The organism is Luteitalea sp. (assembly GCF_044337415.1).
GTDB lineage: Bacteria > Acidobacteriota > Vicinamibacteria > Vicinamibacterales > Vicinamibacteraceae > Luteitalea.
On sequence record NZ_JBIINP010000023.1, the window covers coordinates 1 to 46,905 of the forward strand.

38 protein-coding genes, 1 tRNA gene and 3 pseudogenes are annotated in these 46,905 nt (G+C 71.5%); 19 read left to right on the forward strand and 23 right to left on the reverse strand.

All coding sequences use genetic code 11. The annotated features are described in order from the left end of the window. Positions 1-226 precede the first annotated feature (226 nt). Both ACIRDX_RS06345 and ACIRDX_RS06350 read right to left on the reverse strand, forming a co-directional pair. Positions 227-625: a hypothetical protein gene (locus ACIRDX_RS06345; RefSeq protein ID WP_396624561.1), complete on the reverse strand. Its 399-nt coding sequence runs from the start codon at positions 623-625 to the stop codon at positions 227-229. Then, complete coding sequence (locus ACIRDX_RS06350) at positions 622-1,182, reverse strand: hypothetical protein (RefSeq protein WP_396624562.1); 561 nt, start codon at positions 1,180-1,182, stop codon at positions 622-624. Before ACIRDX_RS06350 ends, ACIRDX_RS06345 begins: the two co-directional genes overlap by 4 nt. 103 nt (positions 1,183-1,285) lie before the next feature. Between ACIRDX_RS06350 and ACIRDX_RS06355 the strand changes: the two genes are divergently transcribed. Further along, a complete protein-coding gene (locus tag ACIRDX_RS06355) occupies positions 1,286-1,489 on the forward strand; it encodes a hypothetical protein (protein ID WP_396624563.1) in 204 nt (67 codons plus the stop codon). A 31-nt stretch (positions 1,490-1,520) separates the two neighbouring features. Here the strand turns inward: ACIRDX_RS06355 and ACIRDX_RS06360 are convergent, their stop codons facing one another. Genes ACIRDX_RS06360 through ACIRDX_RS06370 form a run of 3 tightly spaced genes read right to left on the reverse strand, consistent with a single transcriptional unit; the run spans position 1,521 to position 9,338 of the window. Next, positions 1,521-4,898, reverse strand: a complete 3,378-nt coding sequence (locus ACIRDX_RS06360) for a UvrD-helicase domain-containing protein (protein ID WP_396624564.1) — start codon at positions 4,896-4,898, stop codon at positions 1,521-1,523. Continuing rightward, positions 4,891-7,905 carry a PD-(D/E)XK nuclease family protein gene (locus ACIRDX_RS06365; protein ID WP_396624565.1) on the reverse strand — a complete coding sequence of 1,005 codons (3,015 nt, stop codon included), beginning with the start codon at positions 7,903-7,905 and terminating at the stop codon, positions 4,891-4,893. The genes ACIRDX_RS06360 and ACIRDX_RS06365 overlap by 8 nt, the downstream gene beginning before the upstream one ends. A 2-nt stretch (positions 7,906-7,907) precedes the next feature. Further along, positions 7,908-9,338, reverse strand: coding sequence for a hypothetical protein (locus ACIRDX_RS06370; RefSeq protein WP_396624566.1), 1,431 nt, complete (start codon positions 9,336-9,338; stop codon positions 7,908-7,910). A 306-nt stretch (positions 9,339-9,644) separates the two neighbouring features. Here ACIRDX_RS06370 and ACIRDX_RS06375 point away from each other — a divergent pair, with 306 nt between their 5' ends. Both ACIRDX_RS06375 and ACIRDX_RS06380 read left to right on the forward strand, forming a co-directional pair. Then, complete coding sequence (locus ACIRDX_RS06375; RefSeq protein ID WP_396624567.1) at positions 9,645-9,866, forward strand: hypothetical protein; 222 nt, start codon at positions 9,645-9,647, stop codon at positions 9,864-9,866. Next, a complete protein-coding gene (locus ACIRDX_RS06380) occupies positions 9,859-10,959 on the forward strand; it encodes an asparaginase (RefSeq protein ID WP_396624568.1) in 1,101 nt (366 codons plus the stop codon). Before ACIRDX_RS06375 ends, ACIRDX_RS06380 begins: the two co-directional genes overlap by 8 nt. Here the strand turns inward: ACIRDX_RS06380 and ACIRDX_RS06385 are convergent, their stop codons facing one another. Continuing rightward, a complete protein-coding gene (locus ACIRDX_RS06385; protein ID WP_396624569.1) occupies positions 10,960-11,400 on the reverse strand; it encodes a hypothetical protein in 441 nt (146 codons plus the stop codon). A 29-nt stretch (positions 11,401-11,429) separates the two neighbouring features. After that, positions 11,430-15,452 (reverse strand): hypothetical protein, encoded by a 4,023-nt coding sequence (locus tag ACIRDX_RS06390; RefSeq protein WP_396624570.1) that lies wholly within the window; start codon positions 15,450-15,452, stop codon positions 11,430-11,432. 215 nt (positions 15,453-15,667) lie between these two features. Between ACIRDX_RS06390 and ACIRDX_RS06395 the strand changes: the two genes are divergently transcribed. The 3 genes from ACIRDX_RS06395 (at position 15,668) to ACIRDX_RS06405 (ending at position 17,510) form a co-directional block, all read left to right on the forward strand. Next, positions 15,668-16,750 carry a hypothetical protein gene (locus tag ACIRDX_RS06395; RefSeq protein WP_396624571.1) on the forward strand — a complete coding sequence of 361 codons (1,083 nt, stop codon included), beginning with the start codon at positions 15,668-15,670 and terminating at the stop codon, positions 16,748-16,750. A gap of 23 nt (positions 16,751-16,773) precedes the next feature. Further along, a tRNA-Ala gene (locus ACIRDX_RS06400) sits at positions 16,774-16,849 on the forward strand. A gap of 406 nt (positions 16,850-17,255) precedes the next feature. Beyond that, entirely contained in the window at positions 17,256-17,510 is a 255-nt protein-coding gene (locus ACIRDX_RS06405; protein ID WP_396624572.1) for a GIY-YIG nuclease family protein, read from the forward strand. 55 nt (positions 17,511-17,565) lie between these two features. Here ACIRDX_RS06405 and ACIRDX_RS06410 read toward each other — a convergent pair. Beyond that, positions 17,566-17,793 (reverse strand): annotated as a pseudogene (locus ACIRDX_RS06410) (recombinase family protein); the annotation flags it as partial. Positions 17,794-17,985: 192 nt separating this feature from the next. On the opposite strand from ACIRDX_RS06410, the gene ACIRDX_RS06415 reads away from it, so the two are divergent. Continuing rightward, the gene (locus ACIRDX_RS06415; RefSeq protein ID WP_396624573.1) at positions 17,986-18,267 is read left to right on the forward strand and encodes a hypothetical protein; all 282 of its coding nucleotides are present in this window, start codon (positions 17,986-17,988) and stop codon (positions 18,265-18,267) included. Continuing rightward, the gene (locus tag ACIRDX_RS06420; protein ID WP_396624574.1) at positions 18,264-19,730 is read left to right on the forward strand and encodes a B12-binding domain-containing radical SAM protein; all 1,467 of its coding nucleotides are present in this window, start codon (positions 18,264-18,266) and stop codon (positions 19,728-19,730) included. The genes ACIRDX_RS06415 and ACIRDX_RS06420 overlap by 4 nt, the downstream gene beginning before the upstream one ends. A 345-nt stretch (positions 19,731-20,075) precedes the next feature. Here the strand turns inward: ACIRDX_RS06420 and ACIRDX_RS06425 are convergent, their stop codons facing one another. Both ACIRDX_RS06425 and ACIRDX_RS06430 read right to left on the reverse strand, forming a co-directional pair. After that, positions 20,076-20,801: a hypothetical protein gene (locus tag ACIRDX_RS06425; protein ID WP_396624575.1), complete on the reverse strand. Its 726-nt coding sequence runs from the start codon at positions 20,799-20,801 to the stop codon at positions 20,076-20,078. Positions 20,802-20,829: 28 nt separating this feature from the next. Further along, positions 20,830-21,705 carry a sugar phosphate isomerase/epimerase family protein gene (locus tag ACIRDX_RS06430; protein WP_396624576.1) on the reverse strand — a complete coding sequence of 292 codons (876 nt, stop codon included), beginning with the start codon at positions 21,703-21,705 and terminating at the stop codon, positions 20,830-20,832. Between the two features lie 110 nt (positions 21,706-21,815). On the opposite strand from ACIRDX_RS06430, the gene ACIRDX_RS06435 reads away from it, so the two are divergent. Both ACIRDX_RS06435 and ACIRDX_RS06440 read left to right on the forward strand, forming a co-directional pair. Beyond that, positions 21,816-22,415 (forward strand): DUF3592 domain-containing protein, encoded by a 600-nt coding sequence (locus ACIRDX_RS06435; RefSeq protein WP_396624577.1) that lies wholly within the window; start codon positions 21,816-21,818, stop codon positions 22,413-22,415. Next, positions 22,402-22,677, forward strand: coding sequence for a hypothetical protein (locus ACIRDX_RS06440; protein WP_396624578.1), 276 nt, complete (start codon positions 22,402-22,404; stop codon positions 22,675-22,677). Before ACIRDX_RS06435 ends, ACIRDX_RS06440 begins: the two co-directional genes overlap by 14 nt. Positions 22,678-22,805: 128 nt before the next feature. Here ACIRDX_RS06440 and ACIRDX_RS06445 read toward each other — a convergent pair whose 3' ends face one another. Further along, positions 22,806-23,873, reverse strand: a complete 1,068-nt coding sequence (locus tag ACIRDX_RS06445; protein ID WP_396624579.1) for a purine nucleoside permease — start codon at positions 23,871-23,873, stop codon at positions 22,806-22,808. Between the two features lie 103 nt (positions 23,874-23,976). Here ACIRDX_RS06445 and ACIRDX_RS06450 point away from each other — a divergent pair, with 103 nt between their 5' ends. Next, positions 23,977-25,080 (forward strand): NAD-dependent epimerase/dehydratase family protein, encoded by a 1,104-nt coding sequence (locus ACIRDX_RS06450; RefSeq protein WP_396624580.1) that lies wholly within the window; start codon positions 23,977-23,979, stop codon positions 25,078-25,080. Positions 25,081-25,105: 25 nt separating this feature from the next. Here the strand turns inward: ACIRDX_RS06450 and ACIRDX_RS06455 are convergent, their stop codons facing one another. From ACIRDX_RS06455 to ACIRDX_RS06465, 3 genes are all read right to left on the reverse strand, one after another. Next, positions 25,106-26,644: an alkaline phosphatase family protein gene (locus ACIRDX_RS06455; protein ID WP_396624581.1), complete on the reverse strand. Its 1,539-nt coding sequence runs from the start codon at positions 26,642-26,644 to the stop codon at positions 25,106-25,108. A gap of 146 nt (positions 26,645-26,790) precedes the next feature. After that, positions 26,791-27,810, reverse strand: a complete 1,020-nt coding sequence (locus ACIRDX_RS06460) for a GDSL-type esterase/lipase family protein (RefSeq protein ID WP_396624582.1) — start codon at positions 27,808-27,810, stop codon at positions 26,791-26,793. 18 nt (positions 27,811-27,828) lie between these two features. Beyond that, the gene (locus tag ACIRDX_RS06465; RefSeq protein ID WP_396624583.1) at positions 27,829-28,143 is read right to left on the reverse strand and encodes a HypC/HybG/HupF family hydrogenase formation chaperone; all 315 of its coding nucleotides are present in this window, start codon (positions 28,141-28,143) and stop codon (positions 27,829-27,831) included. Positions 28,144-28,418: 275 nt separating this feature from the next. On the opposite strand from ACIRDX_RS06465, the pseudogene ACIRDX_RS06470 reads away from it, so the two are divergent. Beyond that, a pseudogene (locus tag ACIRDX_RS06470) lies at positions 28,419-29,861 on the forward strand (HDOD domain-containing protein); the annotation flags it as partial. Between the two features lie 225 nt (positions 29,862-30,086). On the opposite strand, the gene rsmH reads toward ACIRDX_RS06470, so the two are convergent. From rsmH to ACIRDX_RS06495, 5 genes are read right to left on the reverse strand one after another with little or no spacing between them, the layout of a single operon-like run. Beyond that, complete coding sequence (rsmH, locus tag ACIRDX_RS06475; RefSeq protein ID WP_396624597.1) at positions 30,087-31,037, reverse strand: 16S rRNA (cytosine(1402)-N(4))-methyltransferase RsmH; 951 nt, start codon at positions 31,035-31,037, stop codon at positions 30,087-30,089. After that, positions 31,013-31,378: a hypothetical protein gene (locus ACIRDX_RS06480; protein WP_396624584.1), complete on the reverse strand. Its 366-nt coding sequence runs from the start codon at positions 31,376-31,378 to the stop codon at positions 31,013-31,015. The genes rsmH and ACIRDX_RS06480 overlap by 25 nt, the downstream gene beginning before the upstream one ends. A gap of 53 nt (positions 31,379-31,431) precedes the next feature. Next, positions 31,432-32,598, reverse strand: a complete 1,167-nt coding sequence (locus ACIRDX_RS06485; protein ID WP_396624585.1) for a DUF1080 domain-containing protein — start codon at positions 32,596-32,598, stop codon at positions 31,432-31,434. A 55-nt stretch (positions 32,599-32,653) separates the two neighbouring features. Continuing rightward, complete coding sequence (locus ACIRDX_RS06490) at positions 32,654-33,250, reverse strand: OmpA family protein (RefSeq protein WP_396624586.1); 597 nt, start codon at positions 33,248-33,250, stop codon at positions 32,654-32,656. Between the two features lie 19 nt (positions 33,251-33,269). Then, complete coding sequence (locus ACIRDX_RS06495) at positions 33,270-34,439, reverse strand: helix-hairpin-helix domain-containing protein (RefSeq protein WP_396624587.1); 1,170 nt, start codon at positions 34,437-34,439, stop codon at positions 33,270-33,272. 202 nt (positions 34,440-34,641) lie between these two features. Here ACIRDX_RS06495 and ACIRDX_RS06500 point away from each other — a divergent pair, with 202 nt between their 5' ends. The 4 genes from ACIRDX_RS06500 (at position 34,642) to ACIRDX_RS06515 (ending at position 40,057) form a co-directional block, all read left to right on the forward strand. Beyond that, positions 34,642-36,252 carry an arylsulfatase gene (locus ACIRDX_RS06500; protein ID WP_396624588.1) on the forward strand — a complete coding sequence of 537 codons (1,611 nt, stop codon included), beginning with the start codon at positions 34,642-34,644 and terminating at the stop codon, positions 36,250-36,252. Between the two features lie 304 nt (positions 36,253-36,556). After that, a complete protein-coding gene (locus tag ACIRDX_RS06505; protein WP_396624598.1) occupies positions 36,557-37,519 on the forward strand; it encodes a cytochrome-c peroxidase in 963 nt (320 codons plus the stop codon). 42 nt (positions 37,520-37,561) lie between these two features. Next, entirely contained in the window at positions 37,562-38,362 is an 801-nt protein-coding gene (locus tag ACIRDX_RS06510; protein ID WP_396624589.1) for a sialate O-acetylesterase, read from the forward strand. 45 nt (positions 38,363-38,407) lie between these two features. After that, positions 38,408-40,057 carry a M28 family peptidase gene (locus tag ACIRDX_RS06515; protein ID WP_396624590.1) on the forward strand — a complete coding sequence of 550 codons (1,650 nt, stop codon included), beginning with the start codon at positions 38,408-38,410 and terminating at the stop codon, positions 40,055-40,057. Positions 40,058-40,134: 77 nt separating this feature from the next. Here the strand turns inward: ACIRDX_RS06515 and ACIRDX_RS06520 are convergent, their stop codons facing one another. The 4 genes from ACIRDX_RS06520 to ACIRDX_RS06535 are packed head-to-tail and all read right to left on the reverse strand — an operon-like array spanning position 40,135 to position 44,221. Next, a complete protein-coding gene (locus ACIRDX_RS06520) occupies positions 40,135-41,346 on the reverse strand; it encodes a VanZ family protein (RefSeq protein WP_396624591.1) in 1,212 nt (403 codons plus the stop codon). After that, on the reverse strand, positions 41,324-42,745 hold the full coding sequence (locus ACIRDX_RS06525; RefSeq protein WP_396624592.1) for a M20/M25/M40 family metallo-hydrolase: 1,422 nt from the start codon (positions 42,743-42,745) through the stop codon (positions 41,324-41,326). The genes ACIRDX_RS06520 and ACIRDX_RS06525 overlap by 23 nt, the downstream gene beginning before the upstream one ends. 59 nt (positions 42,746-42,804) lie before the next feature. Then, positions 42,805-43,575 carry an alpha/beta hydrolase family protein gene (locus ACIRDX_RS06530; protein ID WP_396624593.1) on the reverse strand — a complete coding sequence of 257 codons (771 nt, stop codon included), beginning with the start codon at positions 43,573-43,575 and terminating at the stop codon, positions 42,805-42,807. Continuing rightward, on the reverse strand, positions 43,562-44,221 hold the full coding sequence (locus ACIRDX_RS06535) for an Ig-like domain-containing protein (RefSeq protein WP_396624594.1): 660 nt from the start codon (positions 44,219-44,221) through the stop codon (positions 43,562-43,564). The genes ACIRDX_RS06530 and ACIRDX_RS06535 overlap by 14 nt, the downstream gene beginning before the upstream one ends. Here ACIRDX_RS06535 and ACIRDX_RS06540 point away from each other — a divergent pair. From ACIRDX_RS06540 to ACIRDX_RS06550, 3 genes and pseudogenes are all read left to right on the forward strand, one after another. Continuing rightward, positions 44,211-44,399, forward strand: coding sequence for a hypothetical protein (locus ACIRDX_RS06540; RefSeq protein ID WP_396624595.1), 189 nt, complete (start codon positions 44,211-44,213; stop codon positions 44,397-44,399). The two genes, ACIRDX_RS06535 and ACIRDX_RS06540, sit on opposite strands and share 11 nt — an antisense overlap. Positions 44,400-44,599: 200 nt before the next feature. Next, positions 44,600-46,363: a DUF885 domain-containing protein gene (locus ACIRDX_RS06545; protein ID WP_396624596.1), complete on the forward strand. Its 1,764-nt coding sequence runs from the start codon at positions 44,600-44,602 to the stop codon at positions 46,361-46,363. Between the two features lie 57 nt (positions 46,364-46,420). Beyond that, a pseudogene (locus tag ACIRDX_RS06550) lies at positions 46,421-46,905 on the forward strand (hypothetical protein); the annotation flags it as partial.

The window sequence follows — 46,905 nt, forward strand, 5'->3', positions numbered from 1 at the left end:
CCCTTCTCGATCACGAGGAACACGATCCCCACGATGGGAATGTAGGAAATGGCCGCGGCCACGTTGGCGTCAAGGCCCGTGGACGACTTTTCGGCAACAGTGTTCATGGGGACAGCGCTCCTTGTTGATATTCAACGCGTTCGAGGGAGGGGACGAACAACGGGCGTGGTGGGCCGGCGACATGGCCAGCCCCGTCACGCCCCGGCGAACTCCGGAGACGCGTGCATCATACTGCCGAACCCTGGGGGTGGGGCCGCTCGAACAGGCGCTTGCCGCCCTCCTGCAGCAGCACCCAGCTGGCATAGACCGAGAGCGCGGTGCCGAAAGGAATCACGAACACGTTGACGATGGCGAGCACGAGGGCCGCCGGACGCGCCCAGTGGCGGTGCTGCCGCAGCGCCATGCCGACGCCGATCAGCACCCCCGCCCACACCAGCGTGACCGCCGCCGTGGCAAAGAAGATCGCGGCGGCGAGGCTCGCAGCCACCTCCGGGCCGGCCTGTGAGGCGAGGCTGACTGCCCCGACGCCGAGCAGCACCAGCGAGATCGAGGCCAGCAACGACAGCCACCCGGCCACCACGTAGAGGCGGCCGAGCAACTGGACGTGCAGGGGGGCGCGGCTCACCGGACGGCGAGGCGCACGTCGAGCCGCACGCGTGGGCCGTACGGCAGGGTGAGCCGATAGCGCAGCACGGTGCCGTGCGTCGAGTTGGCGGGCACCCGCACCACGACGTACCGTGTCGCAACGGTGGCCCCTGAGCCGGCGCACTGCCCGCAGGGCTCGTCCCAGGCCTCGCCGCGCCCGCCACAGGGCTCGCACACGGCAGGCAGGTGCAGCCGGAGGGGGATGCGCGCGCTGCGACGCGCCTCGAGGGCGGAGAGCGAGAGGTCCACCGACACGGCGACGCCCGGTCCCTCGACGTCGGCGAAGTCGCGACGCGCCTGGTCGATCACCTGGCGCACCGACGGGAAGTCGAGCGCGACCTCGTCGCGCGGCACACGCGCCGTCGGCCGCTCCGGCTCGAGCGCACGGACGAGATGAAGCGTGGCGCCCGCCTTCGCGCCTTCGGCGCTTCGGCGGGGCTGGGGCATGGCGTGCAGCACGACTGCCCACGCGGGCACGGCGCGTGCCGGCGCGCGACGCGCGCCAGAGATCTCGGCGATGCGGTAGTAGTCGTGCATGACCCGCGGGGTGCCGTGCGGCAGTGCGTAGTGTGGGGAGCGCCCGCGCCGCTTGTCAAGGCGCGCGCGCCCCTGCCGATTGGCGGATCAGGGAGGGTGCGCCGTGAAGCAGGAATGCCCGATGTGCGGGGAGTCGATGCGGCTCGAGCCGATCGAGCAGGTCAATCGCATCGCCGGCACGATGCAGACCTCGACGCGACGCGCGCTCGAGTGGCGCTGCAAGGAATGCGACTACTTCGAAGAGCCCGACGGCGAGCTCGACGACCTCTCGCCCGAGCTGAAGAAGTGGATCGACGACAAGAAGTGACCCGAGGGGCCACGCGCGCCCGGTCGCAGCCTCAGTCGAAGGGCAGCCGCGCCGCCTGCGGTGCCGGCGCCGCCGCGCGCCGGGTCGCGTAGACGAGCTCGCCCACGACCTCCACACCCGGCAACATCTCCCGGACTGCCTCCACGTAGAGCGCCAGCTGTCGCCGGTGCGCCGGCTGCGGCTGCCCCGTCTTGAACTCCAGGACCCGCACCCCATCGGGCGTCGTGACCAGGCAATCGATCGTGCCCCGCACGAGGCAGACCCCCTCCTCCGCGACGTGACGGAACACGAGGGGCACCTCGAAGCGCGCCGAGGCTGACGCGAGCGCCCGGCGACGCGCCGGATCGCGCCACACGTCCTGCACGATGCGCGCGACATCGTCGGCAAGCGCCGCGGCGTCGGGCACGACCAGGCGTTCGTCCGGGTCCAGATCGGCGAGCACGTGCTGCGCAAGCGCGGCCGTGGACTCGCCGACCGTCGCGCGCGCGAGCAGCCGATGGACCGCGCGTCCGAGCACCAGGTCCTCCCCAGGTTCCGGGCCGCGGTCCGATCCGGCCGGCGCGTCCACGCGCCCGGCCGCCAGTGCCGTCACGCGCACGCGCCTCACCGGGGGATCGAGGGGGAGGGGTTCGAGCGACGCCGGCACGTCGTCGGTGATCGACACCGGAACGGACTCGGCCAGCGCCGTTGCGGCCTGCGCCTCGGCCGTACCGGATGTCGTCTCGGTGGCCGGCCGGGGCCGGCACACGCGCCACCGGTGCGCGTGCACCTCGCCCTGCCACGTCACCTCCTCGACACCCTCGACCAGTGCGTCGGACATGGTCGCGAGCAGGCCCGCCGGGCACACGGCGGCCAGGCTGCCGGGCCCCGCCGACACCTTGCCCTGCCGACCGGCGATCGCGCTGAGGTACAACCGTTCGCGGGCGCGCGTCACGGCCACATACATCAGGCGCTTGCTCTCCTCGTGGTCGCGCACCTGCTCGGCCGCCGTCGCGCCAGGCTCGTAGCGCGCCACGCCGACGATCGGCTCCTCGCCACTGTCGCCGGCCAGCACGCGGAGCGGCGGTGGCACGCCTCCTGTCCCGCGCGTGAGGTTCACGAGGAACACGATCGGGAACTCCAGCCCCTTGGACGCGTGCACGGTCATCAGGTTGACGGCATCGGCGGCGTCGACGGCGGCATTGGACTCGTCGCCGGCCGAGACGCGATCGATGTGCCCGGCAATCCTCGCCATGGTGGCGTAGCCGCGGTTCTGGATGCGACGCACGAGGCCGCGGAACTTCTTGACGTTCTCGCGCGCCTGGGCCTGCCGGTGTCCGCGCAGCGTGACCGCATAGGCCGAGGCGTCGAGGACATGGTCGAGGACCTCCGCAGGCGGCAGCCGGTCCACGAGCGCGCGCCACTCCGGCCAGGCGATGCGCAGGCGCGCCAGCGTATCCGCGTCGTCGGCCGACAGACCCTCTTCGCCGGGACCGGGGGCGTCGAGCCGCCCGGCGAGGTCGGGCGCCAGCCGTCGCAGCCCGTCGTCGGACAGTCCCACCAGCCCCGACCGCAGGAAGGCCGCGACGCGCAGGTGCGACTCGGGCGCCGCCAGCACGCGCACCAGCGCGACCAGGTCCTTGACCTCGTCGGCATCGTAGAAGCCCAGGCCCTTGTAGACGTAGGCCGGGATGGCGCGGGCCGACAGCGCGCGCTCGAACTCGCGATGGCTCTCGCGCGATCGGAACAGCACGGCGATGTCGCCGGGCCTGGCGCGTCTCGGCGCCGCCTCGCCGCGGTCGGTGACCAGTCCTTCCTCGAGCAGCCTGGCGATCTCGTCTGCCACGCCCGCCGCGCAGGTCTCGATGTCGTCACCAAGCACGAGCGCGAGACGCGGGTCGGCCTCCATACCCGGGACGTGGCCGGCGGGCAGCGGAAACCGGTCGTCGGGGCCATACCGGAAGGCGACGGCGGGCGGCGCCTCCCGCAGCACCATCCCCGAGGCGAGGTCATTGGTGAAGGCGAGCAGGTCGGCGTGTGAACGGAAGCTCTGCGAAATCGCCTGCCTGACGGGCGCGTCGTCGGCCAGGCCGCGGACGAACGTCACGGCCTCGTCGAGCAGGCCGACGTCGGCGTCGCGGAACCGGTAGATGGACTGCTTGCGATCGCCGACGAGGAACAGCGACGGCGGCAGCGGCCCTTCGTGGCCGAGGCCGAGCCCGGCGCCCCACGCCTCGACCAGCGAGGCGACCAGTTGCCACTGCAGCCGGCTGGTGTCCTGGAACTCGTCGACGAGCACGTGCTGGTACCGCGCCTCGAGCCGGAAGCGGCTGCGCGAGAACTCGTCCATGTTGGCCAGCAGCTGCACGGCGCGCTGCAGCACCTCGGAGAAATCGAGCGCATCGTGCAGCAGCAGCGTCTCCAGGTACCGACGGTAGGCCAGGCGGAACACGCGCCTGATGCCGCGGGCCAGCAGGACGTTGAGCGAGGCCTCGAATCCGCGCCGCGCCTCGATGACGGCGGTGGCGACATGAGGCAGGCCCTCGCGATGCCGTTGCCAGTCGCCCGCCGAGGCGAAGGTGCCCTTGACGGCGGCGGGCTTCTTGCGTGCCTCGCCGTCGCGCGTCAGCAGCCAGCGCGCGAGGCCATCGAGCGCGGCACGCACCTCGGCGGCGGTCATCGGCGCCGAGGACGGATCGGCGAGCAGGCGGTCGAGGTCGAGCCGACAGAGGGTCCAGAGCGGCACCCCGGCGGGGCCGCTGTCGATCCAGGGGGCGAGACCGCCGGGCACGGCGGCGAGGCGCTCGCGCAGGTCCTGGCGGGCCCGCTCGGCCGACGCCGCCTCGGAGCGCACCTGCCGCACCTGCGTGCGGAGGTAGTGCCGCAGCGCCGCCGGCGCCACGAACCGCCGTTCGAGCAGGACGCGCAGGCCCTCCGACAGCCGGGGCAGGGTGAGCTGCGCCAGCACGAGGCGGATGCCCTCGTCGAACGGCGCGCGGTCCCGGCACTCGCGGAGCGTGCGGTCGAGCGACATCTCGACGAGGCGGGCGACCTCGGTCTCGTCGGCCAGGGTGAAGCCCGGGTCGAGCCCGGCCTCGAGCGGGAACTCCCGCAGCAGGGCGAAGCAGAAGGCGTCGATGGTCGAGACGGCGATCTCGTCGGCGCGGTCGCGCAGGCCCTGCCACACCTCCGGGTACCGCGCCTGCAGATCGGTCACGATGCGCTCACGCATCTCGGCGGCGGCCTTGCGCGTGAACGTGATGGCGAGCACGTGCCGGGGATCGACGCCAGCGGCCAGCAGCGCGAGGTACCGATCGACGAGCACGCGCGTCTTCCCGGTGCCGGCCGAGGCCTCGAGCACCACGTGGTGCCTGGGGTCGGTGGCATGGCTGCGCGCCGCCTGATCGACCGGCACGAGGGCGTCACTCATCGCCGACGTAGTCCTTCCGGCACACGCCGGCGTAGTCGCAGAACTGGCAGCGGAAGGGACTGTGCGGCTTCACCGGGAACTCGCCGCGCTCGATGAGGTCGACTGCCTCGACGAACTGTCGCGCCTGCTCGTCGGCGTCCCTGGGCGTGCCCACCGACTCCACCCACGGCACACCCTCGCGGAAGGCCACGAAGCCGCTCGGCGCGATGGCGAGCGTGCGTCCCGCCTCCCGTTCCTGCTGCACCACCGCATGGGCATAGACGCCCGGTTGCAGGGGCCGCGTCGGCCGCCGCCCGGACTTGTAGTCGATGACGCGTACCCGGCCGTCGTCCGTCCAGTCCACCCGGTCGACCCGCCCGCGCAGGTGAATCGTCCTGGCGCCGTCCGCCCCGGGCAGGTCGACGCGCCCGTCGATCGGGTGCTCGAGCGCGCGACGCACGACGTCGCCGAACAGCTCCGCCTCGGTGCGCAGCATCTTCTCGATCACGCCCGTGGCCACGGCCGAGCCGAACAGGCGCGTCCGCTCGACGGCACGATCGGCGGGCGCGAGCGACAGCAGCGCGCGCTCGGCCACTGCGGCGAACACGGCGCGCGCCTCCGGCAGGTCCTCTGGCCGGATGGCGACGCGTCCGCCGCGCTGCCACTCCACCATGCCGTCGTGCAGCACGTCGTGCAGCAGCACCCCTGCGTCGCGCGCGGGCAACCCGGGCTCGTCGTCGGCTTCTTCGGTGAGCCCGAGGACCCGGCCGGCGAAGTACTGGAACGGGCACTGGAGGTAGGTCTCGACGGCCGTCACGCCATAGCGATCGCTGGGCACGGCCGAGGTGCGACCAGGTGTCGGCGCCGGCGGCCGGGTGAGGCGCCAGCGCGCCCAGTCGCGGGCGGCGGGGTCGAGGACACCCGCACCGGGCACGGCGGGCGTGCCGAGGAGCGCGTCATCGCCGCTCACCGGCAACGTGCGTTCGTCGGCCGGCACCGGCTCGAGTCGATCCACGCCGAAGGCCTGCAACTCGTCGAGCAACGAGGAGGGACGCACCACCGCGTCCTGATCGAGTTCGGGCACCGACACGCCGACGGCGTCGGTCGGCAGCGTCAGCAGGTCGGCCAACCGCGCGCGCAGCGCCGCGGTACGCGTGCGCTCCTCGGCCCAGCCGAGGCGCTCCAGCATGAACGCCGGATAGAAGATCTCGCGCGCGGTGGGCTCGGGCCACTCGCCTTCCAGCAACCCGACCACGCGGACGTGGGCGAAGAGGCCGTAGGGCGCCGCATCGGCATCCACGAGGTGCACGCCGGCGTCGGCCCGCGGCAGGGCGAAGGTGCGCTCCTCGATCCATCGACGCACGAGGATGCAGGTATCGCGCGCCGGCACGGGCGTCGCGTCGTGCGTCGCCAGGGCCTGCTCCAGTTGCGAGAGCACCAGGTCGACCGCCGCACGGGCGCGTCGGGTCCGACTTGCCTCCGGGTCGTCGTCGGTCGGCAGGCGCTCGCAGGCGGCCCACGCCTCGCGCAGGGCCCGCACGTGCTCGGCGCCGGGCGCCACGCCCTGCAGCGGCGCGAGCCGCGCCAGCCACGGCCGCACCGCGACGGCCACGGCACGGCCCTCACGCTCCTGGCGCCACTGGACGGCATGCCGGCTCGCGCCCTCGGGGCCATCGGGCGGGAGCGGCGAGGGCTGGCGCGCGATGAGGGCGTCGAGGTGCCCGAGCGTGCCGAGGAAGCGCCCCTGCGCCAGCCAGGCGTCGAAGGCCGCGATCGCGGGGCCGTGCACCTCCGGGCCGTCCTCGCGCACCAGTCGGACGTGCGGCGACCGCAGGAGCGTGACGATCGTCGCGCGCGTCAGCCCGGAGAGGGCGGCGTCCATCAACAGGTCGAGGCCGGCGGCCCAGGGCTCGGCGGCCAGCGGCAGCGTGCCGGAGGACTGGTACGGGATGCCGGCGGCCCGCAGCAGGTGCTGCGCCGCGTAGAGGTAGGGCAGCGGACGCCGGTACACCAGCGCGCTGGCATGCGGGGCCATCGGCTGGCGCGCCTTGACGCGCCTTGCGTAGGCGATCACTTCCTCGTCGCGGTCGCGGGCCGACAGCCAGCGGCGGTCGGGGGCGCTCACCTCGAGGCGGGTCGCCGAGGGTCGCTGCGGCCCGATCCGCACGTCGATCGCCCCGGGCCAGCGTACCCGCAGCCGCGCGAACAGCGACGTGGCGACACGTCGCGTGGCCACCACGTCGAGCCGCACGAGGCCGGGCGCCGCCGAGAGCACATCGAGGTCGCCTGGCCACAGCCCGCCGGCATCCGCATGGTGGTCGGCCACGGTCACGATCACGTGCCGCGGGCACCAGGCCCCGGGTGTCGCGAGCAGCGCGGTCCGCAGGGCGTGCTCGTCCAGCCCGTCGAGGGCCTCGACGCGCGACGCGAAGTGGCGGAAGGCTTCGTGCAGGAAGCGCGTCTGCCGCAGGAGCCGCTCGGCCCCGCGATCGCTGGCGGCCTCGCCCTCGAGGCGCGTCGCCGCGTCCTCGAGCCAGGCCGTCGGGACATGGCCGAGGCGGCCCACCTGATCGTGGAATCGGACCATCTCCGCGATGAGGCCGGGACGCAGCAGGAACGGCGGCGCGTGTCGCCGCGCCGCCTGCCGGGCGCAGGCGCCCATCAGCACCTCGCGCGTGAGCGCCGCCAGCCGCGGCCGCTCGAGCCTCGCAGCCAGGTGCAGCGCCTCGTAGAGGTCGTCGCGGGTCAGCGTGCGGGGCAACAACAGCGCGGCGGGCGCGGCGCCGGGCACCTCGTGGCCGAGGGCCCGCTGCAGCGCCGTCGGCGGCGCCCAGCCGTCCACCAGCAGCCGCTGCTCGAGCGTGCGGCGCCACTGCTCGCCTGCGGCCCGTGTCGGCACGATCACGACCGGCGCCTCCAGGGCCAGGCCGTCGCCGGCCGGCGCCGTGGGGAGGCAGAGGGCGAGCAGCGCCCGCTGCCAGGCGTCGAGGTCGTCGGCCTGGATGAGACGGATGTCGACGGGCGGCATGGTCAGGCGCCGGTGACCGGGAGCGTGGGTGGACGCACGAGCGCCGGGACGTCGACACGGAGCTGCTGCAGCAGGAGCAGCGCGCCGGCCGCGGCCGCCGACGCCTCCCAGGCCTGCTGCAGGTCGCCGCTCCTGATGGCGGCGCGCCGCGCCAACAGCGCCCGACCAGCCAGCTGCTGCGCCGACGTCCAGATGCCGTGGATGGCGCGGGCCTCATCGGGCACGACCACCAGGCTGGCATCGGCCTTCGCGCGTGCCAGCTGGGCTTCCGCCTGCGACAGGAGGTCGGGTCCGGGGCCACTCAGGGCCTTGATGTCTTCGAGCGCGCGCGGTAGCGGCGCCGTCGCGCCCAGGTGGCGCGTCACCGTGGTCACGTAGGCCTCGAGCGCCGGCCGACGTTCCTGCCACCGCTCGATCAGCAGGCGATGCCGCCTGGCCGACTCGAGACGGGCGTCGAGCGTCGCCAGCAGTGAGGCCACCTCCGCCGGTCGGCGATGGTCGAGCCTGGCATCGCGGGTGATCACGTCCTGGCGCACCGCCATCAGCCCGCGCACATCCGCCATCGCGAGCAGGCGCGCCGACTTGTCGAGCATCCACGTGCGCAGGTCGGCATACCTGCGCGTGACGCGCCCTTCGTCCTTGATCTGACGACGGACCTGGCGTCGCGACGCGTCCACCCACCGCCGCTCGGACGCAGGGGCCGTGGCCAGCAGCGCCTCGGCCGACTGCAGCAGCAGCAGCCGCTCGGCCGCATCGCTGACGGCGGGCGCGAGTGCCAGGGCCTGCGCGATGACGTCCTGCAGCGTCGGGGGCGGGAGGAGCGTGACGGTCGGCGTTGCAGGCGCGGCCGGGCCGGCCGTGAGCGCAATCGAGAAGGCCTGCTGTCCCGCCGCGGCACGCATGCCGTTGAGCAGGTCGTCGACCACCGACAGCGTGCGCGCCACATCCTCGGCGCGATACCCATGGTGCGCGGCCGGCCATTGCGCCAGACGCACACGCGCCGCCTCGAGCCGACGGATGCGCTCGAGCGGATCGGGGATGAGGGCGATGTCGCGCAGGGTGGCGGCCACCTCCTCGGTGAAGGCCGCGTACGCGCGCTCGCCGCCAGCCTGCTCGAACTGCGCGCGGCGCATCGCCTCCCGGTAGGCATCGGTGCGCGCCCAGTCGACCCGCGACGCCGGAAGCGTGATGGTGCGGGCCTCCGGCCAGGTGCCGTCCACCGGCAACCCCGTCGGCACCTGCAGCAGGACGACATCGTCCACGCGGGTGAACTCGCCGACGGTGGTCAGCACCCGCCCATCGGTCAGGAAGAGCCGGAACCAGGGCGAGACGGGCGACTGCGGCGCGGCCGGCTGGGCGTGACTCGGGGCCATCGGCGCCCACAGCGCCAGCACCAACATGCCCACCACCCATCGCCATCGGAGTGCCCGCACGATCCTGCGATCTTCGCCGCTTCGTCGGCGCGTGTCGAGCGCGGCCGCTGCCCCCGCGAAAACCCTCGCCACGCCGCCGGATCGCCCCTGTGGAAAACCTGCGGACGTGCGGTGGATATCGTGTGCAGGCGCGTGGACGCGCCGCCGCAAGCTGCTGTGTCCACAGGTGTTCTGCTGGGGCCCCCCGGGTGTGCACGGCGTTTCGTGGGGCTCTTCGCTTGCGCGGGTCTGGCAGTTCTCTACAATGACCGTCGCTTCCATCAGCACCCGGTAGCGCCACCGCAGGACGAGCACCCGAAAACGATCGTGGGTCGACGCGTGCACCGAATCGAGCAACACATCAACGGCCGGCTGTACTACATCGAGTTGTCGCAGGTGCAGCGCCAGCGTTGGCGCGCGCACGTGGTCACGGCTCAGGGCGCCCCGACGGCGCTCATGCCGTTCTATGACGACACCGCCGACGCAGCCGCCCAGCGCCTGTCGGAGTGGCTGTCCCGGCTGCACCGACCGAGCGCCGCGCATGCGTAGCGCGGTCCTGGCAGCAGCCCTGATCCTGGCGGCCCTTCCAGGGGTCGCCGTGGCACAGGCCCCATCGCCCGCGCCCCCCGCACCGGTGGCCTCCGCCCCTCCGGCCGTCGCGCCACGGGTGTTGCCGCGCGTGCGGCTCGTCGCCACCGGCGGCACCATCAGCAACCGTCGCGGCGGACGGCTGACCGCCGACGATCTCGTGGCGTCGGTGCCCGCACTGGCCGACCACGCGACCGTGCAGGCCGAGCAGTTCGCCAACACGGGCAGTTCCCAGCTCACGCTGGAGCAGTGGCTCGGGATCGCTCGCCGCGTCAACGCCCTGTTCCGCGACGAGCCCGACCTTACCGGCATCGTCGTCACCTGCGGCACCGACACGCTGGAGGAACTGGCGTACTTCCTCCATCTCACGGTCCACGATCGACGGCCGGTGGTGGTGACCGGGTCGATGCGCAACCCGAGCCAGGTGGGATACGAGGGACAGGCCAACCTGCTCGCAGCCGTCCGGGTCGCCGCCGATCCCGCCGCGGCTGGCCGTGGCGTGCTCGTGGTCCTCAACGACGAGATCAACGGCGCGCGTGACGTCACCAAGACCGATGCGCTCCGCCTCCACACGTTCGAGTCGCGCGGCTTCGGCAGTCTCGGGGTCGTGGATGGCGACCGGGTGGTCTTCCGCCGCATGGCAGAAGGGCGTCACACCGCCGCGAGCGAGTTCGACGTGACGACGGTGGCCGCGCTGCCACGGGTCGACGTGTTCCTGGTGTACCAGGGGGCGCCGGGTGACCTGCTCAAGGCCGCCGTCGACGCCGGCGCACGTGGCCTGGTCCTCGCCACGGCGGGCGCCGGCGCCATCTCGGGCACCCAGAACGAAGGCATCACCTATGCCCGCGAGAAGGGCATCCCGGTGGTCGCGACCACGCGCGCGGGCAGCGGGCGCATCGCGTCGATGCGCGAGCCGGTGACGTCCACCGTGCCCGCGCCGCCGCGCCTCGCGGCTGGCGATCTCTCGCCGGTGAAGGCGCGCATCCTGCTGATGCTCGCGCTGACCAGGACGAGCGACCCGGCCGACCTGCAGCGGATGCTCAACGAATACTGATCAGGCCGAGGGCGCCTGCGCCCGCACACCGAGCAGCACCACGAGCGGCACGACGACTGCCGCCATGACGCCCGCGAACAGGTGCATGGGGAGGGTCAGCTCCGTGAATCCCGGCGGCGTCGGCGTGCCGTCGGGCATGACCGGCACGTACGTTGCGACGCACGAGGCCGCGGCGGTCAGCAGGCTGCCGAGCACGTAGAGCGGGGTGGCGATCGTGAGACCGCGCGACAGCAGCAGGTACACGCCGGCTGCCAGCAGCACGGACAGCGCCGACGCCAGCGTCACGGACGTTTCGTCGATGAGGGCGGGCACGGAGTACCCGCTGTAGGCCGGGAAGGCCGAGCGCCACGCGAGGTTGCCGGCCACGGCCAGGGCCGCGGCCAGCATTCCCCCGAGGACATAGCGCCAGGCAGGAGCGGCGGCGGCACGCGTACGACGCATGCCGCCGGGCTCGACGGGCGACCGCTCCGTCACGGAAGCGGCGTGCCCAGGGCGTTGGTACCGACCTGGAACGTCACGCCGTTCACGTTGCGGTACATGGCGCGTTCCACCACCAGCGGCAGCGAGCCGGTCTCCGACTCGATGAGCACGCCGGCCTGCGAGTTGGCCGGGAGGCCCGCTGCGGTGAGCAGGTCTCCCAGGAAGAACGTGGTGCGCGACTGCGCCGCGAGCGCGACGCCGCTGATCACCCCCGTCTGGCCGTTCGTGCCGAGCACCCGCATGCGGATGGAGCCCGCACCGGTGCCGGTGTTGGCCACGAGGATGTAGGTGTTCCACCCCAGCGCGCCGCCGTTCTCGCCCTCTGCGACCACCCAGCGGTTCGCGGTGCGCGTCGCGCCCGGCGAGTTGTGCGCCTCGTACCACGTGCTCGAGCTACCCGGCCACCACATCGCGCGCTCGACGATCAAGGGCACCAGGTTCAGCGATCGGATACGCACCGACACGTCGGTGTTGCCGGTGCGGAACGGGAACACCCCGGGGGCGAGTTCTTCCTCGTCCACCCAGATGTTGAAGCGCGAGTTGGGCTGCACGGTGTACTGCTTCGAGTAGATGGTGCCCGTGTTGCCGACCACGAAGTCGGCCTGCACCAGCGCGGCGTTCGGCGTGGTGTTGCCGATGAGCACGAACTCGTCGAAGAAGGCGCCCGCGTTGCCCTCGGCCAGGAACCACTCTGTCGACAGCTCGGTCACGCCAGCGCTCTCGTGGCCGGCCTTGAACAGCGGGTTGGCACCGCGGTACATCGCGCGCTCGGCGATGATGGCGGCGCCGGCCGTCACGGTGAACTCGGCCGAGAGCTCGGCGTTGGCCAGCGGTGTCGCGCCGTTGATGGTCTCGACGTTGGCCCAGACGTTGAAACGGCTGTTGGGCGGCAGCGTGTAGGTCTTGGCGTGCACGGCCCCGGTGCCGAGCAGGAACCGTCCCTCGACCGTCACCGGCGCTGCCGACGGGTTCTGGAGCAGGTAGAACAGGTTGAACCCGCCGATGGTCGCGCCCTCGGCGAAGTACCACTTGCGCGACGCGCTCACCACGCCGGTCTCGGCGTGCCCCGAGTACGTCGACTTGTCCCACGTCATGGTGCGGTCCACGCCCACCGGCGCGGTCGCCTTCACGGTGGTCGAGAACTCGTAGGACGCGGCCGGGCCGGTCTCGGCGATGCCGTCCTGCTCGTCGAGGAGCACCGTCTTGCGCTCGTACGGCCCGAGGGTGAACGGCGTCGTCGGCACCTGGGCGCCAGACGGCAACTGGTACGAGATCACGCCCGTGACCGTGTCGGCGCTCGGGTTGGCCAGCGCGATGCGCGTGTCGAAGTTCAGCCCGGCCGTCTTGGTGGCGCCCTCGGCGAAGTAGCGCGTGTACGTGCCGAGGACGGGGTTGCCGTCGCCGCCGCCGTTGCTCTCCTCCTCGTTGGTCACGCCGTCGCCGTCGGGATCGGCCCAGGGCGACCCGTTGTTGGTGCACGGATCCAGCAGGTTCTGCTGGGCGAAGGCGACGTAGTTCGACGGGATGTAGTCGCACTCGCCGTTGCCGAACACGCCGCCGCGCGCGAACGCATCGACGATGTAGTTGGTGTCGTCGGCGACGAGGTTGCCGAAGCCCGACTGGAACACCACGGTCTTGCCGGTGCCGATGATCTCGGGGTTCTCCGAGTCGAGGCCGGTGCCGCCGGTGCCCTGCGTGCCGCCGCCGGCGACGCTGATGCGCTGCGCCGCGCCGAAGGTCGACGCGCCAGGAGTGCCGAGGATCTGGCGCGCGTAGACGTCGGCCGCCGCGTTGGTGTCGGTGACGCCGAGGTCGGTGGCATACGAGCGGAACACCAGGAATCGGCCGTACATGCTGATGGTCGGGTCGAACGCGCCGCCCGATCCTCCCACGCCCTCGGTCGGGCCGCTCAGGGGCCCGCGCAGGCCCGTGCCGTTCGACTTGACCACGTACACGTCGGAGGCCACCGTGGTCGCCTCCGACTGTTGCGACGCCGAGCCCAGGAAGGTCACGGTCGAGCCATCCGCGGAGATGAAGGGATCGCGCATGAACACGCCGGCCGTCGCATCGAGCCCGGCGCTCACGCGCAGGGTGGTGCCGGCGGTCACGTTGCGGACGAATACGTCGGCGCGTCCGTTGGTGTCGGTGCTGCCGTCGGTGGCGAGGTTGGTCGCGCCCGACACGAAGCTGACGAGGTTGCCGTCGCCGGAGATTCCGGCGGCCGCCGACCCGCCATTGGCCCCGGCGACGCCACGGCTCACAAGGACCTGCGTGCCGGTGAGGCGATCCCAGCGGTACACGTCGTTGAGGCCGTTCGTATCGGCGACATCGAAGGCCGCCGCCGTCAGGTAGGCCACGTAGCGGCCGCTGGCGCTGATGCGCGGCTGGCCGCCGGACACGGGCGTCCCGCCCGGGGTGGCCGTGCTGACGAGGGTCGTCGTGCCGTTGACGCGGTCGAACACGAAGGCAGCCCCGCGGCTGTAGGCGACGAAGCGGCCGTCGTGGCTGATCGTCACCCAGTCGGCGTCGAGCGATTCGTAGCCGACCGGCACCGGGAGTCGGGTGGTGGCGCCGGTGGTGCGGTTGCGGACGAACACGTCGGTCTTGCTGTTGGTGTCGCCCGACACGAGTTGGGTGGTGGACGACAGGAACGCCACGATCGAGCCGTCGTAGCTCGGCGCGGGGCGGATGGTCTGGCCCGAATAGGACTCGGGCAGGCCGGTGGCCGGGAACGTGTGGCGCGTGATGACGGTGCCGTTGGACGTGAACACGTCCGTGTCGCCGTTCAGGTCGTTGCTCACGAGCAGCGGCTCGTCCGAGTGGAATGCCACCACGCCCGAGTCGGCCACGTCGCTGCCACCCGAGTGCAGCGTCGTGGTGCCGGTGCTGACCGACAGCCGCGTGAGGCCGCTCACCGTGGCAGGTGCCCCCGCGGAGACCGAGGCGCGGAACACGTCGAAGAGGGCGTCGAACGTCCCCGCGATGTCGGCTGCCTGCGAGGTGAACGACACGAACGTCCCGTTGGCGCTGATCTCGCCGTCCTGGCTGGCGCCGTTGCCGCCGTTGCCCGACGCCGTGCGCGACACGAGCACCGTGGCGCCGGCGCTGCGATCACGCATGTAAACGTCACTGAGCGTGTTGGTGTCAGTGGGCACGGCGGCAGCAGTCGTCTCGAAGACGACACGCAGGCCATCGGCGCTGATCGAGGGGTGCGTCGAGGCGGCCGTCAGCTGTCGGTTGGTGGACGACAGGGAGACGCGCTCGGTGGAACTGCCCGTGGTCGGGTTCCGCCGGATGAAGACGTCGGACACGCCGTTGGTGTCGCCGGACACGAGCCCGCTGGTGCTCGACACGAACGCCACCGAGCCGTCGTCGGCCACGCTCGGGCGCGCATCGGACTGGCCGACGGTGCTTGAACCACCGTTGGCGCGCGACACGAGATAGGTGCTGCCGGTCACCAGATCGCGCAGGTAGGTCTGCGTCAGCCCGATGCTGCCGCCGTCCCATCCGGCCAGGCTCAGGAACGCGACGTACCGGCCGTTGGGGCTGATCGCCGCCGCGTAGCTGTCCATCCCCGTGGCCCCCTGGGCCCCCGCCGACGACACCGAGACGCGCGTCACGGTGCCAGTGTTCCGGTCGAGCAGGAAGACGTCGGCCGCGTTGTTGGTGTCGCTGACCACGAGGTTCGAGGCACAGGAGTCGAACACCACGAACTGGCCGGTCGCCGAGACCGACGCCCCAGACGAGGCGCAGTTGGGCTGAGCGCCGGAGAGGGCGTTGACACGGGTCACCGTGCCCCCCGCGACCACGAAGATGTCGCTCAGGTAGTTCGTGTCGCCCGTCACCAGCGTGCTCAGCGGGCTCTCGAAGGCCACCACCGTGCCGTCGGCACTGATGGACGGACGCGGGGTGTAGTTCCCGCCGATGGCCTGCGTGCCCGTGGCCGAGAGGCTCACGCGTTCGGTGGTTTGTCCCAGCACCGGCGCACCGGTCATGACGAGGATGGCCGTCATGAGGCCCCCCCACGCTGCTTGCCTGCTCTGCATGCTCCCGCTCCCACTCATCGGATGGCCACCTCAGGCGTCACCCGGACTGACCGCGCCAACTGCCGGCGCGAGCCCGACCTTTGCAAACGGCGGGCCGTCCGGTCAGCCGACGGCTGGCGCGCGCTGCGCCCCGTCTCAAGCCGGACCGGCGGTGGCCGATTCCCCACAGAGAATCGACACGGATGCCGTCCCGTCCAATCACCCTCGAACTCGCCGCCGCCGCGCCGACCGCGCAGGACCACCGCGCCGCCCTCGTCGGCGTCGTCGAGGACCTCGTCGCGCTGCTCGAGGTCCAGTTCCCCTCAGCCGCCGAGTTCCCGGCCGACAGCCTGAAGACCCGCCTGCACCAGTCGCGCGACCGGCTCCGGGCCGCCGAGCTGGCCGAGGAGGTCTCGACGGCGGGGCTGCGCCTGATCGGCGACGCCTCGCAGGCCTATGCCCGCATCACGGGACACGCCAGCGCGCGCGAGTCCGAATTCACCGGCGTCATCCGCCTGCTGCGGGAACTCGTCGACGGGCTGCGCGGCGACGCGATGAACTTCCGCAACGACCTGATGCGCAGCAGCGAGCGGGTGGCCGATCTCACACACATCGAGGACATCCGGACGCTGCGACGCGCCCTGAACCGCGAGGTCGACCAGTTGCGACAGTGCGTGGCGCAGGGGGAGCGTCAGGAAGCCTCCCGGATGGCCAGCGTGGCCAGTGACCTCAAGAAGGTCGACCAGGCCATCGTCCAGAGTCGCGACGCCGAGCCTCGCCAGGGAGGCCTCCTGCCTCGTCCGGCCCTGCTCGGTGACCTCGCCAGCGCCGATCACGCGCCCGCATCCATGGTGGTCTGCCGCATCGACGAGCCGCAGGCGATCATCGATGGGCATGGGGCCCAGGTGCTGGAACGCGTCATCATCGCACTGGCACAGCTGCTGAAGGACACCTTCGGCGGCCAGACGAGAGTGTACCGGACCAGTACGCACTGTGTCGCAATGTTCCTACCCGGATCTCTACCAAAGCACGTGGCGACCCAGGTGCGGAAGGTGCAGGCGCGGGTGGCGCCCGAGTACGAGTACGAGCGTCATGGAGTGACCCGCCGCGTGGTCTTCACGTTCAGCGGCGTCGTGACCAGCAGCCAGGGCAAGACCGACCACGACGCCACCGAGGCGCTCGTCAGGGCCGAACGCCAGGCCGAGGCGCTCGAGGGGCTGTCGCAGCTCCAGGCCGAGTCGAGCGGGCTCGGCCGACTGGTGGGTTGGCTTTCGTCGGCGGGATAGGCTATACTCCGCTGTCTTTGCGTGGGCCTGTAGCGCAGCTGGGAGCGCGCCTGAATGGCATTCAGGAGGTCACCGGTTCGATCCCGGTCAGGTCCACCATCCTTCGCTCATGATTCAGGCGAAGGATGCCCACCATAGCGCCGCAGGCGCGACGGTGGGCCCCCTCCGCCACCGACGAGCTTCGGATGGCAGGCCCTTCCCCAGACCAGAAGCACACGAAGGTTGCAGGCGAAGGATGCCCACCATAGCGCCGCAGGCGCGACGGTGGGCCCCCTCCGCCACCGAACGAGCTTCGGATGGCAGGCCCCTCCCCCCACCGTTGATTCCGTAGAGGCCAGGTTGGATGCCCGTTGGCACAGGTGCCCCCTGGTCACGGTTGCAAGAGCTGCCGAGGTCGGCCTGGCGACGGGAGCGCATTTTTTGCCTCTCGCGCCTCCTTCGCGCGTGATTCCCTGCCAATTTCGAGGACCTCCGCTCGGCAGGCGCATTGCGACGCCGCCCGTCCATGACACGGCCCCAGACCTTCGTGTACGTCCTCAAGAGCCAGACGAACCCACCTCGCTACTACACCGGCCTGACGTCGAACCTCGAACGACGCCTCGATGCCCACAATGCCGGGCGCGTCCCGCACACCTCCCGGTACAAGCCGTGGCTGGTCGACGTGGTCGTGCAGTTCTCAGATGGCGCGCGTGCCGTGGCGTTCGAGAAGTACCTGAAGTCCGGTTCAGGCTGCGCGTTCGCGCAGCGGCACTTTCGGTAGCGCCTCTGCCAACGGGAGCTTGTTTCGGCGCCAGGCTCGGCGTGCGGCCAGACAGGACGGCCTGAACGCGGTAGAAGGTGTCCTCGCTGACCAGCGGCTCGAAGTCCCCACGCTTGCCGCGCACCCCGTACTCGGCCACGTCCACGATGCCGGCGTAGAGCTGGTTGCGCAGCAGCATCCCGATCGACTGCGAGCTGAGAGGCTGACCGCGCCGGTTTCGGCGACGGTAGGCGCCCAACGCGATGCTCTGACTGGCCGCGGACGAGAACTTCAACGCCGACATCGTCCGAGGCCTTCGCCGCCGCGTGCCTGACCGGTCCACACATGGCTGGCCGGTCAGCTGGCCGACCGCGGCGCCGTGGCCCGCTGACACGACCGCGAGTTGACGATATACTCCGGCTTACGCCCCTTCAGTTCTCCGGTTGCCCGCCCGCGGCCAGTACGTGGGAGCGTCACAGCCTGAATGATTGATGTCATGCTCGCGAGCGCCACCTGCATGGCGCTCGACCGGAAACGGCTCCGCAAGCAGCGGCCCTTCCCTCCGTTGGCGACGCTGTGGTTTCTCGGCCGAGACGACCGGAGGCGGGCGACTCGTCGCCTCCAGCCAGGCGGCGTCACCTGGCGCGCACTGGTCATCCGCTACCCGAGTGCCGCCGACTGGCTGGCGCGTACGGAGCGGCGGTTCGACACGATGTGGCCGCTGACCGCATCGGGCGACCACTCCATCGTGGCACTGCAGTGGGGCGCCCGCCGATGACGCGCACCGTCGCCAACGGTGCCGTGGCCGAGCCGGCGCCGCAGGCACGGCGCGCCAAGGTCGTGTTCTACAACCCTCGTGCGGTGTTCTACACGATGCCGCTCGCGCTGCTCGCGGTGGCGTCGCATCTCGACCGCAGACGTGTCGACGTCGTCATCGTCGACGCGCGGCTCGAGGCCGACCCGCACGCGGCCCTCGTGGCGGCGCTGCAGGGGGCGCTCTGCCTGGGCGTCACGGTCCTCACCGGCGCCCCGCTGCGCGATGCCCTCGACGCCTCGCGCCTGGCCAAGGCCCATCACCCCGATCTGCCCATCGTGTGGGGTGGATGGCACCCGTCGATGTTCGGGCGCGAGTGCCTCGCCGAGCCTGCCATCACGGCGACCGTGCAGGGGCAGGGCGAAGAGACGTTCGCCGAGGTCGTCGATCGCCTGGCACGCGGCGAGGCGCTCGACGGCTGCCTGGGCACGACGTGTCGCGCCGCCTCGGGGGCCATCATCGTCAACCCGCCCCGCCCGGTGCGGCCGGTCGAGGCCTTCGCCCCGCACGATTACTCGCTGATTCCCGTCGAGCGCTACTACGCCTTGAAGGGCAAACGGCAGCTCGACTACGTCTCGTCGCAGGGCTGCAACTTCCGGTGCGCGTTCTGCGCCGATCCCTTCGTCTACGAGCGGCAGTGGTTCGGGCTGTCGCCCGAGCGGATGGTCCGCGAACTCACCTCGCTGTGGCAGCGGTACCGCTTCGACGACGTGAACTTCCAGGACGAGACCTTCTTCACGCGACGGGAACGGGTCGAGGCGATCGCGCAGGGCATGGTCGACGCCCAACTGCCCATCACGTGGGCGGGGACGATGCGGGCCGATCAGGGCGCACGGATGCCCGACGCGTCGATGGCGCTGTGCCGCCGATCGGGACTGCGGCGGGCCCTGATCGGTGTCGAGTCGGGATCCGACGAGATGCTGCGACGCATCCGCAAGGACACGCGCATCGCCCAGGTGTTCGAGAGCGCCGACAAGATCCACCGGCACGGCATCAACGGGCAGTTCCCCTTCATCGTCGGCTTCCCCGGCGAGAGCGACGAGTCCGTGCAGGCGTCACTCGACGTCGCGAAGCGCCTGCGGCGCATGAGCGCCGACTTCCGGACCCCGTTCTTCTACTTCAAGCCCTACCCCGGCACGGCCATCACCGAGGCCGTCGTCAAGGACGGGGGCGAGATACCGCAGACGCTCGACGAGTGGGCGGCCTTCGACTTCGTGGGCAGCGTCGGTGGGCCGTGGGTGTCGCCGGAGAAGTTCCGGCGCGTCGAGCGCTTCAAGTACTTCCAGCAGGTCGCATGGGACCGGGCCCCGGCCTGGCGCCGGCCGCTGCAGCACGTCGCGCGGTGGCGATGCGAAGGCGACCGCTACGCGCTGCCGATCGAGATGTGGACCGCACGCCTCCTCGGCCGACCCGAGCGGCTGTCATGAAAGTGCCGGCCACACGCTGGTCATGGCGACGCCTGACACGGACCGCGCGTGGCGCAGCGTCGACGTGCTTTGCCGCCAACCATCGAGGTCAGCGCGGCAATTCGTGCCGTGCGTCCTGACGTGCCCATCGCACGGGGGGCTACGTCCCGAGCACGTACGCCGAGGCGGCCATCAACGCCCCGTAGGTCGACTTCGTCGTGCGCGGACAGGGCGAGGACACGCTGCGGGAGTTGATCGACCGCCTCGACGGCTGTGACCACCGCAGCCCATACGACTCGGCGGACGACGACGCCGTGCATGACGACCAGCCCACCGGCGCGGCACTGCGCGTGTCGGCGCCCCGCGCTACGCCGACCAGTCCACCTCGCCGTCCCAGTCGCCCCAGCTGCGGACGATGCGGACACGGGTGAAGGAACTGCGATCCGACAGCAGGCCGGCGTTGTCGTCGTTGACGCGGGTGCGATGCACGCCAGGCTGGTACGCGGCGTGCCGCATGCCCTCCTCCGAACGCCACAGCGACAGCGTGAACCCGTCGCGGCCGCCGAAGCCGCTGCGGAAGGCACCGCGGCGCAGGTTGGAGGGCTGCGCGCCATAGTCGTCGAGCACTGCGACGACGCCGGCCACGAACTGCAGGATGCGCGGCATGGTCGCAGCGTCGCGTGCGTTGAACCCGGCCGACGTGAGGACCGCGAACGGCCCGCCGGGATCTGCGGGCGCCGGTCGGATGGCATCGCCCTGCTGGACATGGCCGCGCCAGTTGACCGCGCCCCGATGCATCACCGGCACGCCCAGGGCGTGCCAGGACGCGGCCGTCTCGCCGAGCCACGGCAAGGCCTCGCCCGGCGCCGCCAGCATCGCCTCTGCCGCTGCGCGGCTGTGCCAGATCCCGACGCCGCCCCACACGTCACTGACCCCGGTCAGCATGCCGTCGGGCCCGACGTCGTACTGCGGCCCGAACATCCAGCAGTGGGGCCCGGCCACGGGCGGGAACACCCGCTCGTGCGACGACACGGGCTCAGGGAACCGCAGCCGATGAAACGTGAGCCAGTCGTGCGCGTCCGTGTCCGTCACGCTCTCTCCTTGAACCGCCGGTCGATCCTCACCTCGTCGCGGCGGCCATCTCCTTGAGGAACTTCAACGCCGGCCCGCAGTCGCCGGCGACGTTCGAGGAGTTGGCCTCGATGCTGAGCCGGCCCTTGTAGCCAATCTTCAGCAGGTTGTCGAAGAACTGGCGGTACCGCGGCTCGCCTGCGTCGCTCATCGGGAACCCGCGCTTGGCGGGGTCGGCGATCTGCAGATGGACGATCAGGTCCTTCGCCGACAGGATCACGTCCGGGTGCTCGTTCTCGAACGTCAGGTGGTAGAAGTCGACGATGATCTTCACCTTCGGGTGATTCACCTCGCGCGCCAGCTGCGCCGCTTCCGCCACGGTGTTGATGATGTTGCTCTCGGGCTTGCGCAGGTGCTCGATGCCGATGACCATGCCGTAGCCGTGCGACTCGATGATGCCGCCGGCCATGCGCAGGAAGGTCTTCAGCTGCTCCCACGCCTGCTCGCGCGGGAAGCCCTCCGGGAACGACCGCGCGCCCGGACTGCCGAACACGATGACGCGCGCCCCCATCTGTTGGGCGAGCGTCAGTGACCGCTCGAGGAAATCCCTGACCTTCACCTTGTCCACGTTGGGCCCGGTGAGCTTGATGTCGGCCCCTGGCAGGAACCAGTTCATCGTCTCGATCCGGATGCCCGCCTCACGCATGCGGCGCACCTGCTCCACGCGATCGGCCTCCGGGAGGGCGAGTGTCTTGGCCAGCCCCGGCTCGATGTAGTCGTAGCCACACGCGCCGATCGCCGTGGCCTCTCGCAGGGGCTCGACGTCGCCGAACGTGGCGACGCCGTACCGCAGCGACAGGCCCTGCGCATCGGCGCGCGACGAACCGACGACCAGGGCGACCAGCACGAGGGCACGGCACAGCATCACGGGTCTCATCGAGCGCCACTCTGCGCAGGGGCGGCGGAAAAGTCAATCGGCGCGCGCCCCGCAGGGCCAGGCGGATGCCGCGCGGCAGGCGGAGGTAGAGTAGCGGCGTGTGGAGCGAGGGACTCTTCGCGCTCGGCGCGACGACGGCGGGGCTGTTCCTGTGGCACCTCTCGTGGCGCCACCTGCGACAGCGTCTGGCGATGCGCCGCTGGCCGCGCGCGCAGGCGGAGGTGCTCGGGTATCGCACCGAGACGAGTTCGAGCAGCCGCCGGGTCGACGTGCGCGTGCGGTACATGCACGAGGGGCGCGTGGTCGAGGCATGGAGCCGCTCCCCCACGGGAAGCGCCTACGGCAGGGGCGACGTGCAGGCGGAGCGGCAGGTCGCGACGCGCTTCCCGCGCGGGTCGACCGCCGAGGTGTACGTCGACCCAGCCGCACCGGAGGCGGTGTTCCTGACCCTCCCCGAGCCCCACCTCATCGCGTGGCTGTTCTGCGGCGGTGTCCTGCTCATGGCGCTGGCGGCAACGATGGTGGCGCCACCACTCCTCGGCGTCGGCCAGGAGTTGGTGACACTCATCTTCATGCTCGTGCTGGCCGTGTTGCTCGCCGTGATGGGCGGATTCGCAGCGGTCGCCCTGCTGCTGGAGCGCCTGCGGTCGCCACGCCACCGGCGCACCACGCGCCGAGGCACGCGTGGCCCTGCCTGATCGCACCTGGCGAGACCACCCGATGGTGCTCGGCCGCCGCTACGTCGCGCGGCGCACGTTCGGCGCGGCGCCAGGTCAGCGCTTCGTGGCCGGAGGCCGGTACACGCTGCGTTCGGTGGGGCACAGTCACCACGACGCTCGCACGGTGTTCACATTCGAGGAGACGTCGACAGGCACGCTGCACACGTGGTGGTGGTCAGACGATGCGCCCGTGGACGAGTGCGACGAGCTCTTCGCGCCGGCGACGCCTGAGGACGCCTGACGCCGGGCGCGCCTGGCACGCGAGTCGTCGGGCACCAGCGTGGCGGGTGCGGCAGCGCGCGAGACCGGCGAGACCATCGCCACACCGAACAGCAGGACGCACGTGGCGACGAGGCTTCGCCTCGATGCCTACCGGCGGGGCGCTGCGACGGGCGGCGTGTCGCGGTACGTGGACCACTGGGCGAGGAGCGCCTCCACCACGGCGGCCCCGACACGATAGGCGTTCTCGATGGCGGGGCCGTAGGCCGCGTACTGGCCGATCTTCGTGCGCGCCAGCGCTTCTGCGGCCGAGCGGCCGGGCGGCGGCAGGTCGTGGTCGCTGCCGGCACGCAGCACGAGCACGCGGCGGATGTCGACCTTCCCCGCGCGCGACAACCACGTCAGCGACTGCACGGTGCCGCTGTCCTCCATCGCGGAGGTCACGAAGCTGCCCTGCCCGCCGGTGTGGTAGCGCACCCAGTCGTTCGCCCAGTCGGTGAGCTTCGCGCCGATCCAGAACGCACTCGACGAGAGGTTGTCGCCCTTCAGCACGAACGGCGGTCGACGCACGACACCCTCGGGGTAGCGGGCACGCTCCTCCCGCATCTCCGGCGACTCGGTGAGAGGCACGTCGCGCGTGAGCTGATACGCCCACTCGGTGAGGCCCGCATCGAGCCGGAACACTTCGGCGGTGTCGCCCACTTCCTTCGGCAGTTCGTAGGGGCGCGACTTGCGCAGCGGCACCATGCCCGTCGTCCAGTCGGGCGGGATCTCGCGCGCATCGATCTCGTGCTTCAGGTCGCCGTCGACGATCCACTCGGCCCAGGCCACCGACCCGAGCGAGGCGTCCTCGGCGTCGATGCCGGCGATGCCGGCCACCACCCAGTAGGCCTTCGAGAGATCGAAGCGCGGGTCCAGGCCCAGCGCCATGATGGTCGCCGCGGCGCGCACGGTGCCGACACCGGTGACCACGCCGAGCACGCCCTCGTCGTTCATCCGCAGGTCGCGAAAGCCCTGCGGAAACGGGAAGACGCGGTCGAGCTTCTTCCGCTCGACCCAGTGCTGGAACTCGCCAGGCCGATCGCCGGTGTCGTTGCCGAGCTCGAACATCGAGACCACGACGACCTTGACCGGGATGGGCGCAGTCTGGGCGACAGCGGGACGCGCGACCGAGGCGAGCAGGAGTGCGATCAGGAATGGGACGAAGCGACGAGCCACGCCCCGTATGCTAGCCCGACCGTGCCGCCGGTTGGCGTCGGCGACGACGAACGGGGCAGGCGTGGCACTGGCGCGGAGGCGCCGTGGGGCCTACCCTGCTGCCATGCATCGATCCGGGCGGGTGTGGCGTGCGGCGTGGACCAGGCGTCAGTTCCTGCAGGGCTCGGCCGCCGTCGTCGGAGCCGCCGCGGCAAGCCGGCCGACGTGCGCCAGTTCGGCCCCGCTCACGATCCTCGTGCTGGGCGGCACGGGCTTCATCGGACCCCACCTGGTGCGGCTCGCGGTCGAGCGCGGGCACCGTGTGTCGATCTTCACGCGCGGACGGCGGCAGGCGGATTTGCCGTCCAGCGTCGAACGGCTGGTCGGCGACCGGGACGGCAAGCTCGAGGCGCTCGGGGGGCGCCGCTGGGACGCCGTCATCGACGACTCGGCCACCAATCCTGCCTGGGTCCGCCTGTCGACGGCTCGCCTGGCCACCTCCGGCCGCTACCTCTTCACGTCGTCGACCGGGGTGTACTACCCATACCTGCGTCGCGGCCTCGTCGAGGCCGATCCCGTGCACACCGAGGCGGCCGATCCCGCTGATGGCTCGGAGTCCTTCGGCACGCGCAAGGCGGCGTGCGAGGCGATCGTCAGGGACGCCTTCGGCACGCGCGGGTTGATCGTGCGCCCCACGTACATTGCCGGCCCTGGCGACCCCACGGACCGGTTCACGTACTGGCCCGTGCGCCTGGCCGAGGGTGGCGACGTGCTGGTGCCGGGTCAGCGCACCGACCCCGGGCAGTACATCGACGTGCGCGACCTCGCGGCGTTCATGCTCGGGCTCGTCGAGGCCGGAGCCTCGGGCATCTTCAACGCCATTGGCCCGGCCGCGCCGCTCACGATGGAGCGGTTCCTCGGAGAGGCCTGCGCGGCGCTGGGCGTGTCGCCGCGGCTGGTGTGGCTCCCCGACGAGGCCCTGCTCGCGTCGAAAGGGGTCGACGGCCAGGTGCCGTGGGTGCTCGCCACTGGCAAGGACCTGGGCCACACGACGATCGCGACCACCCGATCCTTCGACGCCGGCCTCCGGCATCGTCCGGTTGGCGACACCGTCCGCGACACGCTGGCCTGGTTCAGGAGCCTGCCTGCCGAGCGACAGGCCAGCGCGAAGTGGGCGATTCCCCGCGCGCTGGAGCGCGAGCTGCTGGCCACTGTCGCGGCGAGGTGAACGGGCCGGGCTGGGACAGCCGGCCCTACCTTCTGTCCGCAGCCGGCCCTGCCTTCTCCGCAGCCGGCCTGGTCGTGCTCGCGCCGTCGAAATAGCGGGACTCACGGCCCTGCACGGTCACCACCGACACACGTGCGGTGACGGCGTACGTGCCCGATGGCGTGCGCGCGGTGTGCTCCACCGTGCGGACCGCCGCGGCGGCGATGGCGGGCTGCCCGGCGAGCGCTTCGACGAGCACACGCCCCTGCATCGTGGACGGCACGGCCAGTCCGAGCGCCTGCAGCAGCGTCGGCGCGAGATCGACGTTGCCGCTCGGCGCATCGATACGCGCGCCCCGCTTGATGTCAGGCCCGGCCGCGATCAGGGTGTTGTGGATGTCCCAGGGGCTCGCGCTGCCATGACCGGCCGTGCCGCCGGCGGAGACGGTGCCGTGCATGCCCGCCGCGTTCTTCGCGTCGGTCCACTCGGGCGAGAACAGGATCTCGGCCGACCGGGGGTGCGCCCAGCGCACGACATCGAACGAGAGCGTGCCTGGCACGCGCCCCTCGGGCGTGCCCGCACCAGCCCCGCGCGTGAAGATCGCGCCCACGCCCGGCGTCGCCTGCAGCGCCGAGACGATGCGGGCGACGAGGGCGGCGTCGCCGTCGCGGACGTGGATGGCTCCGCCCGAGTGCAGCACCCGCGGGGAGCCATCGGGCAGGCTTCCCGCGAACGGCCGCAGCACCGCGCCGATGTCCGGTCCGCCGGTGTGCGTCGAGAACCCGTGGTCGGACGTGACCCAGATGTCGTACGACTCGAGGAGGCCGGCCGCCGCGAGCCCCTCCTGCAGGCGCGCGATCTGCCGGTCCACGTGCCGGAGGACCTCGAGGGTCTCTGGCGTGCCGACGCCCTTCGCGTGCGCCGTGCCGTCGAGTGCGCCGAGCCACAGCAGGCTCACGGTGGGATCCACGCGCGGCAGGCCCACCTTCAGGAACACGTCGACCGCGTGACGGTCGCGCTCGTGCAGCGGCGCATCCTTCGACGGCAGCGGACCGAGCGCCTCGACCGCGGGACGCAGCGACTCCGGCACGACGAACGCCGCGTGCAGCATCGCGCCGCCGGCAACCGTGTGGTTGTTGAGCCAGGCCGCGCCGGCCGACCCCGAACCGACCACGAGCATCCGCTTGCCGGCGCCCTGCAGGATCTCGCCGAGCGTCGGAGCCGTGAGCAGTCGCCCCTCGGCGGCCTCGATCTTCAACAGCGCGTCGCGGTCGGCCGTGTCGAGGAAGCGCGTGGCGTCAGCCCGTGGGAAGAACACGGAGTTGCCGAGCAGTCCGTGGACCTCGGGGTAGGCGCCCGTCGAGAACGACGAGGCGTTGACGCGCGTGACGCTCGGGTACACGGCGTGATGACGCGTGAACACGGCGCCGCGCGCGCCGAGCGCCGTGAGGTGCGGCATCACCTCGGGGGTCACGTAGTCGGGCCTGAGGCCGTCCACCACGATCACGAGGTGCCGACGGGTCTCGGGTGGCGCCGCCCACGTGGTGAGCGTGGCGGCGAGCAGCAGGGCGACAAGGGCGCGCACGCGCATCACCCTAGCACCGTCGTGCGACGGGAGACAGCGACCGTCGGACAAGTCCGACGGCTACGTGTGGGCTGGGGCGACGGCTACGCGTGGGCTGGGGCGACGGTTACGAACGGACCGAGCGCGACGCGGTCGCTCGCCCGCTTCTACCTCGGAGCCGCGAGCAGGCGCGTGAGTGTCGGCGCCATCGCGTCGGCCCACAGGGTGTACCCCTTGGCCGTCGGGTGCAGGAAGTCGCCCATCACGTCCTTCGCGATGGTGCCGTCCGGGCCGAGGAACACGTGCCCGATGTCCAGGTAGGTGATGCCGTACCGACCTTCCAGCCTGGCGATGCGCGTGTTGATCTCGCCGACCGTGTCGCGCGCCGGATTGGGCTTCTCGCCTCGCGGGAAGATGCCGAGCAGCAGGATGCGCGTCGACGGCGACGCGCCGTGAATCACGGCGCAGATCTGCTCGACGCCGGCCGCGATCTCGTCGGGCGTGTTGCGCCCGACGTTGTTGGTGCCGATCATCACGACCGCCACCGCCGGCGACACGCCCTCGAACTCGCCGTGCGCGAGCCGCCACAGCACGTTCTCGGTGCGGTCCCAGCCGTACCCGAGGTTCACCACGCGCCGGCCCGCGAACAGCCGCGCCCACGAGTCGACGCCCGCGTGGCGGAGGTCGAAGGGATCGCCCGCCCAGAAGTGCGTGATCGAATCGCCAATCAGCACGATCTCGGGTCGCCGCTCCTTGATCAGCGCGGCCGCCGACGCGTGCCGGTCCACCCAGTCGTAGGTGCGCCAGTCGCGGTTCTGCGTCAGGGGCACGAGCGTGGACGGGGTGCGGGTGGCACCCGACGGCAGCGGTTCCCCGTGCGTCACGATCTCGCCGACCGGCGACCCGCCGGGCTTGAACAGGCGCGCCTTGAGCACGTAGCCCGCAGGCACCACCACAGGTGCGAGCCAGGCGCCCGCGTCGTGCGTGGGATCGGTGCCGTCGAGCGTGTACCGCACGACCAGCGGCGCCTGTGGCGGCACCACATCGACCAGACCCTGGCCGTGGGGGATGATCGTCGGCGACTGCGCGAGGGCGGGCGTCGTGAGGACGAGGGCGAGCGCGCAGGCAAGGGCAGGCACGCTGCCACGCCGGGCGAGCCGGCCGCGATCGACGAACGGAAATCGCATGCCCGAGAGCATAGCTGTTCAGGACGACGTGCGTGGCGGGCCGCCCGGGGCGGCCGCCATGCCTGGCGTTGCGCCCCCCTCGGCGGCGGCCTCGTCGAGTTCGGCGAGGGCGCCCATCTCGGCCAGGTACGCGAGGACGCGCGTGGCCTCCTCCTCGTCCACCTTCGCGATCGCGAAGCCGACATGGACCATCACGTAGTCACCGACGACGGCCTCGGGCACGTAGGCCAGGTTGACCTGCTTGACGACGCCCGCGAAGTCGACGCGCCCCGCGCGCAGGAGCGGGTCGTCACCTTCGATGCTCACGAGGCGGCCGGGAACGGCGAGGCACATGGCAGGACCTCAGGCGGGACGGCAGCCACGGCGGGCGACAAGGCCAGCGCCCTGAGCGGCACGACCGCGATGGACACGGTGATCAGTGTAGTCGCTGGAAAACATAGAGCGGGATTTACTTCCCAAGGTGGTAACGCATCCCACGCGGGACCACGTGTGCCCTTGTGCCCCGGTGCCCTCGTGCGTAAGCTCGACGCGTTCCAGAGCCGAATGAGCCGACTCCGGCATGTCGCCGGTCCCGCGCGCGTGGCACGCGCTCCGCATCTCTCCCTTGAATGGCCGATCCCCGCAGCCGTGACGAGCGTGTCCAGGAATACCTCGAGCGCATCGTCGCCGGCGGGGACTTCCCTGCCTTCACCGAGCGCCTGCACGAGGTGATCGACGTCCTCCAGCAGGAGGAGACCGGGATGCAGTCGCTGGCCAACGTCGTGCTGGGCGACTACAGCCTGACGCTGAAGGTGCTGCGGACGGTCAACTCGTTTCACTACAACCGGTCTGGCCGACACGTGCTGTCGGTGACGCAGGCGATGGTCGTGCTTGGCGTCGAGACCGTGCGCGACCTCGCCGGCAGCCTCGTGCTGCTCGAGCACTACGCGCGCAAGGCGCCGGCGCTGAAGCAGCTGATGGCGCTGTCCATGCTCACGGCCAGCCACGCGCGTCTCGCCGCCGAGCACGTCCGGCTGCCGCGGCCGGAGCAGGCGCACCTCGCGGCCATGTTCCGCAACGTCGGCGAGGTGCTGCTCGCCTGCCACTTTCCGGACGATTACGCCGCGGTGCTCTCGCACCTGAAGAAGCACGACACCACGCTCGGCGCCGCATCGCTGGCCGTGCTCCACTTCCGGTTCGAGGACCTCGGAGAGGCCGCCTGCCGGCACTGGGGGCTCGCCGGGTTCGGTGGCGCGCCCGCGCCGGGTGGGCCGACGACCGACCTGGAACGGCTGGTGAGCTTCGGGCACGACCTTACCAACGCGGTCTACCGGCAGGTGCCCACCGAGTCTCCGCAGACCCTCACGCTCATCCTCCAGCGCTACGGGCATGCGCTGGGCCTCACCGTCGACACGCTGCAGGGCATCCTGCGCGAGGGCTGCGCCGAAACCAACGAGATGTTCGCCAGCCTCGGCCTGTCGACGGCAGACCTGCGCCTGAGCCGCCAGGTGGATGCGGCGATGGCGAGCCTGGCCCCCGACGACGAGCCGGGAGTCTCCCCGAGCGACACGCCGCCAGACACGCTGGAGATCGAGATCGCGCGCGGTCCGGACTCTCCCGCGGCGCGGCAACAGCTCATCGGGGAGCTCGAGGCCGCCGTGACCAGCCCGGGCCACTTCGAGGTGAACGAGATCCTGCTCACCGTGCTCGAGGCCATCGTGCGCGCCGGGCCGTTCTCGCGCGCGGCGTTCTGCCTGCTCACCGACACGCGCACCGAGCTCGTCGGTCGCTTTGGCTTGGGTGAGGGCGTGGACGCCTTCGTGAAGCGCCTGCGGTTCCCGGTCACGCTCGGGCCGCAGGGGCTGGCCGTCGGCAGCGCGGTCCTCCGCCGACTCGACCTGTTCGCGGCGCTGGCACGCAACCCGGCCGCCGACGAGGCGCGACTGCTGGCCCTGCTCGGGGCGCAGACCGTGCTCGTGCTGCCGCTGGTCATCGAGAACCGGTCGGTCGGCGCCATCATCGTCGACCGCACCACCACGACCGAGCCGCCGGATGCCGCGACCGTCACCTTCGCGGTGCACCTGCGCGACCTCGCGGTGCGCGCGATGCGACGGGCGAGGGCCGAGCGGGAGGATGCCGCGAAGGTGACCGCGCAACTCGGCCCCGAGGCACGACGCGACCTCGTCCTGCGCCTGCTGAAGGGGGAGCCGGTCGAGGCCGTGAGTCAGGAGAGCCGCGTGCCCGTCAAGGACCTGAGGCCTGGCGACTGGCCTTCCTCGACGCCGCCACGCGCGCCTTCACGAAGGATTCGTAGACAACGCGCGCGGCAGCCGGCCCCTGATGGCCCAGCGGAGCTTGGCCGAGGCGGCGCGACGATTGGCGAACGTCTCGTCCTTGGCCGACCTGACGACGGCCCGCGCGATGCGCGTGTACGTGCCCGATCGTTGTCCCTGCTTGAACGCCTGCTTCACGCGGCGATCCTCGCCCGAGTGGAACGTGAGCACCACCACGCGCCCGCCGGGGGCGAGGCACGACGGCAGCGATGCCAGCAACGCGTCGAGCGCGGCCAGTTCGTCGTTCACCAGGATGCGAATCGCCTGGAAGGTGCGCCGGACCGACATCTTCACCTCGGCCTTCGACAGGGCGGGAGTCGCGGCGGCCAGGGCCTGGCGCACCTGCCGATCCAGCGCATGCGTGGTGTCGGGACGGGTGGCGGCCAGGCGCTCGGCGATCACCGCGGCGTGGGGTTCGTCGGCAAACCGGGTGAGCACGTCGGCGATGGCTGCCGCGTCGAGCTCGGCCAATCGGGCAGACGCCGGCGCGCCCGTGGTGGGATCCAGGCGCAGGTCCAGCGGCCCGGGGAGCTTGTAGCTGAACCCGCGCGCGGGCGTGTCGTGCTGCATTGCGGACACGCCGAGGTCCACCAGGATGGCGTCGACCCTCGGGCGCCCGAGGGTGGCCAGGACGGCAGGCAGATCCCTGAAGCTCGCGTGGCGCAGCGTCAGGACCTCGGCGCCGTAGCCGGCGTCTCGCAGGCGCGCCTCCGTGAGGGGCAGTTCGAGGGCGTCGACGTCGAGGCCGAGCAGGTGGCCCGACGGACCGAGGTGCCTGAGGATGGCGGCGGCGTGTCCGCCGCCACCGACCGTGCAGTCGACGACGAACGCGCCGGGCGATGGCCGAAGATGGTGGAGGACCTCCTCCACCATGATCGGGCGATGCGGACCTACTTCTGGCGGACCATCGACCATTCGACGTTGTTGTCCATGGCCTTGGCGTTGCCGCTGATCGTGTCGCCCTTCACCGTCCCGGTCATCTCGTAGGCCATCGAACCACCCGATGGGCGGTCACGCTTGAGCGTGAACGCGACGGCGTCGCCCTTGATGCTGCCCGACTCGACGGGCCACACACGCCCGCCGCCGAGGTCGAAGCTGCCGGTCAGGGTCTCGCCGTCGACCTTGAGGTCCACCTTGGCCTCGACGGTGCCCATCGGGCTGCTCATCGTGAACTTCCAGGGGCCGGCGGCCGGCGATTCGGCGCCGAGCGTGACGGTGACGACGGCGAGCAGGAGGGCGGTCAGGAGCGTGCGCATGCGAATTCCTCGTGAGTGGGCCTGTACGTGGCTCGGCCCTTCAGACGCGATCCTCACGGCAGGCGTTTCACGAGCACGTTGGCGAACTCCACCTTTCGCCCGACCGGCAGGAGGGCAATCCGCCCCTGGGCCGGCAGCGACGCCTGCGCCACATCGTCGACCAGCAGCTGTCCGTTCAGGTGTGCCGTCAGCCTGGTGCCCTGCACGCGCTGGACCAGGCGGTTCCACTGCCCGGGCTTCTGCGCGGCGCCCTCCTGCCGGGGCACGATGACGGCGCGGACCCCGGGCAGCATGCGCGCGGTGGGCGTCGGCACCGCCTGCGTCGCGGCGGGCTCGGCTTCGTCCACGAAGCGCCAGTCGGCGATGACCTCGACGTCGCCGTAGGTGTCCTGCGTGAGCAGCGGGGCGCCGGGAGCCGCCATGGAGGATTCGTAGGCGATGGTCCAGTCCTTCGTGTGCCAGCGGTCGGCCTCGGCGGCCGGGACACGCCACCCGCCGAAGGTCTTGCCGTCGTACAGCGCGCGATGCCCCTGGTACTCGGCCGCCACCTGCGTCGCCGTGAGCGTGCCCGACGGCGGGAGCTCGCGGATGCGGATGTTGCGGAAGCGCACGGGGGCGCCCTCGGACTCGAGCGCGATGTAGCCCTTGCGCGGCGAGATGTCGTAGCCGCCCGACACCTCCTTGCCGTTCACCGCGAGCTTCAGCGTGCCGTTGCGCGCCGTGATCCGGTAGTGGTTCCACTCGCCCGGCCCCTTGGCGCGGCGCTCGCTCGGCAGGCTGCGCATGGCGCCCTTCGGGTGAGGACGGTCCGGCGTGAGGACGGCACCGTGGATGGCGAACACGTCGCCATGACTCGTGTAGGTGTCGGAGTTGCGGCCGTCGAGTACCTGTACCTCGATGGCGCGCAGGAAGGGCTGGCCCCGCGCGGGCAGCGGGTCGGCCCACACGAAGACGCCCGCGTTACCCATCGGGGCCTCGTGCAGGTACTCGAGCTCGAGCACGAAGTTCTCGTACATGCGCTCGGTGCGAATCTCGCAGATGGGCACGCCCGTCACCGCGATCACGCCGTCGCGGACCGCGAAGGTGTCGGGCGCGCAGTTGATGTTCACCCAGCCGGCGAGGCTCTTGCCGTCGAAGAGTGAGGTGAACGACTCGTCCTGGGGAGCCGCTGCGCCGATCGAGAGCAGGGCGGCCACGGTCACGGCGACAGGGATGCGCATGTCGCGCAGTGTATCCGCGCGGGTGGCGTCGGGGCCACCCGCGCGGCAGGCGGTGCTACGGCTGGACGCGAACCTCGACGCGCCGGGCCTCCTCGTTGGACCCGGTCCCGGTCGTCTCCTGCGGCTTGTCCATCACGACGCGGTCGCGCGCGATGCCGGCCGACTCGAGCAGGGCACGCACCGTGCGGGCACGGTTCAGCGCGAGCTCCTGGTTGTGCGCGACGTCGCCGCGCGGGTCGTGGAAGCCGCTGACGAGCGCCTTGGCCGAGGGATGCGCCTTGAGGTACGCGATCACGGCGGCCATCGTGGTCGAGGCGTCGGCCGGCGCCTCGGTGCGGTCGAGCGCGAAGTACACGCGCGCGGCGGGCGGCACGTCGGCCACTGCGGGAGCCACCTCGGCCGCAGGCGTCACCGCCGCAGCCGGGGCTGCGGGAGCGACCGATGCCGCGGGCTCGGCGACGGTCGGCGCCACCACTGCGGGCGCGGCCATCGTGGCGGCGCCTTCGGCCGCGCAGGTCCGCCAGGAGTTCGGCCCGATGCCGAACAGCAGCGGGAGGAGCAGGAGCAGCGCGAGCAGGGCCAGCGCGCCCAGGAGGTGCCAGCGGTCGAGCGACCGGACCGCGGCAGGCGAGAGGCTGTGTGTCGTATCCATCACGGGTCTCCTCGTCGACTCAGCGGTTGCCCGCGGTCAGCACGTCCTGCAGCGCGCGCAGGGCGCGCCAGTGATTGCCGGCAGCCAGCGCCGCCTGCTCCGGCCACGTCTCGGGATTGGCCATGCGGAAGGCGGGGCCGGCGTTGTCGAGGAGGACCTGGATGGTCGGCACCGCCGTCTGTGCCAGGCGGGCGAAGGTGTCGATGCCCGCCTCGCGCAGCAACGCGCCGATCTTCGGCCCGATGCCCTCGACGATCTCGATCTCGTCGGGACCCGTGACCGCGAAGCCGGCGGCGCGGGCCGCGTCGAGATCGGCCGGCGGGAGTGCCAGCACCGTGAGGCGCGCGATCTCGGCGTCGCGATCGGCGATCAGCGCCTTCAGGTCGCCGATGGCCTTGCGCGGATCGGTGCGGACACCGGCGTCGAGCACGGCCTGCAGTGCCGCGAGGGACTCCCAGCGGTTGTCGGCCGCCAGCGCGGCCTGCTCCGGCCACGTGCCGGGATCGGCGATGCGGTACGCCGGGCCAGCCGCGTCGAGGATCACGCGGAGGCGCTCGGGCGAGGTCTCGGCGAGCTGGCGGAACGTGGTCACGCCCTGGGCCCGCAGCAGGTCGGCGATCTTCGGGCCGATGCCCTCGATGATCTCCAGCTGGTCGTCGCGCTCGACGCCGAACCCGGCGAGGCGCGCGGCAGTCGCGTTCAAGGGCACCACGCGATCCACCTCGACGATCTTCTCCACGACCGTCTCCACCACCTTCTCGACAACGGTGGGGGGCGTGGCCTTGAGCTGCTGAACCTCGCTGCGCAGCCCCGCGATCAGGGCCACTTCGGACTCCAGCGCCGAGATGCGCGCCAGGTGCGCCGGGTTGTCGACCAGCTTCTCCACCACCTTCTCGACGATGCGGTCGACCGGCTTCTCGACGATCTTCTCGACCACGGCGGGCGGCGTCGCCTTGAACTGCTGAATCTGGCTGTGCAGCGCCGCGATGCCGGCTACCTCGGACTCCAGCGCCGAGATGCGCGCGAGGTGCGCCGGGTTGTCGACGGTCTTCTCGACGATACGGTCGACGAGACGTTCGACCGGTGGGGGGGTGGGATGCGCGAGCAGCCGGCCGAGCAGCCAGCTGCCGAGCCAGCCGAGCAGGCTGCCGAGCACGAGCCACCAGAGAACACAGGGGAGCATGGACATGGGAACTCTTTCCTGCCGGCTCCACGGCGGACGCGCAGGCGCGTTCGCGCCGAGGCTCCGGCACGATCTTGGGGGGGGGCCGTCAGACTGTACAGAGGCGGAGTGCCCCGCGCAGCCTGTGCCTAGTGCCAGTCATGCCTGCCTCACCCGAAGGGCAGGCCGGCTCTCGACCACATGGCCGGCGTGGGCCATCATCACGCCCATGCCCCGACGCCTCCCCGCTGCCGTGGCGGCCCTCATGCTCCTCGGCACGGCGTGGCTGGTCGCGCGTCCCCTGTCGGCCACCAGTCAAGAGCCTGCCGACGCGCCCCGGCGCCCGAACATCGTCGTGATCCTGGCCGACGACATGGGGTACTCCGACATCGGGCCGTACGGATCCGAGGTCCGGACTCCCACCCTCGATGCGCTGGCGCGCGAGGGCGTCCGGTTCCGGCAGTTCTACGACAATGCCAAGTGCTCGCCGACACGTGCCTCGTTGCTGACGGGTCTGTACCCGCACGAGGCCGGCATGGGCGAACTGGCCAACGGCACGCCTGGCCCGGCCGGCCCGTACCAGGGCTACCTGCCGGCGTCGAGCGTGACCGTCGCCGAGGTGCTGCGCGGCGCGGGCTACCGGACGTACTTCTCGGGCAAGTGGCACGTCGGCGATCTGCCCGCGCACTGGCCTCATGCGCGGGGCTTCGATCGGGCATTCGGACTCATCAGCGGCGCGACGTCGTTCTTCGAACTGCTGAAGGAGCCTGGACGCAGCCGGCAGATGGTGCTCGAGGATCGACTCTGGGAACCCTCCTCGCCCGAGTACTACGCGACCGACGCCTACACCGACTACGCGGTCGATCGCATCCGCGAGCACGGGCGCGAGCGACGCGCGCAGCCGTTCCTGCTCTACCTGGCGTACACGGCGCCGCACTTCCCGCTGCACGCACGCGAGGAAGACATCGCGCGCTACGCAAAGACCTACGAGGCCGGGTGGGATGCGATCCGCGCCGCGCGCCATGCGCGCATGCGCGACCTCGGCGTCATCGACGCACGGCACCCGCTGCTGGCACGGCCCGAGCGCGTGCCCGCCTGGGACGACGCCCCTCGTCGCGACGAGTGGGCCCGGCTGATGGCCGTGTATGCGGCAATGGTCGACCGCATGGATCAGGGCATCGGCCGCGTGATGCAGGCGCTGCGCGACGGCGGCATGGACGACGACACGCTGGTGCTGTTCCTCTCCGACAACGGCGCGACGATGGAGGCCGTGGCCGGGCGTGGCCTGAACGACCCGAGCGTGCCGATCGGGGCGCGCGGCAGCTACGTGGCGTACCTGGAGCCGTGGGCCCACGTGTCCAACACGCCGTTCCGCCTGTACAAGGACTGGGTGCACGAAGGCGGCATCCGCACGCCGATGATCGCGCGCTGGCCCAGGGGTATCGCCAGGCCCGGCCGCTTCAGCGACCACGTCGGACACGTGATCGACGTGATGCCGACCGTCGTCGAACTCGCCGGCGCCACGTATCCCCGTGCGCGCGACGGCGTGGACGTGACGCCGATGCGCGGCCGCAGCCTCGCGTCTGCCCTGCGCGACCTGTCGGCAACACGTCCTGAGCCGTTGTATTGGGCCTACGGCGGCAACTGGGCGATCCGTGATGGCGACTGGAAGCTCGTGCGTGATGGCAAGCGGGCCGGGCCGGCTGAACTGTACGACATGGCCGCCGATCCGGTGGAGACACGCGACCTGGCCGGCACGCATCCCGATCGCGCCGCCGCGATGGAGCGACAGTGGCGCGCATGGGCCACCCGTGTCGGCGCGAGAGAGGCGACGAAATGACGGGTGGGCCGCTGGCTCATCCGTAAGCATTCCGGATCGACGCTCGCGCCAACCGCTGCGCATGTGCGCATGCTGCAGGGTTCGTCACGCTGCGGGGAGAAGCGCATACTCGAAGGCATGCCGTGACGCATCGACACGACACCTTCGAGGAGTACCCGCCATGAAGTGCCTCGCACTGACTGCCCTTGTCGTGACCAGCCTCGCCCTTGCCGCCTGCGAGCGGCCGGCCCCAGGCGGTACCTCGGGCACAGCCACCGGCCAGCCCTCGGCCACCACGCCGGCGGCGGCTCCTGCCGACCCACTCATGGTCACCGCCCGCGAGTTGTTCAAGGTCATCCCCGACACGGCCCCGGACCTGCCCGGAAACGCGGCGACGCCCGAGAAGGTCGCGCTCGGCAAGATGCTGTTCTTCGATCCCCGGCTCGCGGCCAGTCACGCCATCAGTTGCAGTTCCTGCCACAACCTCGGCCTCGGCGGCACCGACAACGAAGAGACATCGATCGGCCATCGCTGGCAGCGTGGCGGGCGCAACGCCCCCACGGTCCTCAATGCGGTCTTCAACACCGCGCAGTTCTGGGACGGGCGCGCGGCCGACCTCGAGGCGCAGGCCGGCGGGCCCATGGTCAACCCGGTCGAGATGGCGTCGCCCGAAGTGCACGTGCCCGAGCAGTTGCGAGGCATCCCCGGCTATCGCGACGCGTTCGCCAGGGCGTTCCCAGGCGAGGCCGACCCCGTCACACTGGCCAATGCGCAGAAGGCCATCGCCGTGTTCGAGGCTGGCCTCCTGACGCCCGATGCGCCATTCGATCGCTACCTGAAGGGCGACGCCGCGGCGCTGTCGGCCGAGCAGAAGGCAGGCCTCTCGGTCTTCATCGACAAGGGCTGCATCCGCTGCCACAACGGCATCAACATCGGCGGTGCCATGTACGCGAAGTTCGGCGTCTTCGCGTCGCCGGGTGCCACACTGCTGCCCCCGGGCGACAAGGGGCGCTATACGGTCACCAGGACCGACGGCGATCAGTACAGCTTCAAGGTCCCGACACTGCGCAACATCACCCTGACCGCGCCGTACTTCCACACCGGGACGGTCTGGGACCTGCGCGAGGCGGTGGCCGTGATGGGCGACGCGCAGTTGGGCAGCAAACTGTCCGAGCCGGAGATCGACACGCTCACGGCGTTCATGGGCAGCCTGACGGGGAAGCAGCCAGAGGTGACGATGCCGATCCTGCCGCCGAGCGTGGCCACGACACCCCGACCGAAGCCCTGACAGCCGGGGGTTCGGCGATACTTCCGGGACCGAGAGGCCCCGATGCATCGAGCGTTGTTCACCCTGTTGGCCGTGATCGGCCTTGCGATGTCCCCCAGTCCCCAGGCGCCCGCGCCGGCACTGCCAGCGCGGGAGTCCTTTCACCTGTTCCTGCTCGCCGGCCAGTCCAACATGGCTGGTCGCGGCAAGGTGGAACCCGTCGATACGACGCCGATCCCGCGCGTCCTGATGCTCGACCGCGCACGCGCCTGGGTACCCGCCGTCGACCCCATGCACTTCGACAAGCCGGTGGCCGGCACCGGGCTCGGGCGCAGCTTTGCCGCCCGAGTGCTGGAGTCCTCGCCGGGCACGACGATCGGGCTCATCCCCACTGCCGTCGGCGGCACGCGGATCGATCTCTGGCAGCCCGGCGCCTACGACGAGGCCACGAAGAGCCATCCGTGGGACGACGCGCTGGCGCGCGCCGCAGCGGCGCTGCCGAGCGGCACGCTGAAGGCCATCCTCTGGCACCAGGGCGAGTCGGACGCGACGCCGGAACTCGCTCCCGTGTACGAGGCGAAGCTCCATGCCCTGATCGCACGCTTTCGCGCGTCGCTGAATGCGCCGACCCTGCCGTTCATCGTCGGCCAGCTGGGCCAGTACCCGGACGTGCCGTGGGACGACGCACGTCGGACGGTGGACGCGGCGCACCGCGCGCTGCCTGCGAAGGTCGCCCACACCGCATTCGTGGCCAGCGACGGCCTCGTGCACAACGGCGACCGCGTCCACTTCGACAGCGCCTCACTCCGCGAATTCGGTCGTCGCTACGCCAACGCGTACGAAAGACTGGGCACGGGGCGGTAAGGGCACCGGCAGTCGGCGGTCGGCAGTCGGATTACCCTGTATCGCATGCGCGCACCTGCCTGGATCGTGATTGTCTGCCTCGCGCTGTCGGGGGCCGTGGCGGCACAAGACGGGTCGCTGCCGGCGGCTGTCCGTGCGGCGGCCGACGGCATCACCGGGGCCGCGCTGGCGCGTGACCTCGAGTTCCTGTCCTCCGACGCCCTGCGTGGGCGAGACACGGGGTCGCCGGGCTTCGACGTGGCGGCGACCTACATCGAGGCGCGGCTGCGCGCCGCGGGTGTCGCGCCGGCGGGCGACGAGGGTACCTACCGGCAGCACTACGAGTTGCAGGAACTGCACGCGGGCACCGGGAGCGCCACGCTGACCATCGGCGGCCGTCGGTTCGTGTTCGGCGACGACTTCGTCCTGCGCTCGTTCGCCCGTGGCGTGAAGGGCCGCGTGCCCGTGGTGTACGTGGGCCATGGCTGGCGCGCGCCGGGCCGCGGCATCGACCCCTGGAAGGACGTCGACGTGCGCGATGCCCTCGTGCTCGCGCACGGGCCGCGCGCCATGCCGACGGGCACGCCGATCACCCAGGTCGGTCGCGTCGCGGTCGGCGCATCGTCGGTGTTTGCCGAGGCGAAGGCGCGCGGCGCGCTCGGCGTGCTGTTCCTCACGCCGTCGGATCCGAAGGCCGACTGGGCCGCGATGCGCACGGCGAACATCGTCCGGCGCGAGCTGGCGCCCGCCGTGCCGTCGGCCTATGCGGCGCTGCCGGTGACCTCGCTGGTGCTGGCGCGCGAGACAGTCGAGGCCCTCATGAACGGCGAGGCCATCGACGGTCCGACGCTGCTGGCGCGAGGCGAGGCCCGCGACTACCCGCGCTCGTTCCGGCTGCGCAAGCGCATCGACATTCACCTGCCGCTGGTGGGCGTGGCCGCCGAGCACCCGTACAACCTCGTGGCGCGCATCGAGGGCAGCGATCCGACGCTCAAGGACGAGGTGGTCACGATCGCGGCACACCTGGATGGCGCCGTCGGCACGCGCACCGTCGATGGCGACGCGATCTACAACGCTGCCGACGACAACGCCAGCGGGAGCGCGGGGCTGCTGGCCATCGCGGAGCAGTTGATGAAGGGGCCGCGGCCGCGGCGCACGATCGTGCTGCTCTGGGACAGCGGCGAGGAGCGCGGCCTGTGGGGCACGCGCCGCTTCGTGCACCAGCCGCCGGTGCCTCTCGATCGCATCGTCGCCCACGTGAACGTCGACATGATCGGCGCCACGCGCGCGCCGGGCCGGGCAGATGCCGGATCGGCCGACGCGGCGGGCCCCAACGAGGTGTTCCTCATCGGGCCGGCGGCGCTGAGCCCCACCACCGATGCGTTGCTGCAGCGGGTGAACGACGGCTACCTGCGCATGACGTTCAATCGCCGGGACGACCGCCCCGATAGCGAGTTCTTCTACCCGCGCACGGATGCCGGGCCGTATCTCGAGCGCGGCATCCTCACCATCGGCTTCAACACCGGCACGCACCCGCGCTACCACCTGCCGTCAGACGAGGCGAAGTACCTGGACGTGGCCAAGATGGAGGCCGTCGCGCGCACGGTGTACGCAAGCCTGTGGGCGCTGGCCGACACGACGACACGCCCGCGCATCGAGCGCGCGATCCCCGAGTCGGTCCTGCGCGTGCCCACCGCCCCGGCGGGTGTCCGGTAGGCCTCGCGCACCACCGACCCCCTCCCGACTGCCGACTCCCTCCCGGCTGCCGACTGCCGACTCCCGACTGCCGAGCCTTACTCGATCTCGCGGAGCGCCGCGCGCGTGGCAATCACCGCGAGCCCGGTGAACAGCACGGCAGATGTGTCGCCGCTGCGCCCGGGCACGAAGGCCTGCGCGAGTTCGAGGAGGAACACGAGCGCGACGATTGCGGCAGGCCAGGCCTGCGGCCAGGCTGGCACCATCGCCCGTCGGGCCCATTCGGCCGCGGCTACCGTCGACAGGCCCACCCACCCGAAGAGCCACGCGAAGTCGAGCGCGCCGATCGGGCTGCCGAAGCCGACGCGCGGCCACCAGCCGAAGGACCGCCCGGCGTTCTTCTCGACCTCCGGGTGCAACTGGTAGGCGACGAGCACCACGATCACGCCGGCCAGCAGCGCCACCGGCCAGGCGCGCAACGCATGCCGCTCCCGCAGGAGCAGGATGCCGAGCGCAGCAGGCCCGAGGGCCGCCGCCATGCCGAACAGCTCGGCGAACGACAGCGGCACGCGCGCGAACGCGATCACCTGCAGACCGAGCGACGCAGCCGCCATCAGCCCGATGCACGCGAGCGCCGCTGGCGTGCTGCGCACCACCAGGCGACACGCGGCAGCGATGGCGAGCCACGCGCCCGCGTGACGAGCGATGCGCCAGGGATCGAGGTCGGCGAGCGGGTCGGACCGGACGAGGAACCGCAGGTGGGATCGTGCCTGCCCGAGGTCGAGCGAGAACAGCCAGGGCATCGTCTCCGACGCGATCCAGAGGAGCGCCACCGCCAGCGTGCAGGCGCGCAGGCGCGGGTCGTCGAGGGTCAGGGCTGGCAGGCCGCGCGGCAGCCGCAACATCAGCACGAAGGCACAGCCAATCGCCCCGGCGGCGCCCCCGGCGGAGTTGGCGGCCCAGTCGATGGCCGACGACACCCGCTTCGGTTCGCAGGCCTGCACCAGTTCCATGCCCAGCGAGTAGAGCGAGACCAGCATCGCGCTGCCGACCACCACCAGCACGATGGTCGATACCCGGCGGTTCACCGGCCAGGCCGCCGCCACGCACAGCGCCCCGAGCGGCACGTAGGCGACGATGTTGACCAGCAGGTCGCCGCGGGCGATGCGCCGAGGCACTTCCAGCACGTCGCCGCCGCAGTGCCACGTGCCTCCCGCGGCGAGCGACTGGTAGCCGATGAAGGCGGCGTAGAGCAGGAGCGTCAGGAGGCGCCCGCGCGAGCTCCGATCAGCGAGCGGCGGCAAGGGCACGCACGGCGTCCCCGTGGACGCGAACGAACTGCTGGAACGCCGACTCGAGGATGCGTTCCTGATCGCTGTGCGCGCCGAAGCCGCGCTGGACGTCCTCACGGTCGATCAGCGGGCCGATGCCGTAGCACTGCACGCCCCGCGCGCGCACCTGTGCCGAGTCGGTGGCGCCGGCCAGCATCACGGGCAGGACGGGCACGCCATAGGCGCGGGTGTGGACGTCGGCCAGGACCCGCCAGGCCTCCGTGTCGAGCCCGGAGGGCGGCGCGGCTGGTCGCGTCGCCGTGGTGTCCGGCGCCAGGACCTCGACGGCCGGATCGGCGATCACCTCGCGCAGACGCGCGAGGAACGCCGTGATGTCCTCGTCGGGCAGCGCGCGGATGTCGAGCGTCGCCTCGGCCTCCGACGGGATGATGTTGCGCAGGTACCCGCCCTTGACGATGTTGGGCGAGATGCTGGTCCGCAGCAGCGTGGCCAGTTGCGGCGCCTGCGTGGCGAAGCGGTCGTAGGCGGCCTCGAGGTCGCGTCCCTCGGACACGGCCGTGAACCACCGCGCGTCCTCCGGGGTCGCCAGCCGCGCAAGTCCCGCGAAGTAGGCCCGCGTCGTCTCGTTCAGCCGGAGCGGCGCACGCCACGCCCCGACGCGTGCGATGGCCCGCGACAGGTGCAGGATCGGGTTGGTCTCGAGCGGGATGGAGCCGTGCCCCGCCACGCCGCGCGCCACCAACCGCACTGTGTAGGGAATCTTCTCGGTGGTGGTGATGGTGGCGTAGCGCGCCACACCCTCGGTCCTCACGACGCTCCCGCCCTCGGCCAGGCAGTACTCGGCGTCGATGCGGTCCCAGTGCGAGGCCACCATGTGGTTGATGCCGAAGGGGCCGTTGCCCTCCTCGCTCGCCTCGGCCAGGAAGATCACGTCGCGATCGAGCCGCACGCCCTCCCGCTTCAGCCGCAGCAACGTCATCAGCCCGGCCACCACGCTGGGCTTGTCGTCCAGCGAGCCGCGCCCGTACACGTGCCCGCCCTCGCGCGCCGCCGAGAACGGGCCGTGCGTCCACTTCGAGGCATCGACCGTGACCGTGTCGGTGTGGCCCATCAGGAGCAGGGGCCGCTTGGCGCCGCTGCCCTTCAGCCGGGCCACGAGGTTGGGCCGCGCGGGGTCGCGCGCGAGGATCTCGACGGGAATGCCCTCGGCGTCGAAGACCCGCTTCAGGTAGTCGACGACACGGACCTCGTTGCCTGGAGGGTTCTGTGTGTCGAGCCGCAGGATGGCCTGAAAATGCCGGAGCGCCTCGTCCTCGACGGACTCGGCCCTCGCACGCCCTTGCGCCTGGCCCCGGAGGTCGGCGCACGCCAACACGAGGAGCACGCCGATGCACGCATGTCGCCACCGATTCCGCATCTGGCCATTCTCATGGCAAAGCCGGCATGCGACAACACGTCGCCGCACGCCGGGCGGCGTCAGGCCATGCGCGTCGTCAGCCAGGGCACGACGGCGGCGCAGACCTGCGGGATGGCGCCCGTGAAGCGGTGGTCGATGCCGGGCAACGCCACGAGATCGGGCCGGCCTCCCGCGGCCGCCCGCGCATCGATCGCGTCCTGGAACGGCACCAGCTCGTCGGCCTCGCCGTGCACCAGCAACCAGGGGACGCGCACGGCGGCCGCCTGCACGTGCAGCGACCCGATCCGCGCCGCGTCGTCGGCGAGCGTGCGGTTCCACACGCAGCCGGGCTTGTCGAGCATCAGCCCCTCGCCGGGCACGAGATGGCCGAACGTGCGTTCCATGAACGTGCGGACGTGAAACATCCCGGCGAGCGACACCAGGGCGACGAGGCGGTCGTCGCTCGACGCCCGCAGCACGCCGACGGCGCCGCCCATGCTGTGGCCGGCGTAGGCGAGGCGACTCACCCCCCACGCCGCCAGCGCGTCGAGCACGCTGCCGAGGTCGGCCGCCTCCTTGGTGGGCGTCACGTCCTCGAAGCGTCCTTCCGAGTTGCCGTTGCCCGCGTAGGAGACGAGCACCGACGCGAGTCCTGCATCGGCCAGCGCCTCGGCCAGCTCCGTCTGCCACGGCCGATCCCAATGCGACGTCACGCCGTGGCCGATGACCACGACGGCAGGGGGAGCGGCATCACCCGCAGCACCTGCCGCGGGCTGGTAGGCCACGTCGAGCCGCTCGCCCGGCGCGTTGCGAATCGGGAACGGCAGCGCCCGGCGATCAGAAGCGGCCAAGGCTCGTCCAGATCCCCGGCTCCTCACCGGTGAAGACACGCCACGTCAGCGACGGCGGGTTCCCGCAGTGGTTGGCGAGAATGTCGACCAGGTGCACATCGCGCGACCCCTGATCCGGGCCGGGCCCGTAGTTGTACGCGATCTCGTCGCCGGCGGCGATCACGGGCAAGCCGCCGTTGTCGGCCGGGCCGCGCGACGGCTTGGCGTTGTACCCCCAGCGCGTGTCGACCTTACGCAACTCGTCGACGATGTAGTCGAGCCAGGGGTTGCTGCGGTACTTCACGCCGCCCGGGCACGACTGCGCCAGCAGCTCGGGGCGCTCCGCGTTCTTCTGCTGGATGAACGCGCGGACGTCCGGCAGCGGGAGACGCTGGCCGGCTGGCGGATCGGGCGTACGCTTCGGCACCCGGACCGACAGCCCCGCCGAGCCGCGGACCGCCCCGAAGCTGGCCACGATGTTCGAGTTGCCGTCGGCCACGGCGGTCACCATGCCGCTGTTGGACACGGTGGCCGCAGCCGTGTTCTCGGACGACCACTGGGCCGCGCTGGTGCGATCCTCGGTGGCGCCGGTCGACAGCGTCACCGTGGCCGTGAACTGCGCCGTGCCCCCCGCCGTGGTGATCTCGGTCGGGCCAGTGACACGCACGGCGGTCACCGTGGCCGTGGTCGTGGTGGTCGTGGGCGTCGGCGAGGTCACGCTCACCGTGCGGCTCTCCGAGCCCCCCGAGCACCCGACCATCGCCAACACCATGCCGAAGCCGAGGGCCGACGCCCCCGCCATGATCCTGCTTGCCGACCGTCCAGCCATCCTGCCCCTTGCCTGACCTGCGTGGCCACACCGGTGTGGCGCCGAGATTATAGGGAAGAAATCCGGCGGTGCGGAGATTCGCTCATGGAAATCCGGGTACAGGGTACCGGGTACCGGGTACCAAAGCTTCGCCCCAAGCCCCAAGCGCCAAGCCCCAAGCCCTGAGGCATGAGGCATGAGGCATGAAGCATGAAGAGGCGTTACCCTGTCGGCCTCATGCTGCTCCCACGCCTGCGCCTCGCGTTCGCGCTCCTCGGCCTCGGCCTCGTGATGACCGGCACCGCCGGCGCGCAAGCGGGCGCGTCGACGGCCGACGCGCGACTCCGCGCGCTCTACACCGCCGAGTGGACCTGGCGGCAGCGGGAGTTCGGCGGTCGGGGCGAGGGAGGCGACTCTGGGCCTGGCGAGCGGTTCGCCCGCGTCGACGCGGCTTCCCAGCAGGCGCGCCTGGCGTACTGGACCAGGGCGCTGGCGACGCTCGACGGCATCCCGCTCGAGGCGCTGTCGCCCGAGGAGCGCGTGAACGCGCAGGTGTTCCGCGCGTCCATCACCGCGCTCGCCAACGACGTCCGCTACCGCACGTACGAAACCCCGTTCAACAGCGACACCTTCTTCTGGACGTCGTTCACGCCGCGGCAGGGGTTCGCCACCGTGGCCGCCTATCGCGCCTACCTGGCGCGGCTGCGCGACGTGCCGCGTCACTTCGACGAGCAGACCGCCAACATGCGCGCCGGGCTCGCGCGCGGCTTCACCGTGCCCCGTGTCGCCGTCGTCGGGCGCGACGCGACGATCGAGCCGTACGTGAAGGCCGACACGACCAACCCGCTGTACGCGCCGTTCGCGCAGATGCCGGCCGCCATCGCCGGCCCGGAGCAGGCGGCTCTGCGCGCCGAGGCGATGACCGTGCTGCGCGAGGTGGTGACGCCCGCGTATGCGAGACTCCTCGCCTTCATCCGCGACGAGTACCTGCCGGGGGCGCGCACGAGTGTCGGCGCAAGCACGTTGCCGGACGGGCCCGCGTACTACCAGGCGATGATCGAGAAGTTCACCACGCTGCCCCTGACGGCCAAGGAGATCCACGAGATCGGCCTGAAGGAAGTCGCGCGCATCGGCGCCGAGATGGAGGCCACCAAGACGCGTGCAGGCTTTACGGGCAGCATGGCGGAGTTCTTCACCTTCCTGCGCACCGATCCACAGTTCTACGCACGCACGCCGCGCGAGTTGCTGTCCTACTCGGCGTACGTCTCCAAGAAGGCCGACTGGAAGCTCGCCGAGACCATCGGCTTCCTGCCCCGTCGGCGGCACGGCATCCGCCCGGTGCCCGAGGCGCTCGCGCCGATCTACACGGGCGGACGCGGCGGCCTCGACGCCTGCCTGATGAACACCTACAACCTGCCGGCGCGCCCGCTCTACACGCTGGCCGCGCTGACGCTCCACGAGTGCACGCCGGGCCACAGCATGCAGGCCGCGCTCGCGCTCGAGGGGCCCGAGCGTCCGCCCTTCCGCCGTGCCACGCAGTTCTCCGCGTACGGCGAGGGCTGGGGCCTCTACACCGAGTGGCTCGGGACGGTGATGGGCATCTACGAGACGCCGTACGAGGACTTCGGGCGGCTCACGTACGAGATGTGGCGCGCCTCGCGGCTGGTGATCGACACGGGGCTCCACCAGTTCGGCTGGACGCGCGAGCAGGCCATCGACTACCTGCGCGCGCACGCCGCGCTCTCCGAGCACGAGATCACCACCGAGATCGACAGGTACATCGCCTGGCCGGGCCAGGCGCTCTCCTACAAGCTGGGCGAACTGCAGATCCGACGGCATCGCCGCGAAGCCGAGGCGGCGCTGGGCACGGCGTTCGACCAGCGCCGCTTCCACGACGCCATCCTCGCGCTCGGGTCGGTGCCACTGTCGGTGCTGGAGGCGCGCATGGCGCAGTTCATCGCCGAGGCCCGCACCTCGGCCGGAGCGACCGCGACGAAGTAGCTGGGCTGCTGAACCGGGACGATCGGCATCGCCCCGGTTTGGCGTACCGTAGGCCTCGTGACCCTGCGCTCGTCCCGGCGACTGCTCCACGGCCTGCTCGTGCTCGGAGCACTGGCCACCACCCTGTCACCCCGGCTCGGCACGGCACAGACGCTGCGGCTGGTCACCGTCAACGCCAGGACGCCCGACTCGGTCACGGCCGAGCGCGGCGCCCGCGTGGCGGTGTCGTCCGACGGCCGGTACGTCGCCTTCTGCTCGACGGCCACGCCGGGCGATCTCGTTCCGGGCAAGAACGTGCCGCCGGGTATCGCCGCCACGAGCAACGTCTTCGTGCGCGACATGGTGGCCAACACGACCGAGCTCCTGACGTTCTCGGCGACCGACCCGAACACGACCGGTAACGGCGCCTGCGCGCCCGACCTCCAGATCACCCCGGATGGGCGGTACGTCGCCTTCCGCAGCACGGCCACGAACCTCCAGGGCAGCAACTGGACCTACCCCTCGGGCGGCACATCCGGCTGGGTGTTCGACAGGCAGACGCG

Excerpts from the sequence above, each read along its gene's own strand:
- ACIRDX_RS06350 (WP_396624562.1), bottom strand. The coding sequence starts at position 1,182 with ATGCACGACTACTACCGCATCGCCGAGATCTCTGGCGCGCGTCGCGCG.
- ACIRDX_RS06360 (WP_396624564.1), bottom strand. The coding sequence starts at position 4,898 with ATGAGTGACGCCCTCGTGCCGGTCGATCAGGCGGCGCGCAGCCATGCC.
- ACIRDX_RS06365 (WP_396624565.1), bottom strand. The coding sequence starts at position 7,905 with ATGCCGCCCGTCGACATCCGTCTCATCCAGGCCGACGACCTCGACGCC.
- ACIRDX_RS06380 (WP_396624568.1), top strand. The coding sequence starts at position 9,859 with ATGCGTAGCGCGGTCCTGGCAGCAGCCCTGATCCTGGCGGCCCTTCCA.
- ACIRDX_RS06385 (WP_396624569.1), bottom strand. The coding sequence starts at position 11,400 with ATGCGTCGTACGCGTGCCGCCGCCGCTCCTGCCTGGCGCTATGTCCTC.
- ACIRDX_RS06390 (WP_396624570.1), bottom strand. The coding sequence starts at position 15,452 with ATGACGGCCATCCTCGTCATGACCGGTGCGCCGGTGCTGGGACAAACC.
- ACIRDX_RS06395 (WP_396624571.1), top strand. The coding sequence starts at position 15,668 with ATGCCGTCCCGTCCAATCACCCTCGAACTCGCCGCCGCCGCGCCGACC.
- ACIRDX_RS06405 (WP_396624572.1), top strand. The coding sequence starts at position 17,256 with ATGACACGGCCCCAGACCTTCGTGTACGTCCTCAAGAGCCAGACGAAC.
- ACIRDX_RS06415 (WP_396624573.1), top strand. The coding sequence starts at position 17,986 with ATGCTCGCGAGCGCCACCTGCATGGCGCTCGACCGGAAACGGCTCCGC.
- ACIRDX_RS06420 (WP_396624574.1), top strand. The coding sequence starts at position 18,264 with ATGACGCGCACCGTCGCCAACGGTGCCGTGGCCGAGCCGGCGCCGCAG.
- ACIRDX_RS06430 (WP_396624576.1), bottom strand. The coding sequence starts at position 21,705 with ATGCTGTGCCGTGCCCTCGTGCTGGTCGCCCTGGTCGTCGGTTCGTCG.
- ACIRDX_RS06450 (WP_396624580.1), top strand. The coding sequence starts at position 23,977 with ATGCATCGATCCGGGCGGGTGTGGCGTGCGGCGTGGACCAGGCGTCAG.
- ACIRDX_RS06460 (WP_396624582.1), bottom strand. The coding sequence starts at position 27,810 with ATGCGATTTCCGTTCGTCGATCGCGGCCGGCTCGCCCGGCGTGGCAGC.
- ACIRDX_RS06465 (WP_396624583.1), bottom strand. The coding sequence starts at position 28,143 with ATGTGCCTCGCCGTTCCCGGCCGCCTCGTGAGCATCGAAGGTGACGAC.
- rsmH (WP_396624597.1), bottom strand. The coding sequence starts at position 31,037 with ATGGTCGATGGTCCGCCAGAAGTAGGTCCGCATCGCCCGATCATGGTG.
- ACIRDX_RS06480 (WP_396624584.1), bottom strand. The coding sequence starts at position 31,378 with ATGCGCACGCTCCTGACCGCCCTCCTGCTCGCCGTCGTCACCGTCACG.
- ACIRDX_RS06485 (WP_396624585.1), bottom strand. The coding sequence starts at position 32,598 with ATGCGCATCCCTGTCGCCGTGACCGTGGCCGCCCTGCTCTCGATCGGC.
- ACIRDX_RS06490 (WP_396624586.1), bottom strand. The coding sequence starts at position 33,250 with ATGGATACGACACACAGCCTCTCGCCTGCCGCGGTCCGGTCGCTCGAC.
- ACIRDX_RS06495 (WP_396624587.1), bottom strand. The coding sequence starts at position 34,439 with ATGTCCATGCTCCCCTGTGTTCTCTGGTGGCTCGTGCTCGGCAGCCTG.
- ACIRDX_RS06500 (WP_396624588.1), top strand. The coding sequence starts at position 34,642 with ATGCCCCGACGCCTCCCCGCTGCCGTGGCGGCCCTCATGCTCCTCGGC.
- ACIRDX_RS06505 (WP_396624598.1), top strand. The coding sequence starts at position 36,557 with ATGGTCACCGCCCGCGAGTTGTTCAAGGTCATCCCCGACACGGCCCCG.
- ACIRDX_RS06510 (WP_396624589.1), top strand. The coding sequence starts at position 37,562 with ATGCATCGAGCGTTGTTCACCCTGTTGGCCGTGATCGGCCTTGCGATG.
- ACIRDX_RS06515 (WP_396624590.1), top strand. The coding sequence starts at position 38,408 with ATGCGCGCACCTGCCTGGATCGTGATTGTCTGCCTCGCGCTGTCGGGG.
- ACIRDX_RS06525 (WP_396624592.1), bottom strand. The coding sequence starts at position 42,745 with ATGCGGAATCGGTGGCGACATGCGTGCATCGGCGTGCTCCTCGTGTTG.
- ACIRDX_RS06545 (WP_396624596.1), top strand. The coding sequence starts at position 44,600 with ATGCTGCTCCCACGCCTGCGCCTCGCGTTCGCGCTCCTCGGCCTCGGC.